Source organism: Sorangiineae bacterium MSr11367 (assembly GCA_037157805.1).
GTDB lineage: Bacteria > Myxococcota_A > Polyangia > Polyangiales > Polyangiaceae > Pendulispora > Pendulispora rubella.
Genome location: CP089983.1, coordinates 5,765,107 through 5,822,777, shown reverse-complemented (window position 1 = coordinate 5,822,777; position 57,671 = coordinate 5,765,107). Strand labels below are relative to the sequence as shown.

The window sequence follows — 57,671 nt, the reverse complement described above, 5'->3', positions numbered from 1 at the left end:
GAGACCTGATGGCCGACGAGTTTGTTCATCTTCACGTGCACACCCAGTATTCGATGCTGGACGGCGCGGTGAAGGTGAAGGATCTCGTCAAGCGCGTGGCGGGCGCTGGGATGAAGGCCGTGGCGATCACCGACCACGCCAACATGTTCGGCGCGATTTCTTTTTACAAGGCCGCCAAGGACGCAGGCGTCCAAGCCATCCTGGGCTGCGAAATCGAAGTGGCCGATGGCCGGCACAGCCGCCACCTACCGCTCATCGCCTCCTCGCTCGAGGGCTACAAGAACCTCGTCTGGTTGGTCTCGAAAGGCCAGATCGATCCCGACCCGGCTGGACCGGCGGGCTCCACGTGCGTGCGCATGACGGACGTGGCCGACCACACGAAAGGCCTCATCTGCCTCACCGGCTGCATGGGCGGCCTCGTCCCGCAGCGCGTGCTCGAAGAAGGTCCGTCCGCCGGTCTCGATGCGCTCTCCAAGCTGCGCGACATGTTCGAGCCGGGAAGCTTGTACGTCGAGCTGCAAGATCACGGTTTGATCGAGCAGCCCGTTCTCAATGAAATCATGATTGAGAACGCGCGGAAACTCGAATTGCCGCTCGTGGCCACCAACGACGTGCACTACGCCGCACGCGAAGATGCCGAGGCGCATCTGTACCTCTCGTGCATCAAGTCGGGTCGCTCGTACGCCGAGGCCAAAGAGCGCCACCACGGCTCGAGCGAGATGTACCTGAAGACGCCGGCGGAGATGGCCTCGAAGTTCTCCGCCTGGCCCGACGCAGTGAAGAACACACTGCAAATCGCCGAGCGTGCGGCCGTGAAACTGAAGCTCGGCGAGCCCATGCTGCCGAACTTCAAGGTGCCGGAGGGCTTCGACACCGAAGGCTACTTCCGCCACGTCGCTGCCGAAGGCCTCGATGCGCGCTTCAAAGAGCTCGAGGCGATGGGCAAGAAGATCGACCGCGACGCCTACCGTGCGCGTCTGCGGCTCGAGCTCGACGTCATCAGCAAGATGAAGTTCCCGGGGTACTTCCTCATCGTCTGGGACTTCATCCGCTACGCCAAAGAAAACGGCATCCCCGTCGGACCGGGCCGCGGTTCGGGTGCCGGCTCGATCGTCGCGTATGCCATGCGCATCACCGACCTCGATCCGATTCCGTACAACCTGCTGTTCGAGCGCTTCCTCAACCCGGAACGCGTGAGCATGCCCGACTTCGACGTCGACTTCTGCATGGATCGCCGCGATCAGGTCATCGCGTACGTGCAGAAGCGCTACGGCGAAGTGAGCGTCGGGCAGATTGCCACCTTCGCCGAGCTCAAGGCCAAGAGCGTCATCAAGGACGTGGCCCGATCGATGGGCATCACGCCCATCGAAGCGCAGGCACTCGCCAACCTGATTCCGCGCAAGTCGCCGGCGGAGACGTACACCATCGCGGAGAGCCTCGAGGTCGAGCCGAAGCTCAAAGCCAAGTACGACACGGAGCCGGTCACCAAGGAGCTCGTCGACCAATCGCGCAAGCTCGAAGGCCTCACGCGGCACGCCGGAAAACACGCTGCCGGCATCGTCATCAGCGAAGGTCCGCTCTGGGACCACGTGCCGGTCTTCCGCGACGAGAAGACGGGCGCGTACGTCACGCAGTACTACAAGGATGACGTCGAGCAGGCCGGCCTCGTCAAGTTCGACTTTCTCGGTCTGAAGACCCTGACGGTCATCGACATTGCGACGCGGCTCATCAACGGGCGGCCGGACATCAAACGCGAAGGTCGCACGTTCGACATTGCGACCATCCCGCTCGACGACAAACCGACATATGCCCTCATGGGCTCGGGCGAAACCAAGGGCGTGTTCCAGCTCGAGTCGAGCGGCATGCAGCAGCTCTTCAAGGACCTGAAAGCGGACTCGTTCGAGGACATCGTCGCCGCCGTGGCCCTCTACCGACCGGGGCCTCTCGGCACCGGCATGGTTCAGGACTTCGTCAACCGCAAGCACGGGCGTGCGCCCATCGCCAAGATGCACGATCTGGTGGACGAGCTGCTCGTGCCCACATACGGCGTCATCGTTTACCAAGAGCAGGTCATGCAGATCGCGCAAGCGCTCGCGGGCTACAGCCTGGGTGGCGCCGACCTGCTCCGCCGCGCCATGGGCAAAAAGAAGCCCGAGGAGATGGCCAAGCAGAAGAGCACCTTCGTCGAGGGCGCTCTGAAGAAGGGCGTGACCCAGGAGGATGCGGACCGCATCTTCGGTCTGCTCGAGTACTTCGCCGGATACGGCTTCAACAAGTCGCACAGCGCGGCGTACGCGCTCATCACGTACCAGACGGCGTACCTGAAGGCGCATTACCCGGCCGAGCTTCTCTGCGCGATCATGACCAGCGACAAGGAGCGCATCGAGAAGGTGGTGCGCACCATCGCCGATGCGCGCGCGCTCGACGTGACCGTGCTTCCGCCGGACGTCAATGAGAGCGACACGGACTTCAAGGTCGTCTACACGCACCCGGAGGGGAACAAGAAGCTCTCCAGGGCCGACAAGGTGCGCGACCCATTGGGTCCGCAGATCCGCTTCGGCTTGGGCGCGGTGCGCGGTCTCGGTGGCGCGGCATTGGAGACGCTGTTCGAGGCGCGTACGGCGGGGGGGCCCTTCGCGGACTTGTTCGACTTCGGCTCGCGCGTCGATGCGAAGAAGATCAACCGCAGCGTGCTCGAGGCCCTGGTGCAGTGCGGGGCGTTCGACGGCACGCTGAAAGGGTTCGGCATTTCGCGCGCGCGGGCCTTCGCGTCGATCGACATTGCGCTGGAGCGCTCACGGGCGGCCAGCCGCGACCGCGAGCGCGGGCAGACGAACCTTTTCGGTCTCTTCGATGCCGCACCGCGAGCGACGAACGGAGCCAACGGCAGCAACGGCAAGGGGGGATTCGCCTCGCAGAGCGCCGGTGACTACGTGGAGAGCCTGCCCTGGGACCAGAAGGAAATGCTGGTTCGCGAGCGGCAATCCTTGGGCTTCTACGTCTCGGGCCATCCCGTCGAGCGCTACCTGCGCGACAAGGCCGCGTACGCGCGCCACGAGCTCAATCACTGCACCGACTGCGCGGGCATGGACGACTGGGCCAAGGTGCGCCTCTGCGGCATGGTGGAGGGCTACCGCGAGAAGATCCTGCGTGACAACAAGGGCGGCGGACCGCCAAAGCCCGGCGCAAGCCCTGGAAAACTGGCCTTTTTCGAGCTCGAGGATTCCTCGGGTCGCGTCAACGTCAAGGTGCGCGGTCGCGAGATCGACACGTACGCGCACCTGCTCACCGGCGGCGAGCCCGTGGTCGTCACCGGCAAGGTCAGCTTCCCCCGACGCGACGACGACGCCGGCGAAGAAGACGACGATGCCAACCGCGAGCCGACCATCTTCCTCAACGAGGTCGAACCTCTTTCGAAGGTCGTCGCAAGCCACACCGAGCGCATGACCATCCGCCTGCGCGAGGACAAAACGCGCCCCTCGGATCTCGACGAGATGAAGCGCCTCTTCAGCGAGAGCCAAGGCGCCTGCCCCGTGGTGGTCGTCGTCACCTTGACCAACGGCGCCGAAGCGATCCTCGCCCTCCGCGACTTCCGCGTCGACGTCAGCGACCCTTTGCTATCCGGCCTCGAACGCGTCTTCGGCGAACAAGTCGCGGAGATTTAAGAGGTTAGAACCGCCAAGACGCCAAGGACGCCAAGAATTTCTTGGGTTCTTGGCGTCTTGGCGGTTAGAGCTTCTCCAGCTTTGCCTCGACCTTGACGCGGTCTTCCTCGTGCTTCAGGAGCGCGCCCAACGTGGAACGCGCGAGCTCGGGATCGAGGGCGCTTGCGCCGAGCAACACCAGCGCGCGGGCCCAGTCGATGGTTTCGGCGATGCTCGGGGCCTTGCGGAGATCGAGTTTGCGGACTTCGTGGGCGACGCGTGCGAGTTCGGTGGCCAGCGCTTTTGAAATGCCGGGCACACGCAGCTCCAGAATGGCCAGTTCGCGTGACGGGGGAGGGTAGTCGACGAAGGCGTGGAGGCAGCGGCGGCGGAGCGCGTCGGTCATGTCGCGCGTGGCGTTGGTCGTCAGGAGCACCAGCGGCGCGTGCTTCGCGTGCACTGTGCCCAATTCCGGGATGGTCACCTGACGTTCGGCGAGGATCTCCAACAGGAACGCCTCGAACTCCGGATCCGCGCGGTCGACTTCATCGATGAGAAGCACCACCGGTTCGTCGGATGTCAGTGCGCGAAGCAAGGGGCGTGCGACGAGAAAGCGCGGACTGAAGAAAGCATCGCCCTCGCCCGCGATGCGATCCGCGGCGTCGCCCAACGATGTTGCACCTTCCGTTTGGCGCGAAACAGCGTCGCGCAGCAGCTGCGTGTAGAGCATCTGCTTCGCGTAGTCCCACTCATAGAGTGCCTTGCTCTCGTCGAGGCCTTCGTAACACTGCAGACGCACGAGCGGCCGTTTCATGCCTTCGCTCAGCGCGCGCGCCAGATCCGTTTTGCCTACGCCAGCGGGACCTTCGAGCATGAGCGGCTTGTCGAGCGACAAGGCAAGCCACACGGTCAGCGCAAGCCGTGCATCGGCCAAATAACCGGAACGTTGCAGTGTTTGTTCGAGCTCTTGCGCGGTGCCCGCGATGCCGGAAACGGCCATGTTCAGGTCCCGTCCGGCGTGGTTTGTCGTCGCAAAATCATCAGTATTTCCAAATATTTATACAGAACAGTCCGCTTTTTCTCGAAACAACGGCGCAAAGTTAACCCTCTTTTCGCGTCCTTCGTTATCCTCACTGAAAAATGTCGGATCGTGAAGATCTGCTCCGTGTCGACCAGACGGGAACCGTCCATCCCGTCGGCCGCACGGCGAGCCAGCAGCTCCGTTCGCGTGCCGGTGAATGGCGGGCCATGCCCAGCCCAAGGAACCTCATCGTCCTGCGCAGTGAGATCGATTCAGCCTCAGTGCTCAAATTGGCAGGTGAGATCCGCACACCAGGGGCTTTGTGTGATGTAGTGGCTCTCATCGCACAATCGAACTGGCGAGGTGAACTGCAAATCTTCGAGGAAGAAGGCCTTCGGTCCCTAACGTTCGACGTCGGTACACTCGTTGGGGCCGCTTCTACAGTCCCTGCCGAACGCCTGGGAGAGGTGCTTTATCGGTTCGGCGTGGTAACCCGGGAAGAACTCGAGCGTGTGATTTTGGTATCCAACGCATCCGGAAAACGGCTAGGTGAAGCAGCCATCGAACTTGACTTCGTCACCGCGGAAGAGCTTTACCGGATGATGTCACGTCAAGCTGAGGAGATTTTTTACGGAGCGCTAAGGGTGGGCGAGGGGATGTTTTACTTTTACGACCGGTACGACGAGAAAAGCATGCTCCGGCCGCACAACCTCCACGCAGCGGGGCTGCTGATGGAGGGGGCGCGGCGCATGGACGAAATGCGATTCTTCCGGGAGAAAGTTCCCAACGACGATTACGTCCCCATTCGGGCTTCGTACATGTCTCCGGTCAATTCCGTCCGATCGCCCATTGGTGATACGGTGTCGGGTGCACGCTCCGTCGTGGACGTGTCATCACATTCACGTGACGCACGTGACGCCAAAGTTCCGGAGAACCTCGCCGAGGTGTATGCGCTGTGTGACGGGAAGTTGTCGATCTCGGAGATTGGTCGTCGCATCGGCCAGCTCGAGTTCGAGGTTACGCGCGCCGTGTTCCAACTCGTCAACGGCGGGTTCGTCCAAGTGATTGCGCCGCGCCCACGCGGGCCGGAGGCGATCGTCGAAGCATTCAATCCGGGAATCATCGAGGTTCATCGGCAGGTCGATGCGGCCAAGCGCGGACAGGAGTTCCGTGACGGGCTTGCGCGCTTCGCCACCGGTGGTGGGGTTTATGACGCGCTCTTTCAAGGTGCAGGTCCACTGCCCGACGGCTCTTTCCGTCCCGAGCGCGTAGCCCGCAATCTCGTCGCAATCGCGGGCGACGATCCCGATGCGTGGCTTATGCAGTTGTTGCACGAATATGTTGGTTTCGCACTGTTCCATGCAGGCTCGCTCCTACCGCGGGAGGTCGAAGCGGGTCTGGTTAACGCGGTTACCGAGCTGCTCAAGCCGGTCCGAGCCCACGAAAACCCCCCGCAGGCAGCCTTGCAGCCGTGACCCAGAGTGCACCCAATTCAACAAGCCGTCGTGATCTGATCCTCGAAGCGGCCACCCGCCTCTTCGCCGAACGAGGTTATGAAGGCGCCAGTATGGCCGACTTGGCCGAAAGCGTCGGCCTTCGAAAGGCCTCGCTCTTCCACCATTTCGCCAGCAAGGACGCGTTGTACAACGCGGTCTTCGAGCGGTTGGTGCACAACCTGGGCGGCCTCGTTATAGAAGCCGCCCAAACAGAGGGGTCGTTCGTCGAACGACTCGACTTGATGACGGACTCGTTCGTCTCCGCGCTGGGGGTGCAGGTTTCGGCCGCGCGCCTCATCCTGCGCGAGCTGATGGACTGGGGCCCGTTCGTGAGGGTTCGCTTCGGCGAGACCTGGCTGCCGGTGCTCAAGGCGGCCGAGCGTTTCGTCGAAGACGGCCAACGCGAGGGAAGCTTCTCGCCGGAGCTATCCCCGCGTCATGTCATCTTGAGTGGCCTTTCGCTCTACATGACAACGTTCGCAATCGGCGGCGTGGTCGAACAATTCGCGAGCAGCGATTGTTTCGCCCCCGACTTCGTCGAGGAGCGAAAGAAGCAACTACGCACCCAGCTCCACGCGATGTTGCTCCGTCCGGGACACGTCCCCGCGCAGGTCGCACCCGCCGCACCTGCCGCACCTGCGGCCCCGCCGCAAGCGGAGGCGCCGCAAGAGGGCGCGCCTGCAGCGCCGGCGGAAGCTGCGCCGGCGGCCGAAGGAGAGACGGCCGTGCCGTCTCTCGGGCACTAGAAGCCTCAATCGTCCTTACGGATGCCGTGGCGTCGCGCGACTTCATAGAGCGCGATGGCCACGGCAACCGACGCGTTGAGCGAATCGACGGCGCCGGCCCTCATCGGTAGACGCACCAAGCGGCGGCACGCCTGCTTGACGGACTTGCGCAGTCCTTTGCCTTCCGCACCCAGTACGAGGACGAGCGGCAGGTCCAAGCTTGCATCTTGCAGCAATTCGTCGCCTTGGGCATCGAGGCCGACGACATCGAACCCGCGTTCGGCGAGCTCCGACAGCGCGGAGGGGAGGCTCTGCACGCGGCACAAGGTCGCATGCTCCACGGCGCCCGCGGAGGCGCGGAACGTGGCCGGGCTGAGGGGAGCGGAGCTATGCTCGGGCCAGATGACCGCATCGGTTCCCAGCGCGACGGCCGAGCGGAGAACGGCGCCGAAGTTCTGCGGATCCTGCAGTTCGTCCAGGGCGAGTACGAGTGCCCTGGGGCCCAAGGTGAGATCCGCCAAATCGAGGATCTCGAGCTCGGGCGCGAGGGCCGCGACACCCTGATGGTGCGCACCGCGCGTATGCCGATCGAGCTCCGCACGCGAGATGCGCTCGACGGGGACACCTCGATCGTGCGCAAATCGCGCGACGGCGTCGAGTTGGGGGGAGCCTTTGTCGTCGACGAGGACCTTGATCGGCGGCTTGCGGCCGCGCTCCTCGGCGCGAATGGCCTCGCGCACGGGTTGCATGCCCACGATGAGGCGCGTGCCCGGCGGTAGCGGCGGTGCAGGTGGCGTCGGGTTCTCGCGGTAGCGAGCCTTGTCTTGAAAGCGCGGCTTCATGGCTTACGCGCGCCCCGCGAGCGCTTCGCGCACGCTTTGATCGAGGCTCGCCGCCGCGGCGACGGGATCGACCGCGTCGCGGATGGGGCGGCCCACCACCACGTAGTCCGCGCCGCGCGCAACGGCGTCGCGTGCGGTGGCGACGCGCTTCTGGTCGTCGCTGCCTTTCGCGGCTCTTACCCCGGGCGTGATGAGCGTGGCGGTCGGGCCGAGCTCCACGCGCAACGTCGCCACCTCCTCGGGGGAGCACACGAACGCGCGCACGCCCTGATCGAAGGCCAATCGCGCGAGCCTGCGGGCATGCGCGTCGGGCTTGGCGTCGACGCCGAGCTCCGTGAGGTCCGCGTCGTCGAGCGATGTGAGAACGGTGACCGCCACGATGGTGCAGGTGTCGCCCGCCGCCTCGGCACATCGAACGGCCCGGGCGAGCATCTCTTTGCCGCCGCCGGCGTGCACGGTGAGCATGCGCGCCCCGAGCGCGACGGCGCGATCGACCGCCCTTTCGACGGTGGCGGGGATGTCGTGCAGCTTCAAATCGAGGAACACCGGCAGACCGGCCTCGCGCGCCCAGGCGAGCGCCTGCGGCCCTGCACCGACGAACAACTCCAGCCCGATTTTGACCAGCCCCAGGTGAGGCTGGAGTGCCAGGCTCGCGCGACGCGCCTCGTCGACGTCCGCGAAGTCCGCTGCAAAAATGAGACGACCCGTGCTCATGACGGGTCGCCTATCACATTCTTCTGGGAAAACACGCGAAGATTTCGCGCCGACTCAGCGCCCCAACCGAACTAACGAGCCGCTCGGGGGCGTGGGGCGGCGGAGCCCCCCCCAAACCTGTCTCGGGGGTGTGGGGCACCGGAACCCCTCACAAACCTGTCTCGGGGGCGTGGGGCGGCGGAGCCCCTCACAAACCTGTCTCGGGGGCGTGGGGCGGCGGAGCCCCCCACAACTAGACTACAGGCACGAGCAAAGCGGGTCGCCCGGCTTGCAATCGCAGGGCTTCTGCTTCTCGGGCGCCGAGCCCCCACTGGTACCGGTGGCGGTGTTGCCTTGCGAAGGCCGGTTGACGCGGGGCCGTGGGGCGGCTTGCGGGGCGTTTCCGGGGTTGGCCTTCAATTCGGCCATGGCCTTCTGATTCTCGGCGAGGTCACGCTCCAAGCGGGCGCGCTCCTCGGGCGTGGTGGCCTGGGCAATGTCCGAACGAAGCTTTTCGGCGTCGTTGTTGAGCGTGGAGATGGTGTCCTCGAGGACCTTCTGCCGGTCGAGGGAGCTCTTGATGGCCATGCCGCCGAAGACCAGCACGAGAAGCAGGACGACGCCGGAACTGACCGCGATGTAGAGCAGCTTCTTCTTGCTGCGGTCCTGTGAGAGGGCCGCCACGCGCTCGGCGTGCTCTTGTTGGCTGCGAAGCTGCTGCAACCGCGCGGCGTTTTCGGCCTCGAGACGCGCACGCTCCATTTCGGCCTTGTGAATGGCCTCGAGTCGCGCGGCCTCCTCGCGTTGCCTTTGCTCGTCGGCGAGGCGCTCGTTCTCGATGGTCCGCAGCCGCGCCTCTTCTTCCTCGCGGGCACGACGCTCCGCCTCGAGGCGCGCATTGATCGCGTCTTCTTCCTGACGACGGCGATCTGATTCTTCCTGCCTGATTCGATCTTCCTCGAGGCTCATGAGTTCTTTGAGCGAGAAGAGGACCGAACTCTCTTTCTGTTCCGCCATGGGTCTCGTTTCCTATAACAAAAGTTACAGGTTTAAGATCTCCTACGCAACCGCACGAACACCCTGCGGTTCCGCCAGGTGAACGATACGGCCGAGTTGTTGATCGTTGCGAAAAAAGCTAGTGTCCGGCCACCCAACATGTCAGCGAAGCCGATCGAAGTCACCGCGCACATCACCGGCACAGTCTGGAAGATCGAGGTCAACGTAGGAGACAAAGTCGAAGAGGGCCAAACGTGTGTGATTCTCGAGTCGATGAAGATGGAGATGCCGGTCGAGGCGGAGCAGGGGGGCGTCGTGAAGCAAATTCACGTTGCCGAGGGGGCCGCCGTCGAAGAGGGAGCCGTCCTCATCACCTTGGAATAAGGGCCCGAACCGCCCTGGCGCTGGGCGCCGTCGCTCCGTGCATTCTGCTGGCCTTGGCTTCGTGCAGCGAGAGCAAATTCTCCGGGGAGGGTTCCGACTGCTTACAGGCCACCGATTGTGAACCGGGCCTCGCCTGCGTTCCCCTGAACGATGGCCGCCGCGTCTGCAAGAGCGATCTCTCCGGCGCGCAGCCCCGGCCCGAAAACGACTCGGGCCGCCGCGACGGAAATGCCGGCGATGCATCCCGCGATGCGGACGCCGCCGTGCGCGATGTCAATCGGCCAGACACGAATGTGCCCGACACGAACGTTCCGGATACGCAGCCCCCCATCGACAGCGGCGCGGACACGGCCAGCGATATGTAGTCGCTGAAAAAGCGAACCGCCAAGAAGCCAAGATCGCCAAGATGGATTGTGCTTATGAATCCAGATCCTTGGCGCTCTTGGCGTCTTGGCGGTTTTTCTTCTTCTCGCGGACCTACTCGCGCCAGAGGAACTTCCAGGGGTTGTGCTTTAGGTCGCGCACCATTTCCTGGACGTCGTCGTAGACCTCTTCGTCCATCATGAGGGCGCCGACGGTGCCTTGGCCCTTCTTCACGTGGGCGACGATGGCTTGGGCGTCGGCGGCGGCGGCGTTGGCTCGGTTGGCCAATTCGGCGACGTCGTTGAGGGTCTTCTTCAGCTTTGCCTGCTCTTCGGGGGCGCCGACGGTGGCGGAGGCGCGGTTGATGTTGCCCAAGGCCTCGCGGGCGTCTTTGAGCATGGGGCCCGAGTCGCGCTGGAGATCCGTGGAGAGCTTGTCGATGTTGTCGATGGTGCGGCGGATCTTCGGGTCGTTGATCGTCTTGTGCGCGTCTTGCGTGAGGGCGTTGGCCTCGGCGGAGAGCTTTTCCAGGTTCTCCATGGTGCGGTTGACGCGTTCGCGGTTGTCCGAGATGGCCATGTTGAGGCCTTTGAGGACGCCCAGCGTGTTCACGGCGATGTCGCCGAGCAGTTCGCGGTTGTTGCGGATGCCCGTGACGGCGGTGTCGAGCAGCTCGTAGGCCTTGGCCAGGAACAGGTCGAGTCGGGGAGGATCGATGCCTTTGACCACGGCGCCTTCGCGCAGGATGCCCCGGGTGGGCGTGCCCGGTTCGATCTGCAGGAACTGCTCGCCGAGGACGCCCTGCGTGGTCACGTAAAAGTCCGCATCCTCGTGGATGGTGTCTTTGACCTTCACCTGCACCTTGAGTTTCGCCCGCACGAGCACCCGGCGGCCCGTCTCCTTGTCGATGGTGCCGCCCATGAAGCGCAGTTCGTCCACCGAGCCGACTTTGACGCCGGCGATGCGCACGGCGGCGCCGGCCTGCAGGCCACCCGGGTTGTCGAAGTCCACGTAGAGGGGATACGTCCGCTCGAAGGAGAGGCCGCCCATCACCAGGATGAACGCGGCCAAAATTCCCAGTGAGACCAGGATCAACACGCCGACTTTGACTTCGATCGATCGCTCTTTAAGCATGGCGGCCTCTCAGAGATCCATCGGCCCTTGCGCGCGACCGTTAATGAATTGTTGAACCACTTCGTCGTTCGCGCCCTTGAAGTCGTCCCGTGTGCCCAATAGACGCACCCTTCCTTTATAAAGCATCACGATGCGGTCGGCGATCGTGAAGATGCTCACCAAGTCGTGGCTCACGACCACGCACGTGACTCCCAGCTTGTCGGAGAGCTCGCGAATCAGCTTGTCGACGCGCCGCGCGCTCACGGGATCGAGCGAGGTGGTGGGCTCGTCGAACAGGACGAACTCCGGATCGAGCGTGAGCGCGCGCGCGATGGCCACGCGCTTGCGCATGCCGTCGCCCAGCTCCGACGGGTAGCGCGCGCCGAATTCTGCCATGTGCACGATCTCGAGGCGGCGCTGCGCCTCGTCCAGGGCCTCGCTCACCGAGAGGCCTTTGTGCTTGCGCAAGGGCAGGGCCACGTTCTCGGCGCAGGTCATCGAGTCGAACAGCGTGGAGTGCTGGAAGACCATCGCGCACTTCTTCCGCACCGGGTACATGCCCTTTTCGTCGAGCTGGCTGATCTCCTGGCCATCGAGCCAGATCTCGCCGCCGTCGGGGTAGAGCAGGCCCACGAGGTGCTTGATGAGGACACTCTTGCCAACGCCCGAGGCGCCGATGATGAAAAAGACCTCGCCCCGCTTCACCGCGAAGCTGACGTCGTCGAGGACCTTCTTGGGCCCGAACGATTTGGCGATGTTCTTGAACTCAATCATGGAAGGTCGTGGCCACTCAGAAAATCAAAAACGCTGCGCCCGAGATGAAGAAGTTGAGCACGATGATGGCCAGCGACGAGTTGACCACCGCCCGCGTGGTCGCCCAGCCGACGCCCTCGGACCCGCCGAAGGTGGACAGCCCGCAGTAGCCGCTCACGATGGGAATGGCCGCACCGTAGGCGATGCACTTGCTCATGCCGGTGACGACGTCGCCCGTGTCGATGAGCGAGATGTTGAAGAAGGTCTGAAACGACAGGTCGTAGGCGAAATATGCGGTGGCCGCGCCGGCGAAGAATGCCACGGTGCTCGCCCAGACGATGAGCATCGTGGTCATGATGAGGCTCGCGAGAAAGCGCGGGACGACGAGAAAGTCGATGGGATCGGCCGCGCACATGCGCAGGGCGTCCACCTGCTCGGTGACCACCATGGATCCGATTTCGGCGGCGATGCCCGCACCCACGCGCGTGGCGAGGATGAGCGATGCGATGGACGGCCCGAGGTCGCGCACCAAGAGCTCGAGGTACGTGGCGCCCAGCATGGTGAAATCGGGAATGACCCGGCGCAGTTGCAAGCCGGACTGGTAGACCAGGATCATGCCGATGAAGCCCATGGTGATGGAGACGAAGAAGACCGAGCGATTGCCGATCTCGAACATCTGCTTCAGCAGGGCACCCTTTTCGCGCCGCCCGCGGAAGACGTAATAGAGGGCGCGAACGAAGACGGAATAGAGCTCGAGCCCCGCGCGCAGAAAGTCGAGGGCCGTGGCCCCGAGGGCGGCGATGGGGCCCGACGGAGGCGCGGCGCGCGGGACGTCTTCGTGATCGGCCTCTTGCCGCTGATGCGTGCTCGCGCTCATGGCCTATCCCAGGATGAAGCTGAGGAGGTAGTCGATGATGAAGATGCCTGCGGCGCTGGCGACCACGGTGGCGGTGACGGAGCGACCCACGCCGGGGGCGCCGCCGGTGGTGGACAGGCCGAAGTGGCAGCTCGAAAGCGCGATGACCAGGCCGAAGACGAAACTCTTGAACAGGCCATTGGCCACGTCCCCGAAGCCGAGGAGGCCGCTGCCCACTAGGCCGTTGTAGAAGCTCTGAGGCGAGACGGAGAGCAGCGCGTCGCCGGTGAGCGACGCGCCCAAGAGCGCGAGGCAGTCGGCGTAGAGCGTCATCATGAACAGCGTCAAGGTGATGCTGATGAAGCGCGGCAGGATGAGGAACGAGAGGGGGTCGATGGCCAGGGCGCGCAGGGCGTCGACCTGCTCGGTGACCACCATGGTTCCGAGTTCCGCCGTGTTGTTCGCGCCCACGCGGCCGCTGATCATGAGCGCCGTGAGCAGCGGCGCGATCTCGCGCAGGGTGCCGAAGCCGGCGCCCCAGCCCAAGAGGCCCTCGGCGCCATAGCGCTTCACGATGGGCGCAGCCTGGATGACCATGATGGCGCCGACGAAGAGGGCGGTCACCACCACGATGGGCAGCGACTTGACCGACATTTTGTAGAGGTTGCGCCACAGCTCCGTCTTGTCGATGCGCGGCGGGAAAAGGCGCCGCACGATCTGGCCGAGGAGCACGCCCATGCCGCCGGCGGTGGCCGCGATGACCAGGAAGCTTTGCCCGACACCTTCGGCGAAGGCATCGAGCCGGGACGGTCCGGGAGCAGGATCTCGATCGGGCGCCGTCGCTGCTGCCATGGCCCAAAGACTAGCGGAATTGACATCGAGTCAAATAGTCAAATGAGAAGCTGCTCCAGCAGCGAGACCAACACGAAGTTCAGGAGCAGGACCGCCGCGGCATAAACGACGCCGAGAAGGGTCCCCAAGACGCTGCGCCGGGTCCTCCAAAAATGGACCGGCAGGCACATGGGTCCGAAGGCGAGGGGGGCCAACAGGCGGGTCGACCCTGGCCAGGCCCGCTCGAGTTGCTCGTCGGGAAGGCGCCGCTCGTCCCACCTGACGATGGCGAAGACCACGGCCGCGGAGCCGAACAGCGAAAGAAGGACGCTGGTGAGATCGAGAAGGTCTTGCCCCCTCAAAGCGGTCCCTCGGTCAACCCGTGGACGAATTGGCGCACCATCGGCTCGGTGGTCCCTCGTGCTTCGTCCGTGGTGCCGTCGAAGATGAGTTGGCCTCGGTACAGCATCCCCACGCGGTCGGTGACCGTGAGCAGGCGATCCAGATCGCTCGAGACCATGATGACTGTGGCGCCCGAGGCCCGTTGCTCGCTGCGCAACAGGTCGAAGATCTTCTGCGAGGTCACCGGATCGAGCCCCGCCGCCGGCTCGTCGTAGAGGACGATGGAGGCGTGGCTCACCGTGGCACGGGCCACACCGACCCTCTTCTTTTGGCCACCGGAGAGTCCCGACGGCATGCGCGTTTCGAAACCGGTGAGGGCCACGCACGCGAGGCGCTCGGACACGCGCGCCGCCACTTCGTCTTCCGAAAGCGAGAACAGCCGGCGCAGCGGGAATGCGATGTTGTCCGCCACGGACAAGTGATCGAACAGCGCATTGTTCTGAAAGAGCATCCCGAACTTGGTGCGCACCGCTTGCAGCCGCAGCTCGGACATTTGCGTGATGTCCTCGCCCTCCACCAGGATTTCGCCGCCGTCGGCGCGCAGAAGCCCGACGATGAGCTTCAAGAGCACGCTCTTGCCGGCGGCGCCGGGGCCGATCAATCCGTAGAGGCACCCCTTTGGAACCTGGAGGCTCACGTCGCGCAGAATGGGGACGGCGCCGGGCTCGCGCGCGTGCTTCGTGAGGCCTCGGATCTCGATCACGCGCGCTCCTTCTTCGTTCGCAACGTGGGCTCCTCTCGAATGGGCGGGGCGGGGGTGACCGAGGCCAGCTCGGCGCGCAGCCGCGAGAACCTCGTAAAGTACACGAACCAGAAGAACGCGAACACCAGGGCCAACGCCATGGGGAGCGCCACCTCCAGGATCCGCTTGGACGCGCGCGAGATCACGAACGGCCCGATGTGCGTGAGCGCATGACCGGCCGGTGCGACCTGGGTCAGGGCAGGGCGGGCGATCATGACCACCGCCACGTCGCTCAGTGCGAGGCCGGGTACGCCGCCCGAAACCAGACGCTGCACGGCGATGTCGCTGAGCGGTGACGTGGGGCCGCGGTACGAGACGAGGACGCTGGCCGACGACTTTACCGGAGCGTCCTTTACCGGATCGGGCGCGGGGAGATTCAAGTGCACGCGGGCCGAGAGCACGCCGTCCACCCCTTCGAGCGTGCGCTGCAGATCGCCTGCGAGCCCGGCCACGATCTGCGCATGCTCCACGGCTTGACTGGGCACGAGCGTGTTCTTGTCCATCGCCTCGAGCAGTCCCGGAGAGCGCGTCCGCGGTAGCTCCTCGTCGCGCAAAGCGGCAAGGGCGCGGCCCGAGTCTTCCCGCGCGACCACGATGTGGTATTTGCCCTCCGCATTCGGATCGGCCTCTTTGCTGGCCTCGATGGAGGCGTGATCGAGCGCCACGACGACGCGGTTGGCGTCGTCTTCGTCCAAGCCCACGGCAATCGTGGAGTTGCACCCGATTAGAACGATGCAACATGCAAGTAAGAAGTTTTTCGAAGTCATACGGCTCTCCCGGCCGCCCGGGCTGCGACGTAGCGCCGTCGATTGGCGGCGCCTCGGCGTTCGAGCAGCGGATGCAAGGCTGCGGCGAGGCTCGGGAACACGTATCCGAGCGTCGTGAGCAGCCCCGAAAGGGCGGGAAGGCTCACTTCGCGTTTGCCGCTCGTGATGCAGGCGAGAACGGCATCGGCCACGTCGTCGGGAGTCACCATGGGTTGCGATAGGACGATATCCGGTACGTGCTCCAAAGCGCCCAGAAACTCGGTATCGACCGGACCGGGGCACACCGTGGAGACGCGCACCCCGAACGTAACATTCGATGGTTTGCTCCAGTACAGAACTGCCTTGCAGTCGAGCAGCGGCAGCGGAACGGACCCGGCGAGGCCGGCGCGTTCGCCCACCCTTCCACGCGATGATCGCCAGACTTTGTGGCGATTCTTTCTCTCCGAACCAACCATTGCGCCGGTCCCGCCGGTCTTGTCCCGCTGCCGCCGTCCTCGCAGGGCGGAAGTTCGACAACCGATACGTTCCATCGAACCTTGCCTTATGGGGTCGAGCTCCATCGCAAGGGCCCGGCCGAAGGCGCGCAGGCCCGCTTTCGAGGCCGAATAGGCCGCTTCGTCTTTGACGGGGATTTTTCCGGCCAGGCTCGCCACGTTGATGATCGAGCCCGCGCCCTGCTGCACCATGTGTTCGGCGACCAATCGGCTGAGAAAAACAGGTGCAGTCAGGTTCACTTCGGCCTGACGGCCTTCGTAGGCCTCATCTGCCATCGATTTCGCATTCTGCGGCCGGTTCGTCGTGATGATCGCGGCGAGCGTATCGGGCGATATGCCGACCGCGGGGCCTCGGTGGTTGAGGCCGGCGTTGTTCACGAGGATGTCGATTCGTCCGAAGCGTTCTCTCGCGGCGCGGAGCAGCTCGCGCAAGCTGTCGAAGTGGGATACATCGGCCGCGAACGACATGGCGCGCTCAAGGCCAATGCTGGCGGCTGCTGCGTCGAGCTTTTCGCGCCCTCGCGCCACGAGCACAACGTTCGCTCCCGCTTCGGCGAGCTTCCTTGCCACAGAGAGCCCGATACCGGCAGATGCGCCGGTGATGATCGCGGTTTTACCGATCAATCTGTCGCGGGCTACCTTTTCTCCCGCGATTTTTGCTTGGTCAGCAGAGGATTCGGACTCCACGGTGTCTCCTTCGGTCATGGCTCGCAGCGAGATATCGACGAAATCGAGGGTAGCGTGTGCAAGTTGGTCGTTGCCACCGTCTAAAACCGGTGCTACGCGTAAAACCGCGGACGTCGCAAGCCGCTGCGTGCTCTGCCCTCGTTTTCTCAAGAGGGACTTTGACCGCAGTCAGGTTTGCTGGTTTTTGGGGGGCTCCGCCGCCCCAAGCCCCCGAGAATATCGTGAGGTACCGGGGGGCTCCGCCACCCAAAAACCCGCGAAAGTTCCAGACACCTTTGGGGGGCTCCGCTACCCCAAATCCTCCTAAAATATCGATTGGCCGCTTTTTTTTTCCCGGGCATGCGGTCGGCCCTTCGGCGGTTTCCTTTTTTGCAAGGGATGCGGCCATAAGATGTGAAACGCTCGCTCCATTGAATTGCGCGAGCCTATGAAATGACAAAACGGTCCGTTCCCCCACCATTTTTCTGGGGCCCTTGGGTCTCCTGGTGAGTGCTGGTGCGTTGCGCGGCCGTTCCGAGAAAGAAAGGGCGCGCTTGTATTGCGCGCATGGCGGGTCTTGTCGAGTCCCTTCACGGAAGCGATATCCACGCTTAACGATCGTGCACTCCGAAGACTTTTGGGGGCGCGTGCATTTCTTCGCGGTTACGATTACGTCCGGCGAAACGCCGTCAACGAGATCGCCATCCAAGACTCGTCCGCCAAGGGAGAGGTTCGAGGAACCGAGGCCGAGCCCTACCGCGTTCAGCTCGATCTGACGCCCGGTGGGTTCACGTCCACGTGCAGTTGCCCGGCCTTTCCCAAGGTCAACGGGCATTGCAAGCATGTGGCGGCCCTGCTCATCGCACTTCGGGACCAAACGCGAGGACCACGCGGAGAGCGTGAGCGCGCCCCCGACTCCGACCCGAGTCCTTACTCGTCTTCTTCGCCAGCATCCTCGGACTTCGCCCCGCAAACGCGGGGGGACCATCCAGGTCATGCCGGGCGGCAGAACGCGTCCAACCCTTACGAGGGAGGGCGCACAACCTTTTCACGAGATCGTGGAGATTTTTCGATGCAATCCCCTGGTGGGCCGATGGGCCCCAAACCTCCTACTTATCAAGCCAACGGCCATGGTCCCGCATACGGTGGCGGTGCCGGTGCCGCGGTGCTCGGTGGGGGGGAATCCAGCGTGCCCGGCGTGACGGGGGGAGGGCGGCGAGGACGCCGCCGTCGGGCAAAATTGGCCGCAGCGGCGGCCGCGGCGGCTGCGACGGGCAGCCCCACGGGCGCACGCATTGCGCCGGTGAGCGCGCCGATTCAGCGCCCGGGCGTCGTGTCCACGGGCGTCGATGCCTGGCTTCCCGAGCCCATGGCGCCGCTCCCCAAGGTGATCGAGTTCCGCATGCAGGTGCGGCCGCTGTCGCTCACCATCACGCTGATCGATCCGAACGCCCGCACGGCGCTTCTTCCGAGTACGCTCCTTCCGCTTTTGGCGCAGAGCCCCACGCCCGACCGCGAGCCCATTCGGCTGCTCGCCCGCTTCGAATCCGAGGGCCCGCGTCGCGTGGGCATCGAGGTGCGCGGCGAAGATGCGTGCGATCTGCTCTCGGCCCTCAAAGGGCGCCGGGTCATCGTGGAGCCGCAAATGATGGAGCTGCGCTTCGGCGACGAGCCGCTCCGTCCGCGTTTCGATTTGGAACTTAGCTCCGACGGCACGCAAGTCCTCGTCAAATCGAGCTTTCAGCGCCCCGGCGATCCGAGAAAATTCACCATGGCGCAGGGCGCGTGGTTCGAGGGCAGTCCGGGTTGGTACGTCGATGCGCAGGAGGGCGTAGCCCGCCCGATCGAGCGGCGTGTGTCACCGTCGAGCATCCGCCGTCTGGCGCGTGCCCCGTTCATCCACGAGCCGATCGATCACCTGCCGCAGCTCATCGCCCAGGGCCTGCCGCGCGTCGCACTCGAAGTGGGCGCCGAGCTTCCCGAGCTATCGCAGGTCGCCGAGGTGCGCGACATCGTTCCCACGTTCCGCATGCGTGCGGGCGGCACGCTCACCGAGGCCCGAGTGGCCTTGCGCGCCGCGTACGAAGACGTGGAAATCGACGTCCGCGCCGACGGAATGACCCCTCCGGTCATCGTCAAGCCGCCGCAGAGCGCCACCAAGCGCGCCCTCTGCATCCGTTGCGACATCGCCGCGCAGCAGGAGGCCGCATCGGCCCTGCGCGAGCTGGGGCTGCAGCCCGACGAAGAGGGCAACGGCTTCATTGCGCGCGGAGACGACTCGATTCAGTTCTGGACCGAGGGCATCGGCGCCCTTCCGGAGCACTGGGATCTTTTCGTTCCCGACGACTTGGTCGACGTGCAGGTCCGCGGCGAGACGCTCACCGCGAACGCCCGCGTCTCCAGCGGCGTGGACTGGCTCTCGCTGCGTCTCTCCTTCGAGAGCGAGGGCGTGGCCGTCACGCAAGAGGAACTCGCGCGCTGTTTGGCCGAAGGACGCCGGTACGTGCGCCTGGCCGATGGCTCGTTCTCCCGCCTCGATGCCGAAAAGGTGAAGTCCGTGCTTCTGCGCCAGGCGGAGATCCTCGCCACCGGCGGCGGGCAGGGCGGGCGGCTTCCGCTGTCGCAGGCGGGCCGCATTCAGGAGCTTTTGCAGCAGGTCGGCCGCACGGCGGTGAGCGAGGGCGCGAAGGACCTGTTCACCAAGCTGCGCGACATCGACGAGATCAAGGGTGCACGCAAGCCGCGCAACCTCAAAGCGTCGCTGCGTCCGTACCAGGAGCAAGGCTTCCACTGGCTCTGGTTCCTCCATGAGATTGGCTCTGGCGGCGTCCTGGCCGACGACATGGGTCTCGGTAAGACGATCCAGACGTTGGCGCTGCTCCTCGCCGTCAAGGCGGCCGACGAGAAGGCGGGCGTTCCCTTCAAGGCGCTCATCGTGGCGCCCACCAGCGTGGTCACCAACTGGCTGCGCGAGATGGACAAGTTCGCCCCGTCGTTGAAGCACGCGCTCTGGCACGGCATCGACCGCAAGGAGCGCATCGACGATCTCGAGGACGCCGACGTCATCGTCACGAGCTACGCGCTCCTGCGCCGCGACGAAGAGCTTCTGGCCAAATTGAACCTCCGTTATGCGATTTTGGACGAGGCGCAGCAGATCAAGAATCCGATGTCGGCGACGGCACGTGCGGCCAAGCGGCTGAAGGCGGCGCGGCGGCTGGCCCTGTCGGGTACGCCCATCGAGAACCGCCTCTCCGAGATTTGGTCGATCTTCGACTTCGTGAGCCCCGGCCTCCTCGGCCCGCTCGACAAGTTCGAGGAGCGCTATTCGCGGCCCATCGACAATGGCGACTCCAAGGCCGCGCAACGGTTGCGCGCCACGATTCACCCCTTCATCTTGCGCCGCACGAAGTCCGAGGTGCTCAAGGAGCTCCCGGACAAGATCGAGACCGACCAGGTCTGCGAGCTCACCGGCGAGCAGGCTTCCTTGTACGCGGCCGTGCTCAAGGAAGTGCGCGCGCAGGTCATGGGCGAGGTCGAACGCCAGGGCATGGCCAAGAGCCACATCCAGATCCTCGCGGGCCTCACCCGGTTGCGCCAGGCGGCGTGCGATCCGCGCTTGCTGGGCCTGCCGCGCGAGTTCGGCGACGTGGACTCGGGCAAGCTCGTGGCGCTGCGCGATCTCATCGAGACGTGCGTTGCCGGCGGGCACCGCGTGCTCGTGTTCAGCCAGTTCGTATCGATGCTCTCGATCATCCGGCGCGCCATGGAGGAAGACGGCGTGGCCTACGAGTACCTGGATGGCTCCACCCGAGACCGCCAGGCCGTGGTCGAGCGCTTCCAGGATGAAGACGGGCCGCCCATCTTCCTCATCTCGCTCAAGGCTGGCGGAAGCGGTTTGAACCTTACCGCAGCCGATACGGTCATCCACTTCGACCCGTGGTGGAATCCGGCCGTGGAGGATCAGGCGACGGACCGTGCCCACCGCATCGGCCAGACCAAGGTGGTTACGACGTACCGGCTCATCGCCAAGGGCACCATCGAGGAGAAGATCCTCGAATTGGGCGCCAAGAAACGCGAGCTCGTTGGCGCAGTTCTCAGCGAGGACGTGGGCGGGGCGAAGAAGCTCACCAAGACGGACCTGGAAGATCTCTTCAAGTTCGACGACTAACGCAAAAGTCGATTGACTGTGGCGGACTCGCGAGTCGTTTGCAGGCAAGCAACGGCAGCGGGACAAACCCGGCGAGGCCGGCGCCTTAGCCCGTGAGGGGGCGCGTGTGCCCGGCCCATGTTTGGCACATGGGGTTAATGCACAATGGATGGCTGTCGCTCCGTCATCGGCCCTATCAACGGGGGTATGAAACGGAGCGATAGCGCTGGCCCATGGCGTGATATGGGCGAAAAAGAGCCGAATCCCTATGAAGTGGATCCGGTAAACGACATTTCATGGACGACGGAGACGCGCTTGCGCCGTCCCGAGGTGATTCAACCCGTCCAGAACGAATTCAGTTTCATGCGTGCCTTGAGGAAGTTGCTCGAGGGCTCCTCGCGTTAGCGTCGAACGTCATCGAGTTGGATGACAAGACAGGGCTGGCCGCCGGTCTAATCCTAATTCGGGCACGTTCTCGAATGAGGGGGGGCGGCTCATGCTCTCGGTTTGGCTTCGATCGATGGTTCGTTCGTCGGCAACCGTGCCGGCAGTCCGCGAAGATCTCGAGCGGCGCGGCGTGCATATCGTGGAAGACGATGGCACGCCGCAGGTCGGGTTGCTTCTGTTCGACGTGGTGGGCCCCGAGTTGGAGGGCGCGCTGCGCGAATGGAGTCACGCGGGCGGCTCGCGCATCATCGCCATTGCGCTGCACGCAGACGCGCTTTCCTCGGGAAAAACCTGGCGTTTGCTCGCGGCCGGGGCGAAGGAGGTCGTCGTTTGGCAACCCGACGAGGTTGCAGCGGTCATCGCGGCGCGCTCGGAGCGCTGGAACGAGGTGGATCGCCTCTTGGAGTCGCCCCTGGTCTCGTCGTACGTCGTTGGGGGCAGCCCGGTGTTGCGGCAAGTGCTCCGGCAGATCGTCGAGGTGGCGGTGTTCACCACGACGTCGGTCTTGCTGCTGGGCGAGAGCGGCACCGGCAAAGAGCAGGTCGCACGCTTGATTCACTCATTGGATCGGCGACCCGACAAAGGCGAATTGATCACCGTCGATTCGGCGACGATCGTGCCGGAGCTGTCGGGGAGCGAATTTTTCGGGCACGAGCGCGGCGCCTTTACCGGGGCGGCCAGTCGGCGTGACGGGGCCTTTGCGCTGGCCCACAAGGGCACGCTGTTCCTGGACGAGGTGGGGGAGCTGCCGGAGGCGCTGCAGGCGCAGCTTCTGCGCGTGGTGCAGGAGCGCACGTACAAACGCGTGGGCGGCAACCAATGGTTCGAAATCGATTTTCGTTTGATAAGCGCGACCAATCGCGATTTGCCCGCCGAGGTGGAGCGAAAAGGCTTTCGGGCCGATTTCTTCTACCGCATCGGTACCTGGACGTTCCGCCTTCCGCCGCTGCGCGAACGCCGCGAGCACATTCTGCCGCTGGCCGAGCACTTCGCGCGCCAATACCTGGGACCGGCGGGGAGAATGGTGATCCTCGACGAGCGGGTCTGCGAGTTTCTGCTGAGGCGCGACTATCCGGGCAACGTGCGGGAGCTGCGGCAGGTCGTCGAGCGGCTCTGCGCGCGCCACGTGGGCGGTGGACCGCTCACCGCGGGCGACATCCCCCCGGACGACCTTCCTCCCGCATCGGAGCGCGCCGAGCGGCGCATCGATAGCGCCGTCGAAGAGGCGGTGCAGCGCGGATTCGGCCTCAAAGAGATCGGCCAGGTGGCCCGCGATGCGGCGATTCGCGCGGCGCTCTCGGCGGCCGCGCGGAACGTGCCGCGCGCCGCCAAGATGCTCAAGGTGACCGATCGCGCGCTCCAGATGGAGCTCGCGAAGCGGCAGGACTGACGTCCTTTACATCGTGAAGATCAGACGATCGCCCTGGCGTACCCAGGTCGCGCGGCCCGCGGGACCCGCGTGGCCGTTCTGCGCAACGTGGCCCGGCTTTCCCAAGGTCTGGACGATGGCCCGGAGCACGAGCTTGCGGGCCTCTTTCTCGGTGAGGCGATGCCCGGCCTCCAGGCGCGACGCGATCTCGAGCCCTGCGCGTCGCGCCGCGCGGCGGGCCAGGCGCACGAACCGGCGCGCCCGATGGTCGGGGGTGGCCACTTCGGCCTCGAGCTCGCGCCCACCGAAGAGCCGTTTGACGATGCCGCCGAGGAACTGCTCCTGCACCTCGCGATCGCCGACCAAGATTTTGCCGAGGAACTGCTCCTCCTCTTCGTTTTCGGCCTCCAGCTCGCCGAAAAGGCCGCCGATGATCTTGCCGAGGAATTGATCCTGTGGCGGCGGAGGTTGGCGAGGGCGCCGCTTTCCGCCGCGCAGAAAGGGGAGGGCCTTGCCCGCTAATCCCTTGAACAAGGGCCCCGCCACCTTGCCCAGGAGCGGCGCGGCCAGCTTGAGCGCGGGCAGGAGCAGCGGAATGAAGTGGTCCAGCTCCTCCTCGCTTTGAATCTCCAACAACTCCGCGGCCAGCTCGGCCTCGGTCTCGCTTTCATCATTTCGATACGGTGCAGATGTCATGATCGTCGTCCTCCAAAACGAGGCGAAGCAGTCGATATGCCAGTAGCGGTTCGTGCGATTTGCCTATGCGCCCGGCGTCCGCGCGAATGACGCTTCGTGCCCGGGAGGCCTCCGACGAAGTGCGCTTCGTTGCTTGGGCACCAGAAACGAGCAAATCGCGATCATTGCTCTTGGCACGCACCGTGAACTCCTGCTCGTGCGACGGCGGTGAGCACGTCCATAGAAAGAAGGGAGCGCGAGTCATGCACGATCTCGATCGAACGATGGGGCGTACCCATATGGAAACCGAGTTTCTCGAATTCCAGGGCGAGGGCGAATCGGAATTTCAGGGCGAGGGCGAAAAGGAAGTATTCCACGAAGACGAATTGAACGAGCTGGCCAGTGAGATGCTCGGCATTTCCAACGAGCAGGAGCTGGAGCAATTTCTCGGAGGGCTGATCAAAACCGTCGGCAGCCTGGCCGGAAAAGCCATCAACTCGCCCATTGGCCGTCAACTCGGCGGTGCGCTCAAAGGCGTCGCGAAAAAGGCGCTCCCCGTCGCCGGGCGCGCGCTCGGCAACTGGATTGCACCGGGCGTCGGCGGCCAGATTGGAAGCCAGGTGGCCTCCGCCGCCGGGTCGATGTTCGGGCTGGAGCTCGAGGGCCTCAGCCTCGAGGACAGCGAGTTCGAGCTGGCCAAACAGTTCGTCCGCTTTGCGGCCGATGCGGCGAATTCGGCGCTCAACGCGCCCCCCGGCACCGATCCGAAGGGCGTCGCCTCGCAGGCCATCACCCAGGCGGCCCACAAGTACGCACCGGGCATTCTCGCCCATGCGGGGATCTCCAATGGGCACGCACGTCCGGGCGCCGCGGCCGGCGCGAGTGGGCGCTGGGTGCGCAAAGGAAACCAAATCGTCCTTTACGGAGCGTGATCGATGGCCTCCGGCCTCTCCGCATCGTGGATGCTCGCGCAGGAAGCGCGCGCGCTCTTGAACCGGCTTTCGCGGATCAAGTCGTTTGCGCTGCAGGAGACGATGGTGCCGGCGGCGGCCCTCGGCGTCGAGGCGCAAGCGGCGATCGAGCGGCACCTTTCGCGCGGTGTCCGCCGCATGAAAAACCGTGTGCTCGAGTTCCTCGATTGGCTGGAGGGGCCGGACGGAGCGCGGGCGACGCCGGCGGAGTGCCAGAAGCGCTTTACCTTCGTGCGACTCCGCTTCAATGCGGTGCTCTCGCACGTCGATATCTTCAGCGAGGCGCTCAGCCAGCGCAGTGAAGCGGAGACCGGCGTATGGCTCAGTGGTCTCGACGTGGTGTGCCGCGATGCCCTCGCGCTTCCCGGCTACATCGATCCGCCACCGGTCATCTGTTACCTCGCGCGCGGTCCTGGGGCGGCCATCCGTCGTGCCAGGACGCGCCTGCCCGGCGGCGAAGAGAACCCCATCGCCATCGTGCGCCTGCCGCGCGAGCGCATGATCAGCAGCAGCCTCGCCTCGTCGTTGGTTCACGAGGTGGGGCACCAGGGCGCGGCGCTTCTCGGCCTGGTGCCGTCGCTGCGCAAGGAGCTGCGGGAGACGGCGCCGCCGCAGGGCTCCTCCAGCGCGACGTGGCAGCTCTGGAGCCGGTGGATCTCGGAGATCGTGGCCGACCTCTGGTCCATCGCCAAGGTGGGCATCACCTCCACGGCGGGCCTCATGGGCGTGGTGAGCCTGCCGCCGCCGTTCGTCTTTCGCATCAACCCCGGGGATCCGCATCCCACGCCGTATCTCCGGGTCAAATTGAGCGCGGCCATTGGAAATGCCCTTTATCCGCATTCCAGTTGGCAGGATCTGGATGAACTCTGGACGTCGCTCTATCCGATGGATCGCCTCGATGGTGCGCGCCGGGAGCTCTTTGCCGCGGTGGAGCAGTGCATGCCGGAGTTCGTGGGCCTTTTGGTGAACCATTGTCCTCCGGCGCTCCGGGGCAAATCGCTGAAGGACGTTTTGGCGACCCGCGAGCGACGCCCCGACCGACTCGCCATTCTTCACCGGAGTTGGAGCCAAGGAGGCTCCCCGAGCCGGCTCGTGCGCGCGCCGCCGACCTTGGCCTTCGCGGTCATCGGTCAAGCGCGCGTGCGCGGATCGATCACGCCGGAGCACGAAGGCGATCTGCTGGCGAAACTGCTCCGGCACTGGGCGTGGCGGAGCACCGTCGACGCCGGCGAAGTCTGCGCAGGCATCACGAGCAACGGGGCCGGCGCCGTCGTGCGGGAGACGGCGCGTTTTCCAGAACAAGCGATTCGGTAGAGGAGGACGTGAACATGACAGCGCATAATGGCGAGAAACCGGAACAGGTCGACCCGGCCCAGACGCCGGACCAATCGGGGCAGACGGCGAAGTTGGGCACAAACTTGGAAACCTGCGAGGGTTTGCACATCTATCCGAAAAAGGACACGAACGACGGCGATCCGGTTCGCATGTTCATGATCGTCGACGAGACCGGCGGCACGGTGGCCGTGGGCAAGCCGTTCGAATGGCAAATTCGCAAACACACCGACCAGGGGGACAACTCCAAAGTGGAGTGGGGGCCGTTGCCGGAGCAGATCTGGGAGCCCTTGCACCCGGAGAATTCGGCCATTCGATTGAACACTGGGCGCATCGAAAAGGGCTATTACGACATTCGCGCCGTGCGAAGGCGCGGGCAGGTGCTGGAGAGCTCCGAGCATTCGCTGGTGCAGGTGAAGGATCTGCCGCCGGTGGCCTTCGTGTCCTTCACCGGAAGCGCGCCGGGGCCGGTGGTGCAGCCTACGCCGGTGGCCGTGACCTTGGGACGCGCCCACGTGCCGCCGACCAAGGACGAGATACTGTGGATCGCGATCCGCGCGAGCACGAACCAGCTGCACTACGACGTGTACGAGAAATTCGTCGAAGCCTTTCTCGCGCGCCGACCGCCTCACAAGCGCGGAAATGGAAACGGGAAGGGAAGGCACAGGAACGAGTGGGATCTCGCCGGCGAAACGGCGTGGATGGTTTCCAACTATGGGCCGTACCGGGTGCTGAAGTTCGCGACCGAGGTCTTCGTGATGACCCGATGCGGCGTGATCCCCGGTGAGCCGCTGGAGCTCGATCTGGCCGAGGAGGAGGCGCGCTTCGGGCACACGCTGCCGAAGAAGTTCGAGGAAATGTGGAGCGATTACCTGATTCCCATCGCTTCCGAAGGCGATGACGGGCAGGCGCTCATCCTTCCCTATTTGGATATCATTCGGCGCAAACTCGGTGATCTCGCCGGGCCGCGGGCGACGTACTCCGGCATCGTGGACGACCAATGCGGGTACCTGCAGAGCAAGTTGGTATTCCCCTGCATGCTCGAGCTCATTTGGTCGTATTGGCACGAGGAGGGGATGCTCGTGCAGACGATGAACGCCATCACCCAGCGCTTCCAGAACGTGCGCGGCCCCAACGGCCGCGATCCGCTGGCCAACTTGGAAATCGACCCACTGCGACCCTTGAGCCAATTGCTCTGGGGCTTCGTGCAGGACGAGCCGAATCGCTTGAGCGTGCTCCGGCGCGGGCACGAATACGACCACCATTACGGATTTACCTTGCATGGCAAGGTGATGAAAGATCTGCGGACCATCGACCGTCGGTCGAAGTTCCTCGAGTCGTTCCACAACTTGCTGCACCGATGCACCAAGTTCTACCGCGAGGACGACGACACCACCGTGGTGGCCGACGGCTTCCCCGTGCTCAATGCCATCAAAGAGACGCACTACGTGCTCGCGCACGGGGCGCACAATCAATTCGGCGACTTGCCGGCCGGCGGACGGCAGGAAATGTTGATGCAGCAATACATTCTGTCGCGGCCGGAGATGCGCGAGTTTCTCGGTGGCCGCGTGATGGTGCCGTACCCCGAGCGGTGGATGGACCGTGTCGACGCGGTCAAGATGCTCAAGGGCTGGACCGACGCCAGCGTGGTGCACTTCCGCGACCTCGCCGTGTTTGGCGAGCAAATCGTGCTCTCGATCCGCTACGGCGCGTGGAGCCTGGAGAATACGCCCCACAGCGCGGCCAATTGGGCGCGGTATTGGCGGGCCGAGATCCAGGGGTACATTCACGCGTACCGCGCGGTGACGGGCATCGATCTCACCGCGGAGCTCACCGATCAGCGCCAGGCGACGGAGCGCTACCTGCCGCCCTCGGTGCACCTGCGCAACCGGCTTCTCACGCAGCAGGCCGTCAAGTGAATGCAGAATGCATGCATCGATTTTGCGTCGGCGCGCTACCTCGGCTTTCGCCACGCGAGCACCGAGCTGGAGCCGTGGCGGGAGCTGACCACCGGGGTCCCCGCAGTTTTGCGGGAGCCGCCGGGTGCCGGCGCGGTGACGAGGTCGATCGCGCAGCTTGCCGGCGCGGAGCATGCAGCGGTGTTTCCGTCCACGTTGCATCTGTTTTGGGACCTCTTTCAGCATGCCGGGGGCCCAAGCGATCTCGTGGCGTACGACGACGGGATTTATCCCATCATGCAATGGGGGATCGAGATGGCCGGCGTGCGAAGGGGCGTCTCCCATCGCCGCTTCGCCCATCACGATCCTGGGGCTCTTGCCCGCTTGCTCCGCGATCACCAATGCGCAGGACGGCTGTGGATCGCGGTCGACGGCTTCTGTCCGGGCTGTGGGCGGGCGGCGCCGCTGGGCGCGTATGCGGAGATCGCGCGGGCGCACGGCGGGGCGCTCGTGGTGGAGGACACGCAGGCGTTCGGGCTGCTCGGGGAAAGGGGCGGCGGAAGCCTGATGGCGCAAGGCGTCCGCGGCGCGGATACCGTGATGGTGGCTTCGCTCGCCAAGGCCTTTGGAGCGCCTCTTTGCGTCGTGGCCGGAGCGCGCGAGCGAATCCTGCGTCTGCAACGGGAGAGCGAGACGCGTGTCCATGCGAGCCCGCCGTCCGCGGCGAGCCTCGCGGCGGCGAAGGCGGCCTGCGTGACGAATGCGCGCGAGGGCGATCGCCTGCGCCAGCGGCTTGCACGGCGCGTCGCGCACTTCAGAGCCTGCGCCGCCGGGTTGGGCATCGCCGCATCTAGCGCGCAATCGGCTTTTCCAGTGCAGCGATGCTGGCTCGACGACCGGCAACGCGCCCGCGGCGTCTACGAGGAGCTCGCGCGGCGCGGCGTGCGCACGGTGCCGCAGCAATCTCGTTGCGGGCCGCGCACGTCGATCACGTTCCTGGTTCGGGCGGACCACAGCTTCGAGAACATCGAAGACGCCCTTACGACTTTCACACGGGTTTCGAGAACATGTCGCCGCGTGACGAGCGGGGAAAGAAGGCCATGGTGATGAGCAATTACGTGCAACGAGAGGACGAGATTCGCGTTCGTCGGGCGCGACCCGTGCGCGCCGTCGTGCGGCGCTTCCTGCGCGGGCGCCACCCCAGCGTACGATTCCGAACGCCACTGATCCGCCGGACCTTCGGGCGCGGTTACGTGGGGCGCGGGCGTTACCTTCCGTGGGGCCGGCGCGCCGGACCTACGCGTCCTTGGATCTTCGGGCGGCGTGTGGTGGGGCGCACGTACCCGCGATCGTGGCTCTTTCGCGGGGCCGCCCCGTCAGTGTCGCGTGTCGTGCGCCCGTGGATCTACCGCACCGGCGTTTCGGCCCCGAGCTTGCCGTGGATTTTCGGTTCGTATCCCTGGACGGTGCCCGCTCCCGAGCCGCCGCCGCCCGTCGTGGCCGAGCCCCCCGTTGCGGAACCGGCCGCCGTTGCGGAGCCCCCGCCGCCCGAGGAGCCGCCGCCCGATGCGGAGCCCGCACAGGCCGGGGGGGATGGGGCTGGAGATGCGCCGCCCGAGGGCGAATTCGGGTACCGCGCGCGTTGGGCGCGCCGGCGTGCGCGATGGGCTCGGCGGCGTCGCATGTACGACGACGAGTTCGCATGATCATCGACTGCCACTGCCACGCCGGCAAGGGAGATGGCTTCACCGGACCCTGGGACACGACGGCGCCTCTGGAGCGCTACCTGGCGCGCGCCTCGGAAGCCGGCATCACGCGCACCGTCGTGTTCTCCGCCTTTCACTCCGACTACGCCGCCGCCAACCGCGAGGTGGCGCGCATCGTAGCCAAGCACGAGGGCCGCCTCATCGGGTTTGCGTTCATCAATCCGAAGAGCGATGTCGGCAACGTGCGCAGCTTGGTGGGCGAGGCCGTGGAGCGCTACGGCTTTCGCGGCATCAAGGTGCACCAGCACGACGGGCGCATCACCCGCGAAGTGTGCGAGGTGGCGCAAAGCTTCGGTCTACCCATCCTCTATGACGTCATGGGCGACGTGACCATATTGGATTTGCTCGCCCCCGAGTACCCCGACGTCCCTTTCATCATTCCGCACCTGGGCAGCTTCGCCGACGACTACCGTGCGCAGATCTCCCTGATCGACAAGCTGCCTCGCCTTCCCAACGTGTACACCGACACGTCGGGCGTACGCCGATTCGACTTGTTGGAAAGCGCCGTGGCCCGCGTGGGCCCGAGCAAAGTGCTCTTTGGCAGCGACGGGCCGTGGCTCCACCCCGGCCTCGAGCTGGCCAAGATCCGCGCCCTGGGCCTGCCACCCGCCGACGAGCGCCTCATCGTCGGCGGGAATTTGCTGCGCCTGATCGGTCGAAAAGCGTGAGCTCGTCGAGCTCTCGATCGATCTCATCAACCTCACGGAAGAGAGCTCCCATCTCCGAAGCTCGCTTGTTCCAATCACCCTCTTTGCAGCGAGTGGCCTTCTCGGCAGCCTCACGGCACGCATTCAGGGCGTCACGGCATTGGCGCAAGCAGCGATAATATGCCGCCATCGCGCGCGCGTTGCAAATTGGCTTGGCTTTGCAGGACACGAGCGCACGAGCGAGAGACGCGTGGCACAGTGCAACGCTCCGCTTGGTGTCCGCGATGCACGCATCGATGCGGCGTGACCACTCGGTTTTGTCGCATCCCTGTTGCGGGGGCACGGGGATTGGGGGGATCGGAGGGTCGGGCGTGATGGTGTCCGGCGGAAATTCAATCACCGGGGATGGCCTGGGCGGGCACGGCTTCCCACTGGGCGCCGGTGGCGGCGACTTAGCCAGCGCCGCGCTCTGCCACGTGCGCTCGAGTGCGATCGCGAGTCGCGCCCGGCTGCTACCGGCCGCGCGTTTGAAGACGATCATCGGTGTCGGTGCGTCGAATGTCGTGGCGTCGACGCCGGCAGGAACGATCTGCCACCATCCGCGCCCGTTGCGCCGGGCGGCAAGCGCCGGAACCCTCGTGTCCTCTTTGTAGATCCCTTGGATGGTACCAACGCGCACCGCGGCGAGCATCTCGAGGGCCGCCGTTCGTCCGCGAACGTCGCGTTTGAAGAGCGTGTAAAGTGCATATTGCGCGAGGACATCGATCCGCTTATCGATGAAGTCGCATTGGGTGTACCCAGCCGTCATCTCGAACTCGGCCTCGATGGCCGTTCGGCCTCTCGTTCGAGGCGCGCAGAACCGAGTGTGGTATTCGCATTTACAATATGTCGTTCGGGAAAGTGAATGATTCGACATGATAATTTGCATCTCCAAGTGTCGCGATTGGCCGCATCGGGGACCCATTGCGCACTTCGTGAATGATGTGCGCTATTCGTTGCGCGGCGAAGGACGCTTCGCCGTGTGCGGCGTCATGCGAAACGAACTTCGATGTCTGCCCAATGCGATGCGAAACCTCCGCTCGCCCAAGGGCCTGTCAATGCACTACCAGCGAAGTAGCGTTTGTCGCAGATTTTCGTCCAACTCATCGAGCTCGTCCAACTCGTCGAGCTCTTGCTCGATCTCGTAAAGATCGTCGAGATCGTCCAGGCCCTCGATCGGTGGCCAGGCGTAGAGCGGGTCGTCGAACAGATAGAAGCGCGGCCCTCGGAAGAAACGACCGCCGTAGCGAGGCCGCCGGCGAAACATGGGCGTACGAACGCGAAATCTCATCGGCACGCCTTTGGCAGGTCGTCGAGCTTGCAGTTGTGCTCCGGGGTGATGTCCTGAAGCGTTTTTAGCGTTTTTCCGTTGGGGTTCGCGTTCGAGTATTCGCGCCACTCGCAGTTGCGGCCCGAGCAGCCCCTGGTCCAGTGCCCGTAGACAACTGGATTTTTCAGGGATGCTTTGAGGTGCTGATACAGCTGTTTGGCAAGGTTCGCCACCTTGAGCGGTTTTTCGTCGAAATCTCTGTAGCCGGCGGACCTGCAGCTGTGCAGAACGAAGGTCACGTCGTCGGAGAGTGGCGCAGAGGGAATATCCGTGACGATTCGTCCGCCATTGCTTCTGTCGACGAACCGCGGGGGGCCGTTGCTTCGATACATGCCGACGGTGCTGTCTCCGCGACCGGCGAGTCCGCGAGCCGTGCCATGGCCGAAGATATGCACCATTTTGATGGGGCGTTTGAGGCACGCGCGCGCCTCCACGATGGCTCCGATGATATCTTTGCCCGTGTTATAAGGTGTCGCTCCGATCCGGGAAGCGCAGTTCTTGGGATTCTCCAAGGTGAAGGCTTGGACGACTTTCGCCTGGTTCTCGGCTACGCGTTTGAAGTGTTCGCGGTCTACTTCCTTGGTATCGTTCAGAAATAGACTGAGTATGGGCTCTACCGTCGACGACGGAGTGGCCTTGGGGCGAGTCGTCTTCAAGGGCCATTGTCGGGGCGCCTCGAGCTCGCCCAATTCGACCTCGAGTGTCCTGCGGGGCACGGATGCGCTGCACCGATCACCGTAAGGCGGTCGCGGCTGTACGCGGCTGGCTTTCGGGAAGAAGATCTCGACGCGGCGACTTTGCGCGGCGGTCGCTTTACGTCGGTCTTCCCCGCACGATGCGCGCTGAAAGGTGATCTTGCGCGAGAGGCCGGGAGTCATGCGCTCCAACTGCGTGCAAAGCCCACGAATGACCTCGTCGGCACGTCGCTCGCCGAGTCTCTGGTTGTAGGGATCCGGCCCCGCCTTGTCCGTGTGCCCCACGACCAACACGGTGCGAATCGGGGCCGCCGTGCGTTGGCTCGCGACCATGGCACGCGCAGCGCGGACAATCTTCGGCGGATGACGAACGCGGTCGATATGGGCCACGTCGAAGGCGAAGTGATCGAGCACTTCGAAAGGTGGGACCGCCGTCTTCGGGCATGAAAGAAGCACTTCGGGCGGCGGGCATGGCGCATTCCTCGCCGTTTCACCTTGCCATTCGTCCAATTCGCCCTGCGCGGACTGGCCCTTGCAGCCGCACCCGCAGCTCGAACGCTCTTGCTCGTATTCCTCGAGCTCCGTGTCGAATAGTTCGTCGAGCTCCGTGTCCATGTCGTTCATCGTTCATCTCCCGAGTTGTCGTGAATCAGTCGTAAGAGGTTGCCCCCGAGCACCAATTGCTCGTCCCAAGGTGGGAGGCGGAGGGCGCGGATTTTTGCGAGCTCCACCCCGGGGTGAAGCCAAGGGCCGTCGGAGCCGAAGAGAACCTTGGCCGGGCCGGCGCGGCGGAGCGCGCGAACCAACAGATCGAACCGGCGGACGCCCGACGTGTCGGTGTACACATTGGGGAGGCGGGCCAGGACATCGGCGATGGCCGATTGGGCGGCGAAGTCGTCGGCGAAGCTTCCCAGGTGCGGAATGATGAAAGGGACGCTCGGAAATTCCCGGGCGAACAGCTCGATCTGCGCCACCTCGCCACCGACGTCGTACAGGACGGGGACGCGGAAGGTGCGCGCGGCCTCGCAGATCTCGCGGCTGATGCGCGCGTCGTGGCGGTGCACCTTGATGCCGCGAAAGCCGTAATCCTCGACCGCCTCGCGCACCATCGAGGCGATGCGGCCGCGGTCTCGCTCGGCGTGCACGAAGGCAAACCCGATGAAGCGATGCGGCTCGCGTTGCACGATGCGTGCGACCGCGCGGTTCGCCATGCCGTAGTCCGAGTGGAATGCGGCAAAGAGAACGGTGCGCGCGATACCGGCTTCGCGTGCACGCCGCAGGTACGCGCCGAGCGGCGCGCGGGAGCTCCAAGGGCCGGAGAAGCCGTCGCCGGGGCCAGCGTGGCAGTGTGCGTCGATGATCACGGCGCACCCAGAGAGTCTGCGAGCGCGCGCAGCCCCTCGTCGATGTCGGCTGCCGTGTGGCGTGCGGTGAGGAGCCATCCGAGCGCGCCGCGAAAGAGCACGGTACGAACGCCGCGCCGGAGAAGGCGCGCATGCAGCTTTCGCGGTGCGGCCACGGGAAGGTTCACCAGCGGGAATGCATTGCCCGGTGCGCGCACCCCCATGCGCGCAAGCCCCGCGCGAAAGCGCTGCATGTTGCGCGCGAGGCGCGAACGAAGCGCGGCCCCCCGGGCGTCGTTCACGGTGAGGGCACGCGCCGCAGCGGAAATGACGGCCTGCGACGGCGGGCTCGTATGCACGCGCGTCTCCGAGCATGCGTCGATGTTCGCGATCACGTGCGCTGCACCGGCCACCGCGGCGACGGGAACGCCGAATCCCTTGGCCAGCGACGCGCACCAGATGATCTCCGGGCCTCGGATGCCGAACCTCCGCAAGGAGCCTCCGCCACCGCCGCCGAAGAGCCCCAGTGCCTGCGTGTCGTCGACCACGAGGTACCCGCGGCGGGCCCGGACCCGTTCGAGGTACCGCCGAAGAGGCGCCACCTGCCCGCAGCGCGGACACCCTCCGTCGGTGACCACGACGGGGCGGCGCCCGCGCGGTGTCCGCTCGAGCGATGCCGCGAGCGCATGCACATCGTGGTGGGCGAATCGGTGCACCGGAACGCCGTGCGCGGCCGCGCGCTGGATGCCCCAGCGGCCCACTTCGTACAGCCCTGCGTCGAAGTGGATCGCGATGGGCTCGTCCGCGGCCCGCACGCAGAACAGGTCCCAGAAGAGGTGCAGCGTCGAGGGAAAAAGCAGCCCGCTCTGGCAGCCGGTGAGGGCCGCGAGGCGAGCAGCGACGGACCGCGCACCGGGTGGATCCTCCAGGACCGCCGGTTTGCCTTCGGTGAGCGACGACCATGCCTCGAGCTGCCGAGCACCATGCCGCATGCCCAGGTAAAGCGCCGACGTGAAGTCGAGCATGGCCGTCGCTCAGCGCACGCCTTGGGCCACGAGGCGTTTGCGCAGCAGGACGGCCGGTGGAAGCACGCGCTCGCGCGCGAAGCGGGAATCCGTCGGCTCGGTGGTGAGGTCCACACCAGTAGTCGCGCGGTAGGCGTGAATGTATCCCTGCACCTCCTGCCGCCAGAAACGCGCCCAGTTCATGCCTGCTGCGGGATCGTTCTGCCGGGCCCACGAACCATGGCGGATGGAGAGCAGCAGCTGCTCGCCGAAGATGCCCAGGTCACGGAAATGAACCACGCTCACGTCGGTCCAGCCCTGCAGGGACTTCATGGCATCGACCCGGTCCATCCATGGCTCGGGGTAGGGGACCATCGGCCTGCCGCGCAGGAATTCCCGCATTTCGGGCCGCCCGAGGATCCACTGCTCGATGAGCATCTCCTGACGCGACGTGGACGGCAGGTCGCCAAATTGATTGTGTGCGCCCGCCGAGACCAGATAATGCGTTTCCTTGATGGCATTGAGCACCGGGAAGCCATCGGCGGAAACCGTCTTGTCGTCGTCCTGCTTGTAGAATTGAATGCTCCGGTAAAGCAGGTTGTGGAACGACTCGAGGAATTTCGACCGCCGGTCGGCCGGCCGCACGTCGGTAACCGCTTTGCCATCGAGCGAGATGCCATAGTGATGCTCGTATTCGTGTGCGCGGCGCAGCACGCTCAATCGATATTGCTCGTCCTGGATGTATCCCCAGAGCAGATTGTTCAGTGGCCGCAAGGGGTCGATTTCCAAATTGGCCAGTGGGTCGCGCCCGTTCGGGGCGCTTCGGTTCTGAAAGCGCCGGCTGATGGCCTTGAGGGTCTGCACGAGCATGGCCTCCTCGTGCCAATAGGTCCAAATGAGCTCGACGAGGCAAACGTCGCGAAAGCTCGAGTCGATGCACTTGATGAAGGTTTGCAAGTCCTCCGTCGCCAGCGGCAGACCTTTCTGCACCTGCTCGATGTTGGGGAAGGGGGTCTTCAAAGGATCGCCCTGCGCCGCGCGTCGCAACCGCAGAGTGCCTTCCTGGATGGCCTCCGCGAGAAAGGCCTTCTCGTCGTCGTCGGAGCCTGGTTCACCGACGATGCAACGTTCCCTCATGAACCTTTCCGTGACCTCTTTGATTCGCGCGTAGGTTCGCGTCCCCGTGAAGAACGAGGCCGGCGGGCACGAAGGCTGCGAGCCCGACACTCCCAAACCGCCGTCGTCCTTGTAGCCGAAGTTCTTTTGAAGAAATCTGGCATACGCATCGAACGAGATGGCCCGCGTTGCGGCAAGGATCTGCACCCAGAGTCCCTCGTCGGAAAGTGCAGTGACCGGTCCTGGGCCCGACTGCAGCGCCACGGGGAACGCGCCGTTCTTGTTGGCTTGCGCCGACACCTCGTTGAATGCCTCGCCGGCGACCTGTGGGATGCTTCCCGCGAGGGCAGTAAAAGGCTGCGACGTAGGGCTCAGCGACTCGCCGTTTTCGCGAACGTCCACCGTCAAGATGTTCTCGGTATTCCGTTTCTCGACGCGCCATGCGAACGAGGCGACGATTTTGTCCACGCGCGCCTCCAAGCGAAGCAGCTTGGGAAGCACGATGGGCGGCGGCTGCTTGTCGGGAGGCGTGGTGTCACTTTTGGCGATCAGCGTCCAGACGAAGGTGTGGGTTGCATCCGGTTTCTTGGGAATGAATTCGACGTCGAAGTTGATCTCTTGGCCGTCGAATACGGATGTTGGAAAATTTTTGAAATCAGCACTCATATTGCTCTCCTCATTTCAGTCGCGGCGCGGGTGGTCGTTGCGGTGATGGCCCAGTGATCGAGCAGGCCTGCCAGGACGTTTCCCTCTTCTTCCGGCGTGACCGTTCCATCGAGCCGGCCCTGGCCCAGCACGGCGAAAACGAGGCACGGCGAGGCGTGTTTCACGAGCTCCGGCGCGCGCCGCCAACGCCGGCAAAGCTCGGAGAGGTGCGACGGATGCCGGTCGGCCTGTCGAAGAGCATCGCCGAGACGAACGCGCCCCAGCGACTCGGCGCGATGCTCCAAGAGCCGCCCGAGAAATCGTGGAATGCTCGCCTCCAGGACGCGCAGCCAACCGCGCTGCTCGAAGGGTAAATCGGTCATCGGATAATACGATTCCCACAGTCGTGCCAACGCCTGCCATTGGGGATGCGGGTAAAGCGCATCGCCCATGGCGCAGCTCACCTTGACCCGGATCCATGGCGTCGGATGCGGATCGTCCACGTTCGCGCGGAACACGAACGCGCGCGGCAGGCTGACCAAGGTCATGAGCCCCAACGTCGAGGTGGCGCCCACCCGCGCCACCGCCCAGAAGTCCGAGAATATCTCGGAGATCCAGCGCCGCCACGATTGCCAAATACGGCTCTCGACGGCGCTGTCGCGCGCATGCGGCGCCAGGGTGGCGCGAAGGGGTGGCAGAAGATCGAACAGCCCTGCCGCCTGGTGCCCGATCTCGTGCACCAAGGACGACGCAATGCCGCTGCCCAGCATGCGTTCGCGCGGAAGCCGCACGATGGCCACGGGATTGCGCCCTCCGCCGGGCAGCCGCGTTCGCGCGCGGCGGATGGCACCCCCCATGTCGCGCGCGAGGTAACAGAGGACGGGGGGTGGCTCGGGCCAGCCCGGGAGGGTCAACGCGTCCCTCGCGGCGAAGTCCAGCGCCGCGAGCCACACTCCGGTGCGGGCCTCACTGCGCTGGCTCATCGCCTCGCTGAATATGTCGAATTGTGTCAATACCGCGTTGAAACGCAATCGCAGAAACGTGAAGTTGCGGTGCGCGTCCTCGATCCGCGTGGCGCGGCCCGCATCGGATGCGAGCCACGCGAGGTAACGCCGAATGCGACTTCGAAGTGCGCGCCTCCCGGAGGCGAGAAACCCATCGATGGCCAACAAAGCGGCTGCCGAGGGCGCGGCCGCAGGCACCATCGTCTCGGCGAGCATCAACGAGTGCACCCGATCGAGGCGATTGAGCATGGCTCGGGCCTCCTGCGACAGCATCCATCGCGCATTGCCGGTGGCCATGGTCCGACTCACACGTTGAGAAGCACGATGTGTCGGCCGCGCCGGATCCAGCGCCCCGTCGCCTGGCGCCCGTCGGCGCCTCCCGAGATTCGCCCCTCGACCCACCCATTGAAGCGGCGACCTACCAACCCCGGAGCGTACTTGTGCGAGGCGCCTGCAATGGCTTTGCGCACGAGCGCCGAGGGATTCCCTGCCGGGAGCGCGGCGGCGCGCTTGCTTGCATCCCCCGTGAGGCGCACGAACTGTTTTGCAATTTCGTACTGCTGATCTTCTTCGCTCATCCCCTCGAGCTCGAGACCGAAATACGATCCGAGCTTGCCTGCCGCGGCGCTGCCAATGGCACCGCCGATGCCCGGTGCGACCATGTTGCCGAGTGCCGCACCGGCCTTGGGAAGCAGATTTCGAGCAATGGGCTTCAATTGGTTCAAGAGGCTTTTGAACGTGGGGGATTTGACGAAGCTCTTGGCCTTGGAACCGAGGAAGCGGATCCCTCTCCCAATGGACTTGAAAAGGAAGTGATCGAGCTCCTGCTCGTTCGAGACCGAGAGCAACTCGGCGGCGAGGTGCTCCACTTCGTCCTCGCTGAAGACGCCTTCGCCATCGTATTCCTGCTCTTCACTCTGAAATTCGAATTCTTCGTTGTCGGATTCCGAATCGGTTCCCGTCGAGTACTCCGAGTCGTGGGTCGAATATTCGGAATCGTTCTCCATGAACGTGCGATCGATGTCGTGCATAATCGGGCTCCTTGTGTATTGAAGTGACGCTCGATATCGATTGCACTGCGTATGCCTATTATCGAAACTCGAATTTGCGCTGCGAATTCCCATTGGCGCGCCGGGCCATTCGGCGATGTCGCCGTCGCACGTTGCGACATGCAACCAAGACGTAAATCGCCGTGCGGTGACAACGACATCGCAGGCAACTGCCGGTTGCGCGCTGGAGGCTGCGGCGATTTGCAATGCCGAAGGCGGCGATTGGATTATCTTCGCGATCGATGATCACGGAGCGGGGGGAGACAGCGACGCTGTCCTACGATGCGAGCGAGAACATTCTCTACTTCACGTTCCCGCACGTGCGCCTCGACACGCCCGAGCAGATCGTTGGCCACTTCAATCGCTGCGTCTCGTTTTGGAAACGGTACTGCGCGGGGCGAAAGGTCTACTGCGTCGTCGACTACGACGGCATCGACGTCAACGTGAAACACACGAAGGTGTACGCCTCGCAATTGCAACGCGTCATGGACATGTCCGTCACCATCGTGCGCTACGGCGGGAGCTCCTTGCAGCGCACGGCCGTGCGACTGGCGAACCTGAAGCTGCACACCGTTTCGCAACTCTATGCGTCGCGGGAGGAGGCCCTCCACGTGGTGCGATCGCTCAAGTCGGGCGAAATCGCGCTGGCCAGCAGCCCTTAGCGACCTCAGGCGAATTGTCGTGAAAGTGAAATTCATTTTCACCGTGCGCCGGACGGACCAAGTGGCACGCATCGATGTAAGATCGATGAGGAATGATCCCCTGGCTCTCCAGCTCCACCATCTCACGCCTTCGTGACCAGCTCCGTCTGCGCGGACAGCGGCCCTCCATCGTTTTGCCGGAGAACGTGACCCCCGATTTGGCCGAGACGCTGCGCCTTTTGGACGAGTACGGCCCGCTTTGCGACGCCATGTACATGATGATGTCGGCCGACGGGCAGGTCACCAACAACGAGCGCGAGGTCCTCACCGGCGCGCTGCGCAATTTGTCGGGTGATACCCTGCGCACCGTGCACATCGAGGCGATGCTCGAAGCGGCTGCCAAAAAAACGGCGGAAGATGGCCGCGAAAAGCGAATGCAAGATATCATCGAAACCCTGCAGGAGGACGCGACACGCGGGGAAGTTGCCTTCGTGCTCGCAGCCGCCATAGCCTTTGCCGACAACGCAATCGCCGATCAGGAAAACGAAGTCTTGAACCAATTTGCCGAGGGCCTTGGCATCGACGAAGAGCGAGCAAACGAGCTATTGGAAAGTGTGGAAGAGGACTTACGCGCCATGGGCGGTTGAGGATTGGAGTTGAACGCAGACGAACGACCCCCGGAGACGGTGGGCAATTTCCGAGTGATCCGCCGGCTAGCCAGCGGCGGGACCAGTGACGTGCTCCTCGCGCGGCCTATCAAGCCCGCGGGTGATCACCGCCCGGTCGTGCTCAAAATGTTGCTCCCCTCGTACCGCGACGACCCGCAGTTCGAGCGCTTGCTCGCGCGCGATGCGGAGGCGTATGGGCGGTTGCACCACCCATTCGTCGTGCAGCTGTTCGAGGTGTTTGCCGTTCGAGACAAGCTCGTCATCGTGCTCGAATACGTCGATGGCTTGGCCCTCAATCGGCTGCGGTCGCAACTTCAAGGCGCGGGCGGATGGCTCGATGACCGTGCGAGTGCGTATTTGGCGTGGTGCGTCTTTTCAGCGCTCTCCGCCGCGCATACGGCGCGGGATCCCGAAACGGGAATCCTGGCTCCGGTCATTCATCGCGACATCAATCCGTCGAACGTGCTCATTCCTTGGGATGGCCGGGTCAAGCTGGGTGACTTCAGCATTGGCAAGGTGACCAACGTCGCCGGCGACACCAAGGCGGGCATCACCAAAGGGACCTTCGGATACATGGCGCCGGAGCAAGTGCGCGGGGAGAAGGTCACCGAGAAGACGGATATTTACACGGCGACGTTGCTTCTCTGGGAGCAGTTCGCACGGCGCAAAGCCATTCAATATGCGGCGCTGCCGGAGATCGAAGTCATGCGGGCCATGGCCTATCCGCACTTGGTCTCGCTGGACGTGCTTCGGCCGGATTTGCCGGAGGCCATCCGCCGGGCGGTCGCGGTGGGCCTCGAGGCCGATCCGGCGAAGCGCGAGCTCTCCGCCGAGAGCATGATGGAGATTCTCCGGGATTTCGTGGCCCCGGACGAGGGTCGGCGCCTCTTGCAGGACACGCTCTATCGGCTTCGCGAAGGCGAGGACGAGCCGTCGGGACGCGATAGTTCGTGGGCCAAGATGACCCCTATCACGATGGATGCTGCGTCCGACGCATCGTACAATGGAGGAGCACCTGCGACGGGGGAGGACAGCTTGCCGGCATTCTCTATCGAGACGAGTGATCCGGGCGCACCCGCCCTGATCACCGCTGTGGATCGCATCAGCACGGACGAGTCGGACCGGGAGACGTTGCCAACGTCGTCCATTGCGGTGGGGGCAGGGCTTGCTCGCTCCGCCATCGACGAATTCGTGGAGGACTCGGGCTACCACGCCGCGCCCAACGACCTGGAGACGACGGACGCCACGTCCGCCACCTACGGGGAGGGGCCGGACGCGGAGCCGCCGACGTTGGCGCGCGAGTACGAGTCTCGGCCGCCGTCGGCGGTGTCGTTCAGCGAGCTTCTGCTCCCACGCTCGGCCGAGCCCATGCCCGGTCGCGTGGACTTGAACGAGCTGGCGAACACGCCATCGTCGATTCCACCGGGGCACCAGGAGACGCTTCTGGGCGGGCTGCACGGCTTGCCGCCCCACGACCCGTTTACGACGGAGGTCGACGAGCGCGAGGCGGCACCGCCGCCCTCCACGCCGGCGCCCGTGGAGGAGACGCTGGTCTCGCCGGCGCCGACCGGCTTCGCACCGCCCAAGTCGGTGAGCGTGTCGGTGTCGGATGCCCCGCCGCCAGTGCGGACCGATGGGCCGTCGTCGTCGCCGGAACAGGATCTTTCGAAGACGATCCCGTCGGATGTGCCGCCGGTGGTCGCGGCGGGCGGTCCGAGCCACCCGCTCGCGGCGACGGTGCCGGCCATTCCTTCGCAGATTCTCGCCCAGCAGAACCCACCGCTGATCGCGGACAGGGCCGGGGCGGGATCGAAGTCACGGCTGCTCTGGTGGCTCGTGGGAGGGGTCGCGCTCTTTGGCGTGGGCCTCGGGGCGGCCTCGCTCTTCGTGAAGCAAGGCGAGCCGCCCACGGCGCCGGGAGGAGCCCAGGCATCCGTGTCCGAGCCGGCCAAGGTGCAGGACCCGCCGCCCGCGGCAACCCCTGCACCCCCGCCCAGCGCAACCGCACCTGCGCCGGTCGTCGAGGCCAAGCCGGAACCGAAGCCCGAACACAAGCCGGAGGTGAAGCCGGAACCCAAGCCGGAAGCGAAACCGGTGGAAGCTCCGGCCGCGGGTGGCAACACCGGTACAATCGTCGTGGAACGCGGCGGCGGTCACCGCGTCTACGTCGACGGCAAGGTCGTGGCCCAAGGGGCGGGCAGCCACGTCGTCTCGTGCGGAAAGCACACCGTGAAGGTGGGCAGCGACGGAAAGGTGCAGGAGCTGACCGTTCCGTGTGGCGGCTCGGTCACTGCGCAGTGACCGAGTTGCCGTTGCTGCCGCGGTAAAACTCCCAGAAGGCGCCGGCCCAGGTCTCGCCCCCCTTGTCGGTGGGGTGGATGCCGTCGACCCGGCGCTGCATCTTCATCAGGCTCGAATCGAAGAACCGGCAGGGCGCGCTGTTCTGCCGGATGACCTCGACGATGCCCGTGTCCTTCTTCCACGTGGGCGGGCCGATCCAGATGCACTCGCGCCCCTCGGTTCTCTTGGCGATGTTCGCGATGTGGTGCGCGAAGCCTTGGGGCGACGGGATGGTGACGTCGTTGGTCCCGAGGGTGATGAGGATCAAGTCGGGGTTGTGCTTCGCGATGAGCTTCTTGAACTTGTCCGAGTTGTCGAAGGTCACGACGGACGCGCTGGTCCACACGTCGGAGTAGTACTGGGCACCCTCGGCCTTGAACCGCTCCGCCAGGGCCTTCGACAGGCCGCCGTAGTAGCCCACCGTCGAGTCGCCGACATGGAGAACGACCGAAGGAACGCGCACTGGCGGTCCCGCATCCCGCGCTTCCGCGCCCGCGATCCCGGCATCGGCTTCGGCCAGCTCCGGTGTTACCGCCGCCGGGGCTGCGCCCGTGCTTCCCGTGGCCGCCGGAGCGGGCTGGGGAGGGGGACCGTCCCCCGAATGCGAACAGCCGCCGTGCAGAACCACGGCCCCGACCAGCGGTGCGATCGCCACCAGCGGCGCCCACAAGAGCAACGACTGCGCCGCGGCTCCGCGCGCACCTAGTCGGAGACTAAGGCGCGACGTCCGCGCAGCAGCGGAAGCCGGTGGAGTAATCGTGGTACCAAATTTCGTGGGCCTTGGTCTTGTACGTGCAACCATCGCCGTTTTGCTGCGTGTCGAGGTAGTAGCCGCCTTGGAAGGTCCCGGCGGGATCCGCGACCCATTCGTGGAGGTTGCCTACCATATCGTAGACCCCGTAGTCGTTGGTGCAGGCCTCATGGTCACCAGTTTTTGCGAGGGTGCCCTCGACCTGGTTGAGCATCGGGTTGTTCATCCGATCCATCGACCAGAAGGTACGGTCGCCCGGGGCGCCGTAGCCATAGAGGACGCCCATCGCGCTTCGCCCGTGATCGTTGCAGCGGCGCGTCTCGCGTTGGCTCCCGTAGCCGTACGTCGTCTTCTGCGGCCCCATGCAGGCCGTTTGCCATTCGGCGGGCTTGCACAAGCGCTTTCCCGAGCGGGCGCACGCCGCGCCGGCGTCGGTCCCGCTGATGTACGCCTGCGGGACCACGTGGGGGGCGCTCACCGCGCGCACGGTCTCACCGTTGAGGGCGTTATAAGGCGAGAAGGGGCGGTCTTCCCCGTTCGGTAGCATCTCCACCAGCGACTCTTCGTACCGGTCGATGCAGAACCGATCGTCGATGCTGGCCATGTCCGGCGGGCACAGGCCCCCAGCCACGGGGCGGTCTTCCTCCGGGAGCAACTGCTCGAGCACCGTGGGCGAGCCCGTCGTGTTCTCCGCGAAGACCGATCCCACGCGCCCGAGCAACGTGCGCGCGAGCCGGGGGCTGCCGGCCGCAGCTTTCTGGGCCTTGCCGCCTCCGTGCGCTACGCTCGCCTGCACCTGTTCCATCTGCGCGGCTGCGGGAACGCCGCGGCCGCCCTCAAGCGTCGCAACGCCCTTGGCGCAGCCTCCCGCCAACCCCACAAGACTTCCGACGAGGATAGCGGCGACGGCAACGGACCGCTTCGAGAACTCGATCGTGGGTGAACCTTGCAACCTGCACCTCCGGCTTCAGCAGTTCCGGCCGGGGTAGGCCGGGACGCGCCAAAACAGGCCGCGACCGAACCGTCTTAGAACGGCGGCGCTTTTTGGTGGAACCCTTAATCGACCCGGTGCGAAAAATAGGTGACACCCTCGGCTGAGGTGTGGCACCAAAGTGACACCTGTTCGTCATACGGGGAAAATGTAGGTTTATCGGCTGCTTATAGCTGGTTATCTAAGACGATATCTAGCTTTATGGTTTGGAATTTTTCTTTCTGAGTGTATCAAAACCGACCGTCCGCTTTGCAACCGCCAGCACCTGATCGAACATCGCCGGCGTGAGGCGCCCGGTCTGGGTGTTCTGTTGGCTCACATGAAAGCTGCCCAATAAGAGCGGCGCGCCCTCGATGGTGGCGCAGGCTCCGTGACCGAACTTTGGGCGCGGGCGCGGCATCGCCAGGCCGCGTCGTTCGAGGTGACGCAGCACCGCGTCCCATGCGATTGCGCCTAAGGCGATGAGCACGCGCGTATGGGGGAGGAGCGCGAGTTCGCGATCCAGAAAGGGCTGACATGCCGTGATTTCTTCGGGCAACGGCTGGTTGTCCGGCGGGGCGCAACGAACCGGCGCCACGATGAAGGTGTCCTTCAGCGCGAGGCCGTCCTCCTTCGAGGTGCTCGTGGGCTGGTTGGCCAAGCCGGCGCGGTGAAGGGCGGCGAAGAGAAAATCGCCGGAGCGGTCGCCGGTGAACATTCGGCCGGTCCGGTTGGCGCCGTGCGCCGCGGGGGCGAGGCCCACGAAGACGATGCGGGCCGCCGGATCGCCGAAGCCAGGGACGGGTTTTCCCCAGTAGGTCCAGCTCGAGTACATGCGGCGTTTCTCGCGCGCGACTTTCTCGCGCCAGTCGACGAGCCTGTGGCAAGCTCGACAGGCGACGATCTCTTCGTGGAGGTGCGGCAGGTCGGAGTAAAAGGGCGTAGACATGGCGGAGCGCTCGACGCGGATCTCTCGCGTGTATTTTACCCCGGGGATGTTCGGTTTCGGACGTCTTGGCCCGTACGATTACTTTGCGCACCTGGAGAAGGCGATCGAGAAGCACTTCGCCGCGGCCGGTCGCGAGGTGCTGACCTTCGTGCTCGATGTTCCGCCGACGGCCTCGGTGCGGCGCCGCGCCGCGCGTCTGGCCGAGCTCGTTGCCAGCACCTGCGAAGGGGACGATCTTCTCGGTCCCATTCACCTGGTGGGTCACTCGACGGGCGGGCTGGATGCCCGCCTCGTAGCCTCCCCGAGTGCACTGTTGCCGGTCGACGCGTCGTGCCGGCGTTGGTTGCCGCGCCTCGCCAGCGTCACCACCATGAACACGCCGCATTATGGAACGCCGCTCGCGAGCTTCTTCGCCACGGTCAGCGGCCAACGCATGCTCTACGCGGTGAGCGCGCTCACGGTCATCGCGCTGTCGTTGGGTGCACCGCCGCTGGCGGCGGCGAGCGCGTTGGTGCTCGCGGTGGGGCGGCTCGATCGCGCGCTGGGGGTCGAGCTCGGCATGCTGGATCGCGCCACGGACGCGTTGATGCGGGTGCTCGACGACGCCCGCCGGCGCGAGGTGCGCCTTTACCTCGAGGCCATTCGGCAGGACCAAGGTTCGATCATCCAGGTGACGCCGGAGGCCATGGACCTCTTTCAAGCGGGCGTGGAAAACCGGCCCGGCGTGCGCTACCAGTCCTCGGCCTCGATGGCGCCGCCGCCCACGACCACGCAGTGGATGCGCACGCTCGGCGGGCCGTGGAGCGTGATCAGCGCCCCGCTTTTCGCCAGCCTTTACAGCATCACCGCGCGCTCCGACGATCGCTACCCGTGTTGCCTGCCCGACGCCGGGGCCGAGACGGAGGCGATGCTCACCCGCGCCTTCGGCCGCCCGCCCGGGGCGCGGGCCAACGATGGCGTGGTGCCGGTGCGTTCGCAGCTCTGGGGCGACCTCGTGTGGTGCGGCTACGCCGATCATCTCGACGTGCTCGGGCACTTCCGCGACGCGTACGCCAGCCCCGCGGGTTCCAGCCTGCGCCACGTCGATTGGCTGGCCAGCGGTGCCGATTTCGAGCGATCGAGCTTCGAAGCGCTCGCACGGGCCATCGCCACCGGCATGCTCGAGGGGGAGCCCCCGCGTTAGGGTCGCGCGTAGAGCTTCCAGTCGGCCTCCTCTTTGACGAAGCGAAATCGATCGCGGAAGACGGCGCCCACCTCGGGGAGGAAGGCGTCGAATTCTCCGTGCGCGCTCATGACGCAGCGGATTTCGCTGCGTTTGGCGTCGGCGACCGCCGTTTCGAGCGGAAGCTTCCCCGCGCGCACGGCGGCGTTCATCGTGAAGACGGTGGCCAGGATGCGGCCGTTCGCCTCCAGCTCGAAGCCCGGTTCGTCCGCGACGATGACGTCGTTTGGTTCGGCGCGGCAGGTCTCGCGCGCGAACTGCGCCAGGCGGGCGCGCGCCGGCTCCTTCGCGAACGCCTCCAGCGTGCCCTCCCACGCGGCACCCGCATTGTAGATGGCCTGCGCGGCGAAGGCGGTGGCGGCGAGGCGCGCACGGGTCCCGCGCCAAGCGGAAAGATCGGGAAGCGGCGCGTGCGCGAGGATCACGATGCAGACGGCGCACGACTCGAGCCAGTAATTGGACGCCGAGCCCGGGCGCGAGAAGGCGAGGCACGCCCACGCGAAAGCACCGAGCAGCGCCCCGAAGGCGAGCCCGAGTCCGCGTTGGTGGCGATGCCGCCAGGCGAGCCATGCAGCCGTCGCAAAAAGTGCTCCGAGCAGTGGCAACCGGTCCACCGCCCCGGCGGCGGCCCGCGCCAGGCTGCGCGGTTGTCCGAACGAGCATACGAAGTGCTCGTGCCAGACGCCGTTGCTGGCGATTTCCAGCACGTCGATCCACGCGGCGCCGAGCAAGATGGCCACCGCGATGTTCCGCAGGGTGTAGCGCGGGGCGGTGATCGCGGAGGCGACGAAGACGCCGGCCATGGCGCCCATCACGTTGGGCTTCATCACCGCCGCCACGGAAAACAGCGCGACGGACCAGCCATCGAGTCGTTGGCGCTGCACGCATCGATCGAGCGCCAGGGCCGCCAGCGCAACGGCGAGAGCGTCCGGGCGCGCCGTGGTGGCGAAGTTGGCCAGCACGAAGATGCCTGCCACGTACAGGGCACCGGCGATGGCGGCGGGCCGGCAGCGCGGCGATGCGCCCACGGCGAGCCATGCGAGGACGCCGAACCATGCCGCACACCCCGCGAAGCGGGCGATGGACTGCGCGAGCACATCGGGGACGTGGGACAGCATCCAAGACCAGATGGGCGGATACAGCACGTAGAAGCGCGAGGCGTAGCTGCCGTATTCCAATGCGCCGGCGCGCGGATCGGTGAACAGCGGCAGGTGCGCGTGCATGCGCGCCGCCTCGAAGAGGACCTCGGCTTCGCCGGGCATGGACGGCCGGGTGTGCAAAAGTCCGAACGCGAACACCGTGGTGGCGAGCACGCCAGCCACCAGGGCGGCGAAACCGAGTCTCACGATCCACGTCACCGCCCCCGTGCGGGTGCGTTGGGCGAGCGCGACCGGCCAGTTTTCCTCGATCGCCATCTTCTGCGATCAAGACGCGCCGCTCGGGCGGTTGGCGCACCGATTTCTTACGGTCGGTGCGCGTTCACAAAAGTTCGGCGTAGATGCGCCCGTAGGCGCGACACATCGCGTCGATCGAGCAGCGATCCACGACGAATTTTCGCGCGGCCTCGCCGAACGCGATCATCTTGTCGCGGTGTTTGACCGCATCGTGCATGCGCAGCACCAGCGCGGGCACGCTCATGTCGAGGGCGAGAAGCCCCGTGACGCCGTCTTGGACGATCTCAGGCACACCACCAACCGGCGAGGCGACGACTGGTCGCCCTATCGCCATCGCCTCCAGATTGGCGATGCCCAGGCCTTCCTCGCGCGAGGAGCAGAGCGCGGCGTGCGACCGCTGCAGAACCTCGCGGGGATCGGAGAGCATGCCGTGAAATCGAACGCGCGCTTCGACGCCGCATTCCTTGGCCATGGTCTCGAGGCGCGCACGCTCCGCACCATCGCCGACGATCTCGAGACGTGCTTCGGCCACGTGGCGCAAGGCATCGATGGCGCGATCGACGCCTTTGCGCCGTTCCAAGCGGCCCACCAGCGCGAAGGTGAACGGCCCGCGCGCGGGCGGTGGCGCATAGGCGAATCGCTCGGTGTCGACGCCGTTGCGCACGACCCGTGCGCGCGGAAAGACTGCGGGGTCCTTGTTCAAGGCGGCGCGCCGTACGTGTTCGCTGACGAACACCGCCGACTGCGCACGGCGCAGCGACCAGCGCGAGAAGGGCCAGCAGCTCGGGTCGTCGTAGACGCGGGTGGAGTGCTCGGTGCGCAGCACGGGAAGTCCGAGGCGCAGGGCGGCGCGTGTGCCCGCCACCTGCGAGGCGAAGGTGTGAAGCTGCACGATCTGCGCGGACTCGGCGCGTGCGATCTCCACGAGCCATGCGACGTCGCGCGGACCGATGGTGCTCCACAAGAAGGAGAGGGGGCCTTCGTGCACCGTGCGCGTCTCCGAGCGATCGCGCACGCGTAGCTCGGCGCGGGCAAAGAGCTCACGCAGCGCCGGGTTGGGCGTCATCAGCGCGATGGTATGCAGGGCGTCGCTCGCCTCGGGGCGGGACGCCAGATCGCAGAGCATGCGCTCGGCGCCGCCGACCTCCCCCGCGACGACGACATGCAGAACGTGGATCATGCGGCTCTCATACGGTGACAGCGCGGCGCAAGGTCGCCATCTTCGCTTCGAAGCGGAACCAAAAGACCACGGCAATGGCGGCCTGCACGCACGACGTCGACAGCGCCAGCCCCTCGAGGCCCATCACCTTGAGGAATACGAGGTTGAACGAGGCATTGAGTCCAGCGTTGAGCGCCCCCATGCCCAGCATGATGCCACTATTTTTCACCGCCACGTGAGCCCGTGCGAGCACGAGCAACACGCCGAACGGCGCAACCCCCACGAGATGATAGGGCAAAATGCGGATCATCCGGTCCACGCCCGCCGCGCTCATCTCGCCCCGCAGGAAGACGAACTTCAAAAGCGGCTCGCGTACCAAATAGAGCATCAAGGAGAGGACCACCAGCAGCCCGCCTACGATGAGCAGCGCGCGGGCTACGGTCGCACGCAGCTTCGCGATGTCGCCTGCGGCGAAGTACTCGGAGAGGTGCGAGAGAAGCACCGGCAGGAGCGCGGCCTGCAGGAGCGACGTGGGAAGCGACCCCACGTCGCCCGAGAGGCGCAGAAGCGTACCGCCGCCAGCCACGGCCGCGAGGCCGGCCATGAATTGGTCGACCACCGGATTGATGCGTGTGACCGCGCTGCCGCCCACTTCGGCGGCCACGAGGCGCGCGAATCGAAGCACCGGCTCGGGGCGCTCCAAGGTCAGTTCGATGCGCATCCCCGCGAATTTCACGGCGATGGTGGCCAGGACGAAGATCGCGAGAAGGTCGCCCACCAAGGTGCCAATCGGAATGGAGAGCACGCCGAGCGAATGACGGAACGTGCCCATGATGGTGATGGTGGCGACGATGCTGATCGAGCTCGCGACGGGCTGTGCGAAGTAGCGGTGGTCGGAGTTGAGGACGGCCCAGAAGAACGTCTTGACCGACATGGCCACGAGCAAGACGCCGAAGAACGGCACCATGCGCGCACCGAGGAGCCAGTCGCTGCCCTCGTAGTGCAAGGAGAACCAGCCGAGGCCGAGCAGCGCCACCACCACGGCGAGCACGCTGCCGAAAAGCAACGTGTGCCCGAGGATCGAGCCGATGATGCGGGGGATCGCCGCGCGATCCGTGAGCTTGACCTCGGCCAGGATGGGCACGAGCGCCGAATCCTGGAAGATGCCGAAGATGAGCGAGGCGGCCAAGGTGAAGGCCGCAAAGGTGAGGGTGTAGATGTCCGTCGCGTTGTTGCTGCCGAACCAGACCGCGAGCAGCCAAGGCAAAATGGCTTCGCCCGCGCGAAAGACGATCTGCATCGGCAGGAGCAGCAGGGTGGTGCGAACGATGGCGCGTCCGCTCACGACCAAACGTCCATCGCGTCCGAGAGCCCGACGACCTTGATGCCCTCTGCCCGCGCGAAGGCGAGCAGCCCTTCGAGGCGCGAGAGGATCGCCTGCGCCTCGCGCTCGTTCTTCGCGTAAGGGCTGCCGTTGGCGATGATTTCCACGTTGTGGAACATGGCGTTGAGCACCACGGGCTTGCCGGGCGGGGCGCTCGCGATTTCTTCCCGCGCGAGATCGGCCATCGCCTCGGCGCTGTTGCGCGTCGGGCGCAGCCAGCGCGGTTCGACCATTTGCGCGAGCCGCGCGCCCAGCCAGCCCAGACGGCCGACGCGGGGCGGGCGAATGGTGACGGGGACCTCGAGCATGCGGCTCGTTCCAGGGCGCCCGGGCTGGTGCGGATCCGGGTGGTACGGCTGCGTGGGCGCATCGCGGAAGGAGAGGCCCGGCGCGCCGTTGGCGGTCCAGTCCATGTGCGGCGTGACGCTGGACTCGACGAGGTAGTCGAGCTCCTCGAGGATGGGCACCGAGTGCGGCCCGATGCCGAAGCGGCCCGCGCGAAAGCTCGTGGGCTTGCGGCCAAACGTGCGCGTGAAAAGCTCGGTCAGGTACCGCAGCTTGGCCGCCTCCACGTCGCGCGGGTAGTCGCGCTGGAAGGCCGAGGTGACGTCGGGCTCGAAGGCGTCGGGCTCGGCGTATTCGCCATGGAGGTGCGTGCCGAGCTCGTGGTCACCTTCGAGGTGCATCAGCGCGTCCGCACTCGCCGGATCGCGCATCACCTCGGCCGAAAGGAGGTACGTGGGCTTGGCGCCGTAGCGCGAAAAAAGCGGCTGCAGCCGGCGCGCGATGCCCTCGGTGACGCCGGTGAAGGCGAGGGGACTCTGCGAGCGCCACTGGGGGCCTTTGTCGCATTCGCAGTCGATGGAAACAATGAGATAGATTGGGGCCATGCTTCGCCGGGACGAGGACCGTAGCACGCCGAGAACGCTCCGCGCGCGCCGCACGGAGCCGGACGCCAAGTGCTTCGCACCGCGCTTTTACGAGAGGGACCCTCTGTTTTGGCCCATCGCCCAGGCGGCGTCGGCCTTTCGCGACGAGCCGGATTGGCCAGATGTCGAGACGTACGTGCGGGCCTTCGGCGAGACGCCCCCGCCCATCACCTTCGAGGTGCAAATCCCCAAGAAGACGCGCCGCAAGCGGCGGGAGGCGCGCGGGGAGACCGTCACCATCGACGTGAAGACGCTCTACGACGGGACGATCTCGCTCACCAAGCGGGTGCCCACCCGTCCCCGCCAGTGGCACGACTTTCTGAACGCGCTCGTCTGGGCTGCGTTTCCTGCGGCCAAGGCAGCCCTTCACGCGCGCCAATACGCGGCCATCTCCGCGCGTGTGCCCGCCACGGCCACGCGCCTGCCCAACGCGCGCACCCGCGAGCTCGACGCTCTCGCCTTGATCGACGAGGGCGGCGTCATCGCGCCCCACGGAGGCCGCCCGTTCATCTTTGGCCATGCTCTGTACGAGGGCCTCGTCCTCGGCGGCCGCGCCATGATCGCGCGCGCCCTCGTGCTTCCTCCGCTCGGCGACGGCACATCGCTCGACGAAGCCATCGCCGCGGCCCTGTCGGATACCTCGCTCGTGCCCGAGATGCTCCCCAGGATGGCGCTCTCGGAGCTCGAAGGGCCAGATAATGATGATGACGATGTAGGGAAAGGTAACGATACAAATCTGTAAGCGGACCGCACGAACCTATTGGTCGAGTCCGGCCAAACGGGTATCGTGTGGGGTTTATGCACCGCCCCGCTTTTGCTTCCCCCCTCGCGCTCTCGTCTTTCGTGCTCCTCGCCCTGGGGAGTGTCGGATGCCTCAACCGTGCATCCTTCGAGACGGACCTTAAATCCGCGCCCCTCGCGCAGAACCCGTTCACGGTTGCGCCCGAGCTCGCCCAGGCGCCCCCGACGGTCAACAACCGCCAGGGCGACTCGTTCCGCATCACCCTCGCGGACCGAAAAGAGGTGTGCGTCAGCGGCCAGACGTCGGATACGGCCGCGCGTGTGAAGGACTCCACCTTCGTTCTGGAGGCCTTCGCCTCGCCCAACGACCAGGGGCGGCTCGCCACCGTGAAAAGCTCGCGGATCCGGATCATCCAGGACACGGAGCGCTCGACCAACCGCGGCACCGTGGAACCCGTCACGGTGTTCGAGGCGTGCTTCGCCAACAAGAACGTTTTTACCGCGGACACGGAATACCTCACGATGCAGCCGGAAATGCAGCACGTGGCGAACAAGCTCTTCGTGGCCTGGCACTTCACCAAGGAAGCCGTGCAGGTGAAGCATGAGTTCAGCCCGACCCATTCGTGGGATGGGCGGACGTCCCCGTCCATCGAGGCCCTGCACCGGATGCCGCAAAAGGCGCCCGAGACCGTGCGCTTCGAGGATTCCGTGGTCAACCCGTACTCGCGGGTCATGCCCGGTTCGGCTTTTTGAGTGGAGCGCGCCCGGGCCTTGCTATAGGACCTTGCCATCTTGGCAAGGCTCGAAGGTCGTAAAGTCCGGGTTCTCTTCATCAACGACACTGCCCGCAACGGCGGTCCGGGGCGCAGCCTCTTTTACATTCTGAAATTCCTCGACCCGAAGGTGGTGCACCGCGCGGTGGTCCTGCCGCGCCCTGGGGTCATCGGGGAGCTTTATGAACAAGGCGGCGTGGTCGACGACCTGTTCTTCGAGCAAAACCTCGTCGAAAACCCCATCGAGCCGTGGAATCGCCCCATGCAGCGCGAGGACTTCGATGCCGCGCTGCCGCTCAAAGGCGTCCGCCTTGCGGGCAACGTGGTGCGCGGTGCGCGGGCCATCGCGCGATTGAGTGCCCTGGCGCGACGCGGCCGCTTCGACCTCCTCTATTGCAACGGGACCAACGCGGACTTCGCCGGGGGCGCCCTGGCGAGAACTTCCGGTGTGCCCGCCCTGTGGCACGTCCGATACACGTCGCTGCCGAGTGCGGTCGCCCCGCTACACGATCGGCTGGCGGCCAGCCGCGGGGTGCGCCGCATCGTGTGCGTGTCGCGGGCGGCGGCGGCGCTGTTTCCGCACTGCCCGGAGAAGGTCTCGGTCATCCACAACGCGCTGGACGTCGAAGAGTTCAACGTGTCCCGCGTGACCCCGGCGCTGCGGGCGGAGCTCGGCCTCGGGCCGGATGTGATCGTCTTCGGCAGCCAGGGCCGGATTTTGCGCCGCAAAGGCTACATCGAGATGGTGCGCGCGGCGGGCATCGCCCTGAAGGACATGTCACCCGCCGAAAAGGACCGGGTGCGCTTCGTCATCATCGGCGATACGCCGCAGGATTTCCGCCCCGATCACCTGGCCGAGTGCCGCGCGCTCGCGGAAAGCTTGGGCATCCAGAAGTGGATGCACTTTGCAGGCTTTCGCGCGGACGTGAAGCCGTACGTGGCCGACTTCGATGTCGCGGTCGTGCCGAGCGTGTACCCCGATCCGCTGCCCCGAGCGGTCATCGAATCGATGGCCATGGGCAAGCCCGTGATTGCGTTCGACGTGGGCGGCGTTGCGGAAATGCTCGCCGACGGAATTACCGGCACCCTCGTTCGGTTACCGCGGGAACGAGACGTGCAAGGCGGTGGACGCGAAAGCGGAAGCGATGACGACAGCGGAGTGCGAGGTTTGGCGGCGGAGTTCGTTCGGTACATGCGCGACCCTGCGCTGCGTGCCGAGCAGGGTAAACTGGCACGGGCGCGCATCGAGCGCGAATTCAGCGGTGAACGGCAGGCCAAGAAGATCCAGAATCAGATCCTTCTCGCGGCCGGCTTTGGTGAAAGCGTAGAGAACCTCGAGGCGTCTCCTTGATCAAACGCATCGTCGCCAAATCCGTCGACTGGGCGGGACGCAACCCGGTCATCGTCCTGATGCTCGCCATCGCCACCATCGTGGCGAGTTGGAGCTACGCATCGCACCTCGAGCTGCGCACGGACCTTCTCGAGCTTCTCCCGCGCGACAGCGAGGGATTCAAGGCGTTCGAACACCAGCTCGGGCGCGTCGGGGGTGGGGCCGACCTCATCGTGGTCGTCGAGTCGCCGGACCGCGGCGCGAACGAGCGCTTCATCGACGCGATGTCGGCGAAGCTCGACGTCACCATGGCGGAGCACAAGGCCTGCCTCGCCGAGTGTAAAGACGATGCCTCCTGCCGCGCCACGCGCTGTGGTCCGGATCTCATCGCGTACACGGAGACCGGCACGAAGGACGTGCGCAAGTTCTTCCAGGACAACAAGTGGCTCTACGCCGACTTGAAGGATCTGGAGGACGCCGACAACACGCTGGATCATCAGATCGCCATCGGCACCGGCATGGTGACCGATCTTTCGGCGGAGGAGCCTCCCGCGCCCGCACCGGCGGCAAAAGCGCCCGCGCACGCCAATCCTGCGAGCCCTGCTCCTGCAGGCTCGGCGGCGGCCAAAGCGGCGGAGAAGCCCGCCGAAGAGCAAAAGAAACCCGCGCTCGGGTTGGACCAGTACCGCGATCGTTGGCAGCAGAAGGCGAACAAGAGCGACGATTTCCCGACGGGTTACTTCGCGACGCCCGACGGAAAAATGTTGGGCTTGCGCATCATCTCGAAGACCGCAGGCATGGGCGACGCCAACGGCGAAGCGCTGCTTCGCATGGTGGAGAAGATGGTCGCCGAGGTGAACCCGAAGTCGTTCCACCCGGAGATGCAGGCCGGTCTCGCCGGTGCCATCGCCAACGCGACGGAGGAGCGGCAGTCGATCATGAGCGATGCGGCGTGGGCCACCGGCATGGCGCTGGTGCTCATTCTCGCGGGCTTGGTCGTCTTCTTCCGGTCTTTCTGGTCGCTGCTCATCATCATTTTGCCCGCATTCGTGGGCATCGGCGCGGCCTATTCGTTCGCAATGGTGACGTACGGCTACGTGAACACGTCGGGCGCGTTCCTCGGGGCCATCATCCTGGGCAACGGCATCAACTACCCGATCGTGCTGCTGTCGCGTTACCGCGAGTTTCGGGCCCGCGGGCTGCCGCCGGAGCAAGCGCGGCGCGATGCCGTGTGGAACGCGTTCCGCGCGGAGCTCGTCGGGGCGAGCGTGGGCGGCATCGCCTACGGTTCGTTGGTCATTACGAACTTCCGTGGCTTCAGCCAATTCGGCCTCATTGGTTTCGTCGGGATGCTGCTGGTGTGGCTCTCGATGATCCCGACGGTGCCCGCGCTCATCGTCATCCTGGAGTGGATCCAGGAGCGGCTGCCGCCGTGGCTTCGCGATCCGTCGCCGCGCATCAACAGTGACGGAAGCCGTGGGCCGCTGATGCGCGTCATCGCGAACGTGACCGAGCGTCGTCCGTGGATTTTCGTGAGCATCGCGGCCGTTCTCTGCGTGGTGACGGCGTGGAAGCTGCCGGGCTACTTGCACGATCCGTGGGAGTACAACTTCGATCGATTGGGCTCGCGCGGGTCGAAGTCGAGCGGTGCGGGAAGCTGGTCGACCAAGGCCGAGCATGTCTTCGGCGGCAAGATGAACATCGCCGGAGCCTTGATGCTCGCGGACTCGCCCGAGCAAGTGCCGATGCTCAAGGAGCAGATCTTCAAGAACGACGCCGCCGATCCGCAAGGCAAGCTCATTGCCGATGTCACGACGGTGGACGATCTGCTTCCCGGCACGCTCGAGGACCAAAAGAAGAAGCTCGAGGTGCTGGAGCGCATTCGCGACCGCCTCACTCCGGCGGTGCTCGCGTCGATGCAGGAGGACGAGCGCAAGCGCGTGCTGGAGGTGAAGCCGCCGGAGGAGCTCGCGCCGGTGGCGGCGAAGGATCTACCCGCGCTGCTTCGCCGCCGCTTCGAGGAGTCGAACGGGACGCTCGGCACCGTGTTCTACGTGAAGCCGCAGAACATCTCGCTTTCCGACGGCTACATTGCGCTTCGCATCGCCAAGACGACGGACAACGTCAAATTGGCCAACGGCACGGTGGTGCAGACCGCGAGTCGGTCGACGATTTTCGCGGAGATCATCCACGCCATGGAGCGCGATGGCCCACTCGCCACGGGCGCATCGTTTTTGGCGGTGTGCCTGGTGGTGCTGGTGGCCACGAGCAGCTTGCGTGGGTTCGTGGTGGTCATCGGCTCGCTGGTGATGGGAGTCCTCTGGACGATTGGCGGCGCGGCGCTCATCGACATGAAGCTCAATTTCTTGAACTTCATCGCGCTGCCCATCACCTTCGGCATCGGCTCGGAGTATCCGTTCAACGTCTTCGATCGTTCGCGTTTGCTCGGCGGCGACATCACCTCCGCGCTCAAACGCACCGGAGGTGCGGTCGCCCTCTGCAGCTACACGACCACCGTGGGCTATGGCGCGCTGCTCTTCAACGACAACCAGGCGCTCCAATCCTTCGGCAAACTCGCGATGTCCGGCGAGGTTTTGTGCCTCCTTGCCGCGTTGCTGGTGCTGCCGTCGATCCTGCACATCTGGCCGCAGAAGAAGAGGGAAGAGGCGCACGCGCCGCGGCAGGACACGGGCGCGGCGGCGGGGTAACGGCTAGAGCAGAAACCGCCAGGACGCCAGGATCGCCAGGGTGAACCAACGATAAACCCTCATTTTGGTTTATTGCCGTTTCCGTCGGAGCCCCTGGCGACCCTGGCGTCCTGGCGGTTTTCTTCTTCTCTATTCGTTCAGCTCAAACCAGCGCTGTGGCCCGCTCCACGGTGTCGCCCTCGGCCCATTTCAACAGATGCTGCACTTCGTGCCGCAATAGTCGGAACCGCATGTCGGCGGGATGGATCGCGATTCTCGCGGGAACCAAGGCTTTCGCGGGCTTCGCGAGCCGGCAGAACGCGACGCTCGAGAAGAGCCGGCTCGGGGTGCGGCTGGCGTAGTTGAGAACGAGGCTCGGTTTCTTGCGCCGCGCGGCGGGGGCGTACATGTAGAGGTGATCCTCGGTGTACGCGATGCGGCGCTCGGCCAGGATGTCGAGCATCCACGGAGGCATGGACCAGGCGGGGGGGATGAATCCGTCGATGTGCAGGCCCGCTTTGGACAGAATGCGCTCGCCTTCGGTGAGGCGCGCGCGCGCTTCGTCGGCGGAGACATCGCTGAACTCGGCCTCGCCGCCCGACACGACACGCTGCGCGAAGAAACGCGAGAAGGTGCCGCCCGGGCGGCTGTCGTCGCGAAGGCGGGGGGCGCCGGCGGCGTGGAAGAAGCCGTGGAGGAAGATCTCGTGGCCGTCGGCCTGCAGATCGCGAAGCCGTGCGCAGAACGACGCGTCCTCCTCCAGAGGATGCTCACCGTGGAAGTTCGGAACGACGAGGAGTGCCGGCTTGACGCCGCGCGCGTGCGACATCTCCAGAGCAAATTCGATTTCGCTACGGAATGCGGGCGAAACGTCGTGGATCGATACGTGAACGCTCACGGCGGTTTTTCCTTGGTGGGGACTGACGTCGTCTCTTCGACAGGTCCTCGTACATCGAAAAGAGGTGCTTGAAATGATCTTCGACGCTCGGAACGAGGTCCGCGGCGCGCCGCGCGTAGGCGAGCACCTCCGTGCGATCGCGCCCTAGGAGCCGCTGGGTCGCTTGCATGCACGCGGTGGCATCCCCCGTGGGGTAAATCTCCGAAGCACCCGGCAAGGCCTGCTCGGCCGCACCGCCCTCGTCGGGCACCACGATGGGGAGCCCGCAGGACACGGCTTCGGCGATGCCCAGTCCGAACGTCTCGTAAGGACATCCGTGGATCAGCAGGTCGGCACTGGCCAGGACGCTGGCGAGCCGATTTCGGTCCTTCACGAAGCCGAAAAAGAGCACATCGTCGTGGCCGGCTACCTGCGCCTGCATGGCGGCGCGCTCGGGGCCATCCCCGAAAACGGCCAGGGTGGCGGCGGGCAGGCCTTTGCGACGGCGCTCCTCGCGCAGGGCGGTGAAGGCATCGAGCACGACGTCCCACCGCTTCTCGACGGCGAAGCGGCCGATGGCGACCAAAAGCG

Annotated in this window: 50 protein-coding genes and 1 pseudogene (1 of these 51 running past the window's edge); 21 read left to right on the top strand and 30 right to left on the bottom strand. The window is 65.3% G+C overall.

What is annotated here, in order from left to right:
* The first annotated feature begins 8 nt into the window (after positions 1–8).
* Complete coding sequence (gene dnaE / locus LVJ94_22135; GenBank protein ID WXB09915.1) at positions 9–3,665, top strand: DNA polymerase III subunit alpha; 3,657 nt, start codon at positions 9–11, stop codon at positions 3,663–3,665.
* A 64-nt stretch (positions 3,666–3,729) separates the two neighbouring features.
* Here dnaE and LVJ94_22130 read toward each other — a convergent pair whose 3' ends face one another.
* Complete coding sequence (locus LVJ94_22130) at positions 3,730–4,644, bottom strand: MoxR family ATPase (GenBank protein ID WXB09914.1); 915 nt, start codon at positions 4,642–4,644, stop codon at positions 3,730–3,732.
* Positions 4,645–4,784: 140 nt separating this feature from the next.
* Between LVJ94_22130 and LVJ94_22125 the strand changes: the two genes are divergently transcribed.
* Together LVJ94_22125 and LVJ94_22120 are read left to right on the top strand one after the other, a co-directional pair.
* The gene (locus LVJ94_22125) at positions 4,785–6,140 is read left to right on the top strand and encodes a DUF4388 domain-containing protein (GenBank protein ID WXB09913.1); all 1,356 of its coding nucleotides are present in this window, start codon (positions 4,785–4,787) and stop codon (positions 6,138–6,140) included.
* Between the two features lie 92 nt (positions 6,141–6,232).
* Positions 6,233–6,907, top strand: coding sequence for a TetR/AcrR family transcriptional regulator (locus LVJ94_22120; protein ID WXB09912.1), 675 nt, complete (start codon positions 6,233–6,235; stop codon positions 6,905–6,907).
* Positions 6,908–6,912: 5 nt separating this feature from the next.
* Here the strand turns inward: LVJ94_22120 and rlmB are convergent, their stop codons facing one another.
* The 3 genes from rlmB to LVJ94_22105 all read right to left on the bottom strand — a co-directional run bounded on the left by rlmB (position 6,913) and on the right by LVJ94_22105 (position 9,438).
* The gene (rlmB, locus tag LVJ94_22115; protein ID WXB09911.1) at positions 6,913–7,728 is read right to left on the bottom strand and encodes a 23S rRNA (guanosine(2251)-2'-O)-methyltransferase RlmB; all 816 of its coding nucleotides are present in this window, start codon (positions 7,726–7,728) and stop codon (positions 6,913–6,915) included.
* Positions 7,729–7,731: 3 nt separating this feature from the next.
* Positions 7,732–8,442, bottom strand: coding sequence for an orotidine-5'-phosphate decarboxylase (pyrF, locus tag LVJ94_22110; GenBank protein WXB09910.1), 711 nt, complete (start codon positions 8,440–8,442; stop codon positions 7,732–7,734).
* Positions 8,443–8,679: 237 nt separating this feature from the next.
* Entirely contained in the window at positions 8,680–9,438 is a 759-nt protein-coding gene (locus tag LVJ94_22105) for a hypothetical protein (GenBank protein ID WXB09909.1), read from the bottom strand.
* 138 nt (positions 9,439–9,576) lie between these two features.
* Between LVJ94_22105 and LVJ94_22100 the strand changes: the two genes are divergently transcribed.
* Together LVJ94_22100 and LVJ94_22095 are read left to right on the top strand one after the other, a co-directional pair.
* Positions 9,577–9,801, top strand: a complete 225-nt coding sequence (locus tag LVJ94_22100; protein WXB09908.1) for a biotin/lipoyl-binding carrier protein — start codon at positions 9,577–9,579, stop codon at positions 9,799–9,801.
* Between the two features lie 53 nt (positions 9,802–9,854).
* Positions 9,855–10,166 carry a hypothetical protein gene (locus tag LVJ94_22095; protein ID WXB09907.1) on the top strand — a complete coding sequence of 104 codons (312 nt, stop codon included), beginning with the start codon at positions 9,855–9,857 and terminating at the stop codon, positions 10,164–10,166.
* Between the two features lie 112 nt (positions 10,167–10,278).
* On the opposite strand, the gene LVJ94_22090 is transcribed toward LVJ94_22095, so the two are convergent.
* From LVJ94_22090 to LVJ94_22055, 8 genes are read right to left on the bottom strand one after another with little or no spacing between them, the layout of a single operon-like run.
* Complete coding sequence (locus tag LVJ94_22090; GenBank protein ID WXB09906.1) at positions 10,279–11,298, bottom strand: MlaD family protein; 1,020 nt, start codon at positions 11,296–11,298, stop codon at positions 10,279–10,281.
* 9 nt (positions 11,299–11,307) lie between these two features.
* Positions 11,308–12,051: an ATP-binding cassette domain-containing protein gene (locus tag LVJ94_22085; protein ID WXB09905.1), complete on the bottom strand. Its 744-nt coding sequence runs from the start codon at positions 12,049–12,051 to the stop codon at positions 11,308–11,310.
* Between the two features lie 16 nt (positions 12,052–12,067).
* Positions 12,068–12,907, bottom strand: coding sequence for an ABC transporter permease (locus LVJ94_22080; protein WXB09904.1), 840 nt, complete (start codon positions 12,905–12,907; stop codon positions 12,068–12,070).
* 3 nt (positions 12,908–12,910) lie between these two features.
* Positions 12,911–13,738 (bottom strand): ABC transporter permease, encoded by an 828-nt coding sequence (locus LVJ94_22075; GenBank protein ID WXB09903.1) that lies wholly within the window; start codon positions 13,736–13,738, stop codon positions 12,911–12,913.
* Positions 13,739–13,776: 38 nt separating this feature from the next.
* Complete coding sequence (locus LVJ94_22070) at positions 13,777–14,079, bottom strand: hypothetical protein (protein WXB09902.1); 303 nt, start codon at positions 14,077–14,079, stop codon at positions 13,777–13,779.
* Positions 14,076–14,822, bottom strand: a complete 747-nt coding sequence (locus tag LVJ94_22065; GenBank protein WXB09901.1) for an ATP-binding cassette domain-containing protein — start codon at positions 14,820–14,822, stop codon at positions 14,076–14,078. Before LVJ94_22065 ends, LVJ94_22070 begins: the two co-directional genes overlap by 4 nt.
* A complete protein-coding gene (locus LVJ94_22060) occupies positions 14,819–15,628 on the bottom strand; it encodes a hypothetical protein (GenBank protein WXB09900.1) in 810 nt (269 codons plus the stop codon). Before LVJ94_22060 ends, LVJ94_22065 begins: the two co-directional genes overlap by 4 nt.
* The gene (locus tag LVJ94_22055) at positions 15,625–16,827 is read right to left on the bottom strand and encodes an SDR family NAD(P)-dependent oxidoreductase (GenBank protein WXB09899.1); all 1,203 of its coding nucleotides are present in this window, start codon (positions 16,825–16,827) and stop codon (positions 15,625–15,627) included. The genes LVJ94_22060 and LVJ94_22055 overlap by 4 nt, the downstream gene beginning before the upstream one ends.
* Before the next feature lie 1,033 nt (positions 16,828–17,860).
* Here LVJ94_22055 and LVJ94_22050 point away from each other — a divergent pair.
* Positions 17,861–20,956, top strand: a complete 3,096-nt coding sequence (locus LVJ94_22050) for an SNF2 family helicase (GenBank protein WXB09898.1) — start codon at positions 17,861–17,863, stop codon at positions 20,954–20,956.
* Between the two features lie 499 nt (positions 20,957–21,455).
* On the top strand, positions 21,456–22,772 hold the full coding sequence (locus tag LVJ94_22045; GenBank protein WXB09897.1) for a sigma 54-interacting transcriptional regulator: 1,317 nt from the start codon (positions 21,456–21,458) through the stop codon (positions 22,770–22,772).
* 6 nt (positions 22,773–22,778) lie between these two features.
* Here LVJ94_22045 and LVJ94_22040 read toward each other — a convergent pair whose 3' ends face one another.
* Entirely contained in the window at positions 22,779–23,447 is a 669-nt protein-coding gene (locus tag LVJ94_22040; protein WXB09896.1) for a hypothetical protein, read from the bottom strand.
* Between the two features lie 242 nt (positions 23,448–23,689).
* On the opposite strand from LVJ94_22040, the gene LVJ94_22035 reads away from it, so the two are divergent.
* Genes LVJ94_22035 through LVJ94_22010 form a run of 6 tightly spaced genes read left to right on the top strand, consistent with a single transcriptional unit; the run spans position 23,690 to position 30,061 of the window.
* Entirely contained in the window at positions 23,690–24,358 is a 669-nt protein-coding gene (locus LVJ94_22035; protein ID WXB09895.1) for a hypothetical protein, read from the top strand.
* Between the two features lie 3 nt (positions 24,359–24,361).
* A complete protein-coding gene (locus LVJ94_22030) occupies positions 24,362–25,711 on the top strand; it encodes a hypothetical protein (protein ID WXB09894.1) in 1,350 nt (449 codons plus the stop codon).
* Between the two features lie 14 nt (positions 25,712–25,725).
* Complete coding sequence (locus LVJ94_22025; GenBank protein ID WXB09893.1) at positions 25,726–27,648, top strand: hypothetical protein; 1,923 nt, start codon at positions 25,726–25,728, stop codon at positions 27,646–27,648.
* The gene (locus LVJ94_22020) at positions 27,649–28,734 is read left to right on the top strand and encodes an aminotransferase class I/II-fold pyridoxal phosphate-dependent enzyme (protein WXB09892.1); all 1,086 of its coding nucleotides are present in this window, start codon (positions 27,649–27,651) and stop codon (positions 28,732–28,734) included.
* Complete coding sequence (locus LVJ94_22015; GenBank protein ID WXB09891.1) at positions 28,695–29,333, top strand: hypothetical protein; 639 nt, start codon at positions 28,695–28,697, stop codon at positions 29,331–29,333. Before LVJ94_22020 ends, LVJ94_22015 begins: the two co-directional genes overlap by 40 nt.
* Positions 29,330–30,061, top strand: coding sequence for an amidohydrolase family protein (locus tag LVJ94_22010; protein ID WXB09890.1), 732 nt, complete (start codon positions 29,330–29,332; stop codon positions 30,059–30,061). The genes LVJ94_22015 and LVJ94_22010 overlap by 4 nt, the downstream gene beginning before the upstream one ends.
* Here the strand turns inward: LVJ94_22010 and LVJ94_22005 are convergent.
* The 8 genes from LVJ94_22005 to LVJ94_21970 form a co-directional block, all read right to left on the bottom strand.
* A complete protein-coding gene (locus tag LVJ94_22005) occupies positions 30,015–30,848 on the bottom strand; it encodes a hypothetical protein (GenBank protein WXB09889.1) in 834 nt (277 codons plus the stop codon). The genes LVJ94_22010 and LVJ94_22005 overlap by 47 nt on opposite strands.
* A 294-nt stretch (positions 30,849–31,142) precedes the next feature.
* A complete protein-coding gene (locus LVJ94_22000; GenBank protein ID WXB09888.1) occupies positions 31,143–31,370 on the bottom strand; it encodes a hypothetical protein in 228 nt (75 codons plus the stop codon).
* A complete protein-coding gene (locus LVJ94_21995; GenBank protein WXB09887.1) occupies positions 31,367–32,728 on the bottom strand; it encodes a hypothetical protein in 1,362 nt (453 codons plus the stop codon). The genes LVJ94_22000 and LVJ94_21995 overlap by 4 nt, the downstream gene beginning before the upstream one ends.
* Positions 32,725–33,468 (bottom strand): amidohydrolase family protein, encoded by a 744-nt coding sequence (locus LVJ94_21990; GenBank protein ID WXB09886.1) that lies wholly within the window; start codon positions 33,466–33,468, stop codon positions 32,725–32,727. The genes LVJ94_21995 and LVJ94_21990 overlap by 4 nt, the downstream gene beginning before the upstream one ends.
* A complete protein-coding gene (locus LVJ94_21985) occupies positions 33,465–34,472 on the bottom strand; it encodes an aminotransferase class I/II-fold pyridoxal phosphate-dependent enzyme (protein ID WXB09885.1) in 1,008 nt (335 codons plus the stop codon). Before LVJ94_21985 ends, LVJ94_21990 begins: the two co-directional genes overlap by 4 nt.
* Positions 34,473–34,481: 9 nt before the next feature.
* A complete protein-coding gene (locus tag LVJ94_21980; GenBank protein WXB09884.1) occupies positions 34,482–36,233 on the bottom strand; it encodes a hypothetical protein in 1,752 nt (583 codons plus the stop codon).
* A complete protein-coding gene (locus LVJ94_21975) occupies positions 36,230–37,513 on the bottom strand; it encodes a hypothetical protein (GenBank protein ID WXB09883.1) in 1,284 nt (427 codons plus the stop codon). The genes LVJ94_21980 and LVJ94_21975 overlap by 4 nt, the downstream gene beginning before the upstream one ends.
* A gap of 8 nt (positions 37,514–37,521) precedes the next feature.
* Positions 37,522–38,247, bottom strand: coding sequence for a hypothetical protein (locus LVJ94_21970; GenBank protein WXB09882.1), 726 nt, complete (start codon positions 38,245–38,247; stop codon positions 37,522–37,524).
* Between the two features lie 260 nt (positions 38,248–38,507).
* On the opposite strand from LVJ94_21970, the gene LVJ94_21965 reads away from it, so the two are divergent.
* The 3 genes from LVJ94_21965 to LVJ94_21955 all read left to right on the top strand — a co-directional run bounded on the left by LVJ94_21965 (position 38,508) and on the right by LVJ94_21955 (position 41,875).
* Positions 38,508–38,927, top strand: coding sequence for a hypothetical protein (locus LVJ94_21965; protein ID WXB09881.1), 420 nt, complete (start codon positions 38,508–38,510; stop codon positions 38,925–38,927).
* A 197-nt stretch (positions 38,928–39,124) separates the two neighbouring features.
* Complete coding sequence (locus LVJ94_21960; protein ID WXB09880.1) at positions 39,125–39,553, top strand: TerB family tellurite resistance protein; 429 nt, start codon at positions 39,125–39,127, stop codon at positions 39,551–39,553.
* 54 nt (positions 39,554–39,607) lie between these two features.
* The gene (locus LVJ94_21955; protein WXB09879.1) at positions 39,608–41,875 is read left to right on the top strand and encodes a protein kinase; all 2,268 of its coding nucleotides are present in this window, start codon (positions 39,608–39,610) and stop codon (positions 41,873–41,875) included.
* Here LVJ94_21955 and LVJ94_21950 read toward each other — a convergent pair.
* From LVJ94_21950 to LVJ94_21940, 3 genes are all read right to left on the bottom strand, one after another.
* Complete coding sequence (locus LVJ94_21950; GenBank protein ID WXB09878.1) at positions 41,862–42,590, bottom strand: SGNH/GDSL hydrolase family protein; 729 nt, start codon at positions 42,588–42,590, stop codon at positions 41,862–41,864. The two genes, LVJ94_21955 and LVJ94_21950, sit on opposite strands and share 14 nt — an antisense overlap.
* A gap of 37 nt (positions 42,591–42,627) precedes the next feature.
* Positions 42,628–43,539 (bottom strand): formylglycine-generating enzyme family protein, encoded by a 912-nt coding sequence (locus LVJ94_21945; protein WXB09877.1) that lies wholly within the window; start codon positions 43,537–43,539, stop codon positions 42,628–42,630.
* Between the two features lie 316 nt (positions 43,540–43,855).
* A complete protein-coding gene (locus LVJ94_21940) occupies positions 43,856–44,584 on the bottom strand; it encodes a uracil-DNA glycosylase (GenBank protein ID WXB09876.1) in 729 nt (242 codons plus the stop codon).
* Here LVJ94_21940 and LVJ94_21935 point away from each other — a divergent pair.
* Positions 44,583–45,767, top strand: a complete 1,185-nt coding sequence (locus LVJ94_21935) for a hypothetical protein (GenBank protein ID WXB09875.1) — start codon at positions 44,583–44,585, stop codon at positions 45,765–45,767. The genes LVJ94_21940 and LVJ94_21935 overlap by 2 nt on opposite strands.
* Here LVJ94_21935 and LVJ94_21930 read toward each other — a convergent pair.
* The 4 genes from LVJ94_21930 to LVJ94_21915 form a co-directional block, all read right to left on the bottom strand.
* Positions 45,764–47,221: a hypothetical protein gene (locus tag LVJ94_21930; GenBank protein ID WXB09874.1), complete on the bottom strand. Its 1,458-nt coding sequence runs from the start codon at positions 47,219–47,221 to the stop codon at positions 45,764–45,766. The two genes, LVJ94_21935 and LVJ94_21930, sit on opposite strands and share 4 nt — an antisense overlap.
* A gap of 64 nt (positions 47,222–47,285) precedes the next feature.
* Positions 47,286–48,380 (bottom strand): glycosyltransferase family 4 protein, encoded by a 1,095-nt coding sequence (locus LVJ94_21925; protein ID WXB09873.1) that lies wholly within the window; start codon positions 48,378–48,380, stop codon positions 47,286–47,288.
* A gap of 7 nt (positions 48,381–48,387) precedes the next feature.
* On the bottom strand, positions 48,388–49,704 hold the full coding sequence (locus LVJ94_21920; protein ID WXB09872.1) for a hypothetical protein: 1,317 nt from the start codon (positions 49,702–49,704) through the stop codon (positions 48,388–48,390).
* A complete protein-coding gene (locus tag LVJ94_21915; GenBank protein WXB09871.1) occupies positions 49,701–50,633 on the bottom strand; it encodes a hypothetical protein in 933 nt (310 codons plus the stop codon). Before LVJ94_21915 ends, LVJ94_21920 begins: the two co-directional genes overlap by 4 nt.
* On the opposite strand from LVJ94_21915, the pseudogene LVJ94_21910 reads away from it, so the two are divergent.
* From LVJ94_21910 to LVJ94_21895, 4 genes and pseudogenes are all read left to right on the top strand, one after another.
* A pseudogene (locus LVJ94_21910) lies at positions 50,632–51,096 on the top strand (DUF3025 domain-containing protein). The gene LVJ94_21915 and the pseudogene LVJ94_21910 overlap by 2 nt on opposite strands.
* A gap of 374 nt (positions 51,097–51,470) precedes the next feature.
* Positions 51,471–52,166, top strand: a complete 696-nt coding sequence (locus tag LVJ94_21905; protein ID WXB09870.1) for a hypothetical protein — start codon at positions 51,471–51,473, stop codon at positions 52,164–52,166.
* Between the two features lie 39 nt (positions 52,167–52,205).
* Positions 52,206–53,537 (top strand): glycosyltransferase family 4 protein, encoded by a 1,332-nt coding sequence (locus LVJ94_21900; protein ID WXB09869.1) that lies wholly within the window; start codon positions 52,206–52,208, stop codon positions 53,535–53,537.
* The gene (locus LVJ94_21895; GenBank protein ID WXB09868.1) at positions 53,534–56,224 is read left to right on the top strand and encodes an MMPL family transporter; all 2,691 of its coding nucleotides are present in this window, start codon (positions 53,534–53,536) and stop codon (positions 56,222–56,224) included. Before LVJ94_21900 ends, LVJ94_21895 begins: the two co-directional genes overlap by 4 nt.
* Before the next feature lie 142 nt (positions 56,225–56,366).
* On the opposite strand, the gene LVJ94_21890 is transcribed toward LVJ94_21895, so the two are convergent.
* Both LVJ94_21890 and LVJ94_21885 read right to left on the bottom strand, forming a co-directional pair.
* Positions 56,367–57,101, bottom strand: a complete 735-nt coding sequence (locus LVJ94_21890; GenBank protein ID WXB09867.1) for a polysaccharide deacetylase family protein — start codon at positions 57,099–57,101, stop codon at positions 56,367–56,369.
* A protein-coding gene (locus LVJ94_21885; protein WXB09866.1) for a glycosyltransferase crosses the window boundary here: on the bottom strand, positions 57,055–57,671 show its final stretch. 658 nt of this gene lie beyond the right edge of the window; 617 of the gene's 1,275 nt are visible here — the last part of the coding sequence; the start codon falls outside the window, past its right edge; it ends in the stop codon at positions 57,055–57,057. The genes LVJ94_21890 and LVJ94_21885 overlap by 47 nt, the downstream gene beginning before the upstream one ends.

Bases quoted from the DNA above. Each gene is read 5' to 3' on its own strand.
- LVJ94_21980 (WXB09884.1), bottom strand. From the start codon at position 36,233: ATGAGTGCTGATTTCAAAAATTTTCCAACATCCGTATTCGACGGCCAA.
- LVJ94_21925 (WXB09873.1), bottom strand. From the start codon at position 48,380: ATGATCCACGTTCTGCATGTCGTCGTCGCGGGGGAGGTCGGCGGCGCC.
- LVJ94_21935 (WXB09875.1), top strand. From the start codon at position 44,583: ATGGCGGAGCGCTCGACGCGGATCTCTCGCGTGTATTTTACCCCGGGG.
- rlmB (WXB09911.1), bottom strand. From the start codon at position 7,728: ATGAAGCCGCGCTTTCAAGACAAGGCTCGCTACCGCGAGAACCCGACG.
- LVJ94_22015 (WXB09891.1), top strand. From the start codon at position 28,695: ATGTCGCCGCGTGACGAGCGGGGAAAGAAGGCCATGGTGATGAGCAAT.
- LVJ94_22020 (WXB09892.1), top strand. From the start codon at position 27,649: ATGCAGAATGCATGCATCGATTTTGCGTCGGCGCGCTACCTCGGCTTT.
- LVJ94_22080 (WXB09904.1), bottom strand. From the start codon at position 12,907: ATGAGCGCGAGCACGCATCAGCGGCAAGAGGCCGATCACGAAGACGTC.
- LVJ94_22085 (WXB09905.1), bottom strand. From the start codon at position 12,051: ATGATTGAGTTCAAGAACATCGCCAAATCGTTCGGGCCCAAGAAGGTC.
- LVJ94_22000 (WXB09888.1), bottom strand. From the start codon at position 31,370: ATGAGATTTCGCGTTCGTACGCCCATGTTTCGCCGGCGGCCTCGCTAC.
- LVJ94_22060 (WXB09900.1), bottom strand. From the start codon at position 15,628: ATGACTTCGAAAAACTTCTTACTTGCATGTTGCATCGTTCTAATCGGG.
- LVJ94_21970 (WXB09882.1), bottom strand. From the start codon at position 38,247: ATGCACGACATCGATCGCACGTTCATGGAGAACGATTCCGAATATTCG.
- LVJ94_21915 (WXB09871.1), bottom strand. From the start codon at position 50,633: ATGGCCCCAATCTATCTCATTGTTTCCATCGACTGCGAATGCGACAAA.
- LVJ94_22100 (WXB09908.1), top strand. From the start codon at position 9,577: ATGTCAGCGAAGCCGATCGAAGTCACCGCGCACATCACCGGCACAGTC.
- LVJ94_22010 (WXB09890.1), top strand. From the start codon at position 29,330: ATGATCATCGACTGCCACTGCCACGCCGGCAAGGGAGATGGCTTCACC.
- LVJ94_22090 (WXB09906.1), bottom strand. From the start codon at position 11,298: ATGCTTAAAGAGCGATCGATCGAAGTCAAAGTCGGCGTGTTGATCCTG.
- LVJ94_21965 (WXB09881.1), top strand. From the start codon at position 38,508: ATGATCACGGAGCGGGGGGAGACAGCGACGCTGTCCTACGATGCGAGC.
- LVJ94_22025 (WXB09893.1), top strand. From the start codon at position 25,726: ATGACAGCGCATAATGGCGAGAAACCGGAACAGGTCGACCCGGCCCAG.
- LVJ94_21905 (WXB09870.1), top strand. From the start codon at position 51,471: ATGCACCGCCCCGCTTTTGCTTCCCCCCTCGCGCTCTCGTCTTTCGTG.
- LVJ94_22125 (WXB09913.1), top strand. From the start codon at position 4,785: ATGTCGGATCGTGAAGATCTGCTCCGTGTCGACCAGACGGGAACCGTC.
- LVJ94_21985 (WXB09885.1), bottom strand. From the start codon at position 34,472: ATGCTCGACTTCACGTCGGCGCTTTACCTGGGCATGCGGCATGGTGCT.
- LVJ94_22005 (WXB09889.1), bottom strand. From the start codon at position 30,848: ATGACGGCTGGGTACACCCAATGCGACTTCATCGATAAGCGGATCGAT.
- pyrF (WXB09910.1), bottom strand. From the start codon at position 8,442: ATGAGCACGGGTCGTCTCATTTTTGCAGCGGACTTCGCGGACGTCGAC.
- LVJ94_22035 (WXB09895.1), top strand. From the start codon at position 23,690: ATGCACGATCTCGATCGAACGATGGGGCGTACCCATATGGAAACCGAG.
- LVJ94_22075 (WXB09903.1), bottom strand. From the start codon at position 13,738: ATGGCAGCAGCGACGGCGCCCGATCGAGATCCTGCTCCCGGACCGTCC.
- LVJ94_21930 (WXB09874.1), bottom strand. From the start codon at position 47,221: ATGGCGATCGAGGAAAACTGGCCGGTCGCGCTCGCCCAACGCACCCGC.
- LVJ94_22055 (WXB09899.1), bottom strand. From the start codon at position 16,827: ATGACCGAAGGAGACACCGTGGAGTCCGAATCCTCTGCTGACCAAGCA.
- LVJ94_22030 (WXB09894.1), top strand. From the start codon at position 24,362: ATGGCCTCCGGCCTCTCCGCATCGTGGATGCTCGCGCAGGAAGCGCGC.
- LVJ94_21940 (WXB09876.1), bottom strand. From the start codon at position 44,584: ATGTCTACGCCCTTTTACTCCGACCTGCCGCACCTCCACGAAGAGATC.
- LVJ94_22120 (WXB09912.1), top strand. From the start codon at position 6,233: ATGGCCGACTTGGCCGAAAGCGTCGGCCTTCGAAAGGCCTCGCTCTTC.
- LVJ94_22045 (WXB09897.1), top strand. From the start codon at position 21,456: ATGGTTCGTTCGTCGGCAACCGTGCCGGCAGTCCGCGAAGATCTCGAG.
- LVJ94_21995 (WXB09887.1), bottom strand. From the start codon at position 32,728: ATGAACGACATGGACACGGAGCTCGACGAACTATTCGACACGGAGCTC.
- dnaE (WXB09915.1), top strand. From the start codon at position 9: ATGGCCGACGAGTTTGTTCATCTTCACGTGCACACCCAGTATTCGATG.
- LVJ94_22040 (WXB09896.1), bottom strand. From the start codon at position 23,447: ATGACATCTGCACCGTATCGAAATGATGAAAGCGAGACCGAGGCCGAG.
- LVJ94_22050 (WXB09898.1), top strand. From the start codon at position 17,861: ATGCAATCCCCTGGTGGGCCGATGGGCCCCAAACCTCCTACTTATCAA.
- LVJ94_22130 (WXB09914.1), bottom strand. From the start codon at position 4,644: ATGGCCGTTTCCGGCATCGCGGGCACCGCGCAAGAGCTCGAACAAACA.
- LVJ94_22105 (WXB09909.1), bottom strand. From the start codon at position 9,438: ATGGCGGAACAGAAAGAGAGTTCGGTCCTCTTCTCGCTCAAAGAACTC.
- LVJ94_21975 (WXB09883.1), bottom strand. From the start codon at position 37,513: ATGGCCACCGGCAATGCGCGATGGATGCTGTCGCAGGAGGCCCGAGCC.